Origin of the sequence: Streptomyces sp. NPDC090106 (genome assembly GCF_044747265.1) — a bacterium.
Lineage (GTDB): Bacteria > Actinomycetota > Actinomycetes > Streptomycetales > Streptomycetaceae > Streptomyces.
Genome location: NZ_JBIVDS010000008.1, coordinates 340079 through 396436 on the forward strand (window position 1 = coordinate 340079; position 56358 = coordinate 396436).

Annotated in this window: 54 protein-coding genes, 1 tRNA gene and 1 riboswitch (1 of these 56 running past the window's edge); of the genes, 44 read left to right on the plus strand and 11 right to left on the minus strand. The window is 71.9% G+C overall.

Annotated features, from left to right (window positions below):
• Nucleotides 1–185, plus strand: partial view of a catechol 2,3-dioxygenase gene (locus ACIPSE_RS26645; protein WP_401666777.1) — the 3' end only. Its footprint begins 766 nt before the window's first position; only the last 185 of its 951 coding nucleotides appear in the window; the start codon falls outside the window, past its left edge; the stop codon is at nt 183–185.
• Between the two features lie 122 nt (nt 186–307).
• Nucleotides 308–1633, plus strand: coding sequence for an MFS transporter (locus tag ACIPSE_RS26650; protein ID WP_401666780.1), 1326 nt, complete (start codon nt 308–310; stop codon nt 1631–1633).
• A gap of 734 nt (nt 1634–2367) precedes the next feature.
• Here ACIPSE_RS26650 and ACIPSE_RS26655 read toward each other — a convergent pair.
• The gene (locus ACIPSE_RS26655; RefSeq protein WP_401666783.1) at nt 2368–2778 is read right to left on the minus strand and encodes a cupin domain-containing protein; all 411 of its coding nucleotides are present in this window, start codon (nt 2776–2778) and stop codon (nt 2368–2370) included.
• 236 nt (nt 2779–3014) lie between these two features.
• Between ACIPSE_RS26655 and ACIPSE_RS26660 the strand changes: the two genes are divergently transcribed.
• The 12 genes from ACIPSE_RS26660 (at nt 3015) to ACIPSE_RS26715 (ending at nt 14013) form a co-directional block, all read left to right on the plus strand.
• Complete coding sequence (locus ACIPSE_RS26660; protein ID WP_401666785.1) at nt 3015–3554, plus strand: carboxymuconolactone decarboxylase family protein; 540 nt, start codon at nt 3015–3017, stop codon at nt 3552–3554.
• Nucleotides 3551–5038 carry a sugar ABC transporter ATP-binding protein gene (locus tag ACIPSE_RS26665; RefSeq protein WP_401666787.1) on the plus strand — a complete coding sequence of 496 codons (1488 nt, stop codon included), beginning with the start codon at nt 3551–3553 and terminating at the stop codon, nt 5036–5038. The genes ACIPSE_RS26660 and ACIPSE_RS26665 overlap by 4 nt, the downstream gene beginning before the upstream one ends.
• A complete protein-coding gene (locus ACIPSE_RS26670) occupies nt 5035–6036 on the plus strand; it encodes an ABC transporter permease (protein WP_401666790.1) in 1002 nt (333 codons plus the stop codon). The genes ACIPSE_RS26665 and ACIPSE_RS26670 overlap by 4 nt, the downstream gene beginning before the upstream one ends.
• 43 nt (nt 6037–6079) lie before the next feature.
• Nucleotides 6080–7030 (plus strand): sugar ABC transporter substrate-binding protein, encoded by a 951-nt coding sequence (locus ACIPSE_RS26675; RefSeq protein ID WP_401666792.1) that lies wholly within the window; start codon nt 6080–6082, stop codon nt 7028–7030.
• 16 nt (nt 7031–7046) lie between these two features.
• On the plus strand, nt 7047–7958 hold the full coding sequence (locus ACIPSE_RS26680) for a LysR family transcriptional regulator (protein WP_401666795.1): 912 nt from the start codon (nt 7047–7049) through the stop codon (nt 7956–7958).
• A 142-nt stretch (nt 7959–8100) separates the two neighbouring features.
• Nucleotides 8101–9018 (plus strand): VOC family protein, encoded by a 918-nt coding sequence (locus ACIPSE_RS26685; RefSeq protein ID WP_401666797.1) that lies wholly within the window; start codon nt 8101–8103, stop codon nt 9016–9018.
• A 133-nt stretch (nt 9019–9151) separates the two neighbouring features.
• Complete coding sequence (locus tag ACIPSE_RS26690) at nt 9152–10600, plus strand: NAD-dependent succinate-semialdehyde dehydrogenase (protein WP_401666799.1); 1449 nt, start codon at nt 9152–9154, stop codon at nt 10598–10600.
• Complete coding sequence (locus ACIPSE_RS26695; RefSeq protein WP_401666801.1) at nt 10597–11367, plus strand: fumarylacetoacetate hydrolase family protein; 771 nt, start codon at nt 10597–10599, stop codon at nt 11365–11367. The genes ACIPSE_RS26690 and ACIPSE_RS26695 overlap by 4 nt, the downstream gene beginning before the upstream one ends.
• Entirely contained in the window at nt 11364–11735 is a 372-nt protein-coding gene (locus ACIPSE_RS26700) for a VOC family protein (protein ID WP_401666803.1), read from the plus strand. The genes ACIPSE_RS26695 and ACIPSE_RS26700 overlap by 4 nt, the downstream gene beginning before the upstream one ends.
• 25 nt (nt 11736–11760) lie before the next feature.
• Nucleotides 11761–12546 carry an alpha/beta fold hydrolase gene (locus ACIPSE_RS26705; RefSeq protein ID WP_401666805.1) on the plus strand — a complete coding sequence of 262 codons (786 nt, stop codon included), beginning with the start codon at nt 11761–11763 and terminating at the stop codon, nt 12544–12546.
• Nucleotides 12543–13031: a heme-binding protein gene (locus ACIPSE_RS26710; RefSeq protein ID WP_401666808.1), complete on the plus strand. Its 489-nt coding sequence runs from the start codon at nt 12543–12545 to the stop codon at nt 13029–13031. The genes ACIPSE_RS26705 and ACIPSE_RS26710 overlap by 4 nt, the downstream gene beginning before the upstream one ends.
• Nucleotides 13032–13035: 4 nt before the next feature.
• The gene (locus tag ACIPSE_RS26715) at nt 13036–14013 is read left to right on the plus strand and encodes a methionine synthase II (cobalamin-independent)-like protein (RefSeq protein WP_401666810.1); all 978 of its coding nucleotides are present in this window, start codon (nt 13036–13038) and stop codon (nt 14011–14013) included.
• Between the two features lie 49 nt (nt 14014–14062).
• Here ACIPSE_RS26715 and ACIPSE_RS26720 read toward each other — a convergent pair whose 3' ends face one another.
• The gene (locus ACIPSE_RS26720; RefSeq protein ID WP_401666813.1) at nt 14063–14350 is read right to left on the minus strand and encodes a putative quinol monooxygenase; all 288 of its coding nucleotides are present in this window, start codon (nt 14348–14350) and stop codon (nt 14063–14065) included.
• Nucleotides 14351–14521: 171 nt separating this feature from the next.
• On the opposite strand from ACIPSE_RS26720, the gene ACIPSE_RS26725 reads away from it, so the two are divergent.
• From ACIPSE_RS26725 to ACIPSE_RS26745, 5 genes are all read left to right on the plus strand, one after another.
• Nucleotides 14522–15976 (plus strand): aldehyde dehydrogenase family protein, encoded by a 1455-nt coding sequence (locus ACIPSE_RS26725; RefSeq protein WP_401666815.1) that lies wholly within the window; start codon nt 14522–14524, stop codon nt 15974–15976.
• Nucleotides 15969–17165, plus strand: a complete 1197-nt coding sequence (gene lhgO, locus ACIPSE_RS26730; RefSeq protein ID WP_401666818.1) for an L-2-hydroxyglutarate oxidase — start codon at nt 15969–15971, stop codon at nt 17163–17165. The genes ACIPSE_RS26725 and lhgO overlap by 8 nt, the downstream gene beginning before the upstream one ends.
• Nucleotides 17166–17297: 132 nt before the next feature.
• Nucleotides 17298–18158: an amidohydrolase family protein gene (locus tag ACIPSE_RS26735; RefSeq protein ID WP_401666820.1), complete on the plus strand. Its 861-nt coding sequence runs from the start codon at nt 17298–17300 to the stop codon at nt 18156–18158.
• Between the two features lie 2 nt (nt 18159–18160).
• Nucleotides 18161–19861 (plus strand): thiamine pyrophosphate-dependent enzyme, encoded by a 1701-nt coding sequence (locus ACIPSE_RS26740; RefSeq protein ID WP_401666823.1) that lies wholly within the window; start codon nt 18161–18163, stop codon nt 19859–19861.
• A gap of 21 nt (nt 19862–19882) precedes the next feature.
• Nucleotides 19883–20926, plus strand: a complete 1044-nt coding sequence (locus ACIPSE_RS26745; RefSeq protein ID WP_401666826.1) for an Ldh family oxidoreductase — start codon at nt 19883–19885, stop codon at nt 20924–20926.
• Nucleotides 20927–20971: 45 nt separating this feature from the next.
• Here ACIPSE_RS26745 and ACIPSE_RS26750 read toward each other — a convergent pair whose 3' ends face one another.
• Nucleotides 20972–21553: a TetR/AcrR family transcriptional regulator gene (locus ACIPSE_RS26750; protein ID WP_401666829.1), complete on the minus strand. Its 582-nt coding sequence runs from the start codon at nt 21551–21553 to the stop codon at nt 20972–20974.
• A gap of 122 nt (nt 21554–21675) precedes the next feature.
• On the opposite strand from ACIPSE_RS26750, the gene ACIPSE_RS26755 reads away from it, so the two are divergent.
• Together ACIPSE_RS26755 and ACIPSE_RS26760 are read left to right on the plus strand one after the other, a co-directional pair.
• On the plus strand, nt 21676–23112 hold the full coding sequence (locus tag ACIPSE_RS26755; protein ID WP_401666832.1) for an MFS transporter: 1437 nt from the start codon (nt 21676–21678) through the stop codon (nt 23110–23112).
• A 41-nt stretch (nt 23113–23153) separates the two neighbouring features.
• Nucleotides 23154–23227, plus strand: a tRNA-Pro gene (locus tag ACIPSE_RS26760).
• An 85-nt stretch (nt 23228–23312) separates the two neighbouring features.
• Here ACIPSE_RS26760 and ACIPSE_RS26765 read toward each other — a convergent pair.
• From ACIPSE_RS26765 to ACIPSE_RS26780, 4 genes are all read right to left on the minus strand, one after another.
• Complete coding sequence (locus tag ACIPSE_RS26765; RefSeq protein ID WP_401666834.1) at nt 23313–24080, minus strand: NPP1 family protein; 768 nt, start codon at nt 24078–24080, stop codon at nt 23313–23315.
• Nucleotides 24081–24131: 51 nt separating this feature from the next.
• Nucleotides 24132–25253 (minus strand): glycoside hydrolase family 19 protein, encoded by a 1122-nt coding sequence (locus ACIPSE_RS26770; protein WP_401666836.1) that lies wholly within the window; start codon nt 25251–25253, stop codon nt 24132–24134.
• 80 nt (nt 25254–25333) lie between these two features.
• Nucleotides 25334–27511 (minus strand): RICIN domain-containing protein, encoded by a 2178-nt coding sequence (locus tag ACIPSE_RS26775; RefSeq protein WP_401666838.1) that lies wholly within the window; start codon nt 27509–27511, stop codon nt 25334–25336.
• A 213-nt stretch (nt 27512–27724) separates the two neighbouring features.
• Entirely contained in the window at nt 27725–28012 is a 288-nt protein-coding gene (locus ACIPSE_RS26780) for a DUF1905 domain-containing protein (protein ID WP_401666840.1), read from the minus strand.
• Between the two features lie 171 nt (nt 28013–28183).
• On the opposite strand from ACIPSE_RS26780, the gene glnT reads away from it, so the two are divergent.
• The 19 genes from glnT (at nt 28184) to ACIPSE_RS26875 (ending at nt 46178) form a co-directional block, all read left to right on the plus strand.
• Nucleotides 28184–29491 carry a type III glutamate--ammonia ligase gene (gene glnT, locus ACIPSE_RS26785; RefSeq protein WP_401666842.1) on the plus strand — a complete coding sequence of 436 codons (1308 nt, stop codon included), beginning with the start codon at nt 28184–28186 and terminating at the stop codon, nt 29489–29491.
• A gap of 149 nt (nt 29492–29640) precedes the next feature.
• A complete protein-coding gene (locus ACIPSE_RS26790; protein WP_401666847.1) occupies nt 29641–30498 on the plus strand; it encodes a glutamine amidotransferase in 858 nt (285 codons plus the stop codon).
• Nucleotides 30486–31160 carry a glutamate synthase gene (locus tag ACIPSE_RS26795; RefSeq protein WP_401666850.1) on the plus strand — a complete coding sequence of 225 codons (675 nt, stop codon included), beginning with the start codon at nt 30486–30488 and terminating at the stop codon, nt 31158–31160. Before ACIPSE_RS26790 ends, ACIPSE_RS26795 begins: the two co-directional genes overlap by 13 nt.
• Nucleotides 31161–31175: 15 nt before the next feature.
• A complete protein-coding gene (locus ACIPSE_RS26800; RefSeq protein ID WP_401666852.1) occupies nt 31176–32495 on the plus strand; it encodes an FMN-binding glutamate synthase family protein in 1320 nt (439 codons plus the stop codon).
• The gene (locus ACIPSE_RS26805) at nt 32492–33586 is read left to right on the plus strand and encodes an FAD-dependent oxidoreductase (RefSeq protein ID WP_401666855.1); all 1095 of its coding nucleotides are present in this window, start codon (nt 32492–32494) and stop codon (nt 33584–33586) included. The genes ACIPSE_RS26800 and ACIPSE_RS26805 overlap by 4 nt, the downstream gene beginning before the upstream one ends.
• Nucleotides 33587–33595: 9 nt before the next feature.
• A complete protein-coding gene (locus tag ACIPSE_RS26810; protein WP_401666858.1) occupies nt 33596–34231 on the plus strand; it encodes a helix-turn-helix domain-containing protein in 636 nt (211 codons plus the stop codon).
• Nucleotides 34232–34346: 115 nt separating this feature from the next.
• The gene (locus tag ACIPSE_RS26815) at nt 34347–35624 is read left to right on the plus strand and encodes an ammonium transporter (RefSeq protein ID WP_401666860.1); all 1278 of its coding nucleotides are present in this window, start codon (nt 34347–34349) and stop codon (nt 35622–35624) included.
• Between the two features lie 161 nt (nt 35625–35785).
• Nucleotides 35786–35908, plus strand: a complete 123-nt coding sequence (locus ACIPSE_RS26820; RefSeq protein WP_401666862.1) for a putative leader peptide — start codon at nt 35786–35788, stop codon at nt 35906–35908.
• Between the two features lie 132 nt (nt 35909–36040).
• Nucleotides 36041–36913: a glutathione S-transferase C-terminal domain-containing protein gene (locus ACIPSE_RS26825; RefSeq protein ID WP_401666864.1), complete on the plus strand. Its 873-nt coding sequence runs from the start codon at nt 36041–36043 to the stop codon at nt 36911–36913.
• Between the two features lie 39 nt (nt 36914–36952).
• Nucleotides 36953–37061, plus strand: a riboswitch (SAM riboswitch).
• A gap of 30 nt (nt 37062–37091) precedes the next feature.
• Nucleotides 37092–37241 (plus strand): hypothetical protein, encoded by a 150-nt coding sequence (locus tag ACIPSE_RS26830; protein ID WP_401666866.1) that lies wholly within the window; start codon nt 37092–37094, stop codon nt 37239–37241.
• 165 nt (nt 37242–37406) lie between these two features.
• Nucleotides 37407–38393, plus strand: coding sequence for an amino acid ABC transporter permease (locus ACIPSE_RS26835; protein WP_401666868.1), 987 nt, complete (start codon nt 37407–37409; stop codon nt 38391–38393).
• The gene (locus tag ACIPSE_RS26840; RefSeq protein WP_401666870.1) at nt 38390–39175 is read left to right on the plus strand and encodes an amino acid ABC transporter ATP-binding protein; all 786 of its coding nucleotides are present in this window, start codon (nt 38390–38392) and stop codon (nt 39173–39175) included. The genes ACIPSE_RS26835 and ACIPSE_RS26840 overlap by 4 nt, the downstream gene beginning before the upstream one ends.
• A gap of 56 nt (nt 39176–39231) precedes the next feature.
• Nucleotides 39232–40251, plus strand: a complete 1020-nt coding sequence (locus tag ACIPSE_RS26845) for an ABC transporter substrate-binding protein (protein ID WP_401666872.1) — start codon at nt 39232–39234, stop codon at nt 40249–40251.
• A gap of 79 nt (nt 40252–40330) precedes the next feature.
• Entirely contained in the window at nt 40331–41050 is a 720-nt protein-coding gene (locus tag ACIPSE_RS26850; protein ID WP_401666874.1) for a GNAT family N-acetyltransferase, read from the plus strand.
• Nucleotides 41051–41095: 45 nt separating this feature from the next.
• Nucleotides 41096–41164 carry a putative leader peptide gene (locus ACIPSE_RS26855; protein ID WP_401667269.1) on the plus strand — a complete coding sequence of 23 codons (69 nt, stop codon included), beginning with the start codon at nt 41096–41098 and terminating at the stop codon, nt 41162–41164.
• Between the two features lie 152 nt (nt 41165–41316).
• Nucleotides 41317–42501, plus strand: a complete 1185-nt coding sequence (locus ACIPSE_RS26860) for an LLM class flavin-dependent oxidoreductase (RefSeq protein ID WP_401666877.1) — start codon at nt 41317–41319, stop codon at nt 42499–42501.
• A gap of 101 nt (nt 42502–42602) precedes the next feature.
• Nucleotides 42603–43979, plus strand: a complete 1377-nt coding sequence (locus ACIPSE_RS26865; RefSeq protein WP_401666880.1) for an NtaA/DmoA family FMN-dependent monooxygenase — start codon at nt 42603–42605, stop codon at nt 43977–43979.
• A complete protein-coding gene (locus ACIPSE_RS26870) occupies nt 43976–45049 on the plus strand; it encodes an LLM class flavin-dependent oxidoreductase (RefSeq protein ID WP_401666882.1) in 1074 nt (357 codons plus the stop codon). Before ACIPSE_RS26865 ends, ACIPSE_RS26870 begins: the two co-directional genes overlap by 4 nt.
• On the plus strand, nt 45042–46178 hold the full coding sequence (locus tag ACIPSE_RS26875) for an LLM class flavin-dependent oxidoreductase (protein ID WP_401666884.1): 1137 nt from the start codon (nt 45042–45044) through the stop codon (nt 46176–46178). Before ACIPSE_RS26870 ends, ACIPSE_RS26875 begins: the two co-directional genes overlap by 8 nt.
• Before the next feature lie 36 nt (nt 46179–46214).
• On the opposite strand, the gene ACIPSE_RS26880 is transcribed toward ACIPSE_RS26875, so the two are convergent.
• Together ACIPSE_RS26880 and ACIPSE_RS26885 are read right to left on the minus strand one after the other, a co-directional pair.
• Nucleotides 46215–46463 (minus strand): hypothetical protein, encoded by a 249-nt coding sequence (locus ACIPSE_RS26880; protein WP_401666886.1) that lies wholly within the window; start codon nt 46461–46463, stop codon nt 46215–46217.
• A 175-nt stretch (nt 46464–46638) separates the two neighbouring features.
• A complete protein-coding gene (locus tag ACIPSE_RS26885; RefSeq protein ID WP_401666888.1) occupies nt 46639–47724 on the minus strand; it encodes a M12 family metallopeptidase in 1086 nt (361 codons plus the stop codon).
• Between the two features lie 94 nt (nt 47725–47818).
• Between ACIPSE_RS26885 and ACIPSE_RS26890 the strand changes: the two genes are divergently transcribed.
• Complete coding sequence (locus ACIPSE_RS26890) at nt 47819–49600, plus strand: LuxR C-terminal-related transcriptional regulator (protein ID WP_401666891.1); 1782 nt, start codon at nt 47819–47821, stop codon at nt 49598–49600.
• A 102-nt stretch (nt 49601–49702) separates the two neighbouring features.
• Here ACIPSE_RS26890 and ACIPSE_RS26895 read toward each other — a convergent pair whose 3' ends face one another.
• Complete coding sequence (locus ACIPSE_RS26895; protein ID WP_401666894.1) at nt 49703–52309, minus strand: CHAT domain-containing protein; 2607 nt, start codon at nt 52307–52309, stop codon at nt 49703–49705.
• A 109-nt stretch (nt 52310–52418) separates the two neighbouring features.
• On the opposite strand from ACIPSE_RS26895, the gene ACIPSE_RS26900 reads away from it, so the two are divergent.
• From ACIPSE_RS26900 to ACIPSE_RS26910, 3 genes are read left to right on the plus strand one after another with little or no spacing between them, the layout of a single operon-like run.
• The gene (locus tag ACIPSE_RS26900) at nt 52419–53828 is read left to right on the plus strand and encodes a S8/S53 family peptidase (protein ID WP_401666897.1); all 1410 of its coding nucleotides are present in this window, start codon (nt 52419–52421) and stop codon (nt 53826–53828) included.
• Between the two features lie 59 nt (nt 53829–53887).
• Nucleotides 53888–54463: an RNA polymerase sigma factor gene (locus tag ACIPSE_RS26905; RefSeq protein WP_401666899.1), complete on the plus strand. Its 576-nt coding sequence runs from the start codon at nt 53888–53890 to the stop codon at nt 54461–54463.
• Nucleotides 54460–54906, plus strand: coding sequence for a hypothetical protein (locus ACIPSE_RS26910; RefSeq protein WP_401666901.1), 447 nt, complete (start codon nt 54460–54462; stop codon nt 54904–54906). The genes ACIPSE_RS26905 and ACIPSE_RS26910 overlap by 4 nt, the downstream gene beginning before the upstream one ends.
• A 36-nt stretch (nt 54907–54942) precedes the next feature.
• Here the strand turns inward: ACIPSE_RS26910 and ACIPSE_RS26915 are convergent, their stop codons facing one another.
• Nucleotides 54943–56154, minus strand: a complete 1212-nt coding sequence (locus tag ACIPSE_RS26915; RefSeq protein ID WP_401666904.1) for a cytochrome P450 — start codon at nt 56152–56154, stop codon at nt 54943–54945.
• Nucleotides 56155–56358 lie beyond the last annotated feature (204 nt).

A 56358-nucleotide genomic window follows, 5' to 3' on the forward strand; every position in this document is an offset into this window, starting at 1 on the left:
TCTTCCTCTACGTCTACGAACCCGGCGGCAACCGGATCGAGTTGTGCAACCCGCTCACCCGCCTGGTGCTGGCGCCCGACTGGCCGCTGATCACCTGGACCGAGGAGGAGCGCAAGAAGGGGCAGGCCTGGGGGCTGAAGACCATCCAGTCGTTCCACACGCACGGGACGCCACCGGTGGCCTGACCTGCGGAGCAGACGCGTGGAGCCGTCCGCCAAAACTGTCGATGAGATTGTTGACAAAAACGTTGACTGTTGGCGGGCGGCTCCTTAGCGTCTAGCGCACCAAGTACGAGAGGTAACCAACGATGTCTTCCTCCCCCTCCTCCGCTCGCGGCAGCAGACTGGCGTTCCTGGTCGTCGGACTGTGCTGGCTGGCCGTGCTCTTCGACGGCCTGGACATGTTCATCTACGGCTCGGTGCTGCCCCACCTGCTGGCCACCAAGACCTTCGGCATCACCCCCGACCAGGCCGGCGACCTCGGCTCCTACGCCACCTTCGGCATGCTGGTCGGCGCGCTGACCGCCGGCACCGTCGCCGACCGGATCGGCCGCAAGAAGCTGATGGTCGGCTGTGTGACCCTCTTCTCGCTGGCCTCCGGGGTCTGCGCCCTCGCGGACAGCCTCGCGGTCTTCGGCCTCGGCCGGACCCTCGCGGGCGTCGGCCTCGGCGGTCTGCTGCCCACCGCGATCAGCATGGTCTCCGACTACGCCCCGCGCGGCCGGGGCGCGATCATCATCGGCGTGCTGATGACCGCCCACCACGCGGGCGGCATCCTCTCCGCCTTCGTCGCCCAGTGGCTGGTCGAGCCGGTCGGCTGGCGGGCCGCCTTCTGGGTCTGCGTGCTGCCGCTGCTGTTCGCCCCGGTGCTCGCCAAGTACCTGCCCGAGTCGCTCAGCTTCCTCGTCGCCAAGGGCCGCGCCGAGGAGGCCGCGGCGCTCGCCGAGAAGTACGACGTGGACGTGCCCGCCGCCAAGACCGGCAAGAAGTCCGCCGCCGACCGCTTCGACGCGCTCGCCGGTCTGTTCCGCGACGGCCGCTGGATCCAGACCCTCCTGTACTGGCTGGCCTCCTTCGGCGGACTGCTCCTCGTCTACGGCGTCGCCACCTGGCTGCCCACCCTCATGCGCGCCGAGGGCTACGAACTCGCCTCCGCGCTCGCCTTCGTGGTCGTCTTCAACCTCGGCGGCATCGTGGGCATGCTGGTCGCGGGCCGGGCCGCCGACCGGTTCGGCGCGCCGCGCATCTCGGCCATCTGGTTCGCGCTGACCGCGGCGGGCGTCTTCCTGCTCAGCGTCCACATGCCGATGAGCGTGACGATGGTCGTCGTCTTCCTCACCGGCGTCTTCCTCAACAGCGCCCAGACCATGATCTACGCGACCGTCTCCATCGCCTCCGAGCCCGCCAACCGCGCCACCGCCGTCGGCTGGACCTCCGGCATGGGCCGTTTCGGCGCCGTCTTCGGCCCCTGGCTCGGCGGCCAGCTGCTCGCCGCGGGCAACGGCGACTTCGGCTTCACCGCCTTCGCCCTCGCGGGCCTGTCGTCGATGGTCTTCATCGGCATCGCGGCCCTGCGCAGCGCCAGGCAGGGCACCCTCAAGGGCGCGGACCAGGAACTGGTGGGCACCCACTGACCCACCCCGCCCCGAGGGGGAACGGACCGAGGCCGGCCATCGCGAGTGTCAGGGGCGATGGCCGGCCTCAGCCGTGCGGGAGGCCCGCGACGGGGCGGTGGGCCGCGACAGGGCGGTGGGCCGCGACGGGGCGGGGAGAGGCGACGGGGCGGGGAGAGGTGACGGGGCTTGGGGGGCGACAGGGCCGGGGGCGGCGATGGGGCCGGGGGCCGGATGTGGGCCTGGGGCCGCGCCGACGACGGCACGGGGGCGGCGACGTGGCCGACAGCGAAGCGACCGGGGCCGGGGGCGGACCACGGCGTGGGCCGGGGCCGACGGCGACGAGGCTGGGCCGGGGCCGACCACGGGCCGGGGCGCCCATGGGTCCCGGGCGGCGGTGGGCGGCGAAGGGGCCGGGAGGGGTGAGGGCCATGGGGTCGTTGCCGGAAGGCGCCTCAAGCCGGGAGGGGCGGGGGTGAGGAGACACGGCTCCACACCGGTGTCCCGGACCCTCTCCCCGCAGGCCGTGACCGGCGGCCTCGCGCCCGTGTCCGCCGCGAGGCGCCGTGGATGCCGGATGCCGGTCCCTGGACGGGTGCGGTGCCGTGCTGTCGGCCGTCCGGTGTGAACGGGCCTGACGCGTGCGCCGGTTGGAGCGGGCCGGCCGGTCCGGCCCGTCGCGCGGGGCCGGCGCCGGCGGCTCAGGCCGTCCGAGGCGGCGCCCGACGCCACAGCGTCCGCAGGGGAGTCGGCGGTCAGTCCCGGCCCATCTGGTCCTCGGCCGAAAGGTGTTCCACCGTTCGGCCCGTCTCGGTGAACGTGCGGGTGACGTGGCCCGAGGAGTAGACCCACAGGATCCTCAGCGGCGTGCTGCCGATGTTGCGGAACAGATGAGGGATCGGCGAGGGGATGTACGTGGTGTCGTAGCGCTCCAGCCTCGTCACCACGCCGTCGACCCAGACCTCCGCCTCGCCGTCCAGGACCGTCACGTGCTCGTCGCAGTTGTGCGAGTGCAGCGGGGCGCCGGAACCGACCGGATAGACGCTCATTCCGCTGGTGATGCGGTTCTCCCCGTCCGCGGACGGCGTGGTGATGAGGGGTGTCGTCACCACGGCCCCGCCCCGGTCTAGCAGGGGCACGGACGCGGCCTTGATGATCGTGGTCATCGGGGAAGTCCCTTTCCGTTCACGGGTGATGCGTCGCACGACGTTAGGTCGCGCGCCCGTCCGGGGGTGCCCTCCGGCGTGCAGTTTTACCTTGCATTCCGCAGGGGGTGAGCTTCCCGGACCCGGCTGTACGGTCGGCTGGCATCGCACGGGTTTCCCGTTGCTTCACAGAAACGTGCCGGAAAGAAAAGGCAGGTATCGGCCAGATGAGGCTCCCCGTTCTCAACGAAGAGGAAATGGATCCGCGCCAGCAGGAGCTGGCCGCCCGGATCGCCGGGCGCCGCGGAGCCGTCCGCGGCCCCTTCCGGGTCTGGCTGCACAGCCCCGAGATGTGCGAACGGGCCGAGTCGCTGGGCGCGTTCGCCCGGTTCGACTGCTCCCTGCCGAGGCATCTGCGCGAACTGACGCTGCTGATGGCGGCCCGCAACTGGGACGCCCAGTACTCCTGGAACGCGCACGTCGACCAGGCGATCGAGGCCGGCGTTCCGGAGGCCGCCGTCAAGGCCGTCGCCGAGCGGAGGCCCGCGGTCTTCGAGGACGACGCGGACCAAACCTTCTACCAGTTCTGCCGGGAGGTCCTGGAGGACCACTTCGTCAGCGACGAGACGTTCGCCGACGCCCTGGAGCACTTCGGCGCCAAGGGCCTCGTCGACACGATCGGCGCACTCGGCAACTTCACCATGCTCGGCATGTGCCTCAACACCTTCCAGGTCGACCTCCAGGCCGGCAAGGAACCCCCCTTCCCGGACATCCGCGGCCACGGACGCGTGCGGTGACCCCGGTCCTGCGCGTCCGGGGCGTCACCAAGAGCTTCGGCGGGGCCGCCGCGCTCAAGGGCGTCGACCTCGATCTGCGTCCCGGGGAGATCCACGCCCTGATGGGCATGAACGGCGCCGGGAAGTCGACCCTCGTCCAGATCCTCTCCGGCGTCCACCAGCCCGACAGCGGCACCATCGAGGTCGACGGCCACACCCAGCACGCGCTGACCGTGCGCCGCGCCCGCCGCCTCGGCATCGCCTCCGTGCCCCAGCGCCGCGAACTGGCGACAGGGCTGACCGTCGCCGAGAACATCATGCTCGGCGACCTGCCCACCCGGCGCGGCGCCGTCCGCTGGACAGCCGTCCGGGACGAGGCCCGCCGGGCCCTGACCGGGCTCGGCATCGACATCGACGTGACCCGCACCGCCGGCTCGCTGACCGTCGCCGAGCAGACCATGGTCGAGGTGGCGCGCGAGGTCAGGCGCGGCGGACGCATCCTCGTCCTGGACGAGCCGACCGCCTGCCTCAGCGCCAAGGACGCCGACCGGATACGGGAGTTGGTGCGGACCCTGCGCGACGACGGGGTCGCCGTCGTCTACATCTCCCACTACATCGACGAGGTTCTCGCGGTCGCCGACCGGCTCACCGTCCTGCGCGACGGAGCCGTCGTGGCCGGCGCCGAGGCGAAGGACACGGACCGGGCCGCCCTGGTGCGCGCCATGGTCGGCCGGGACGTCGTCTCCATCCGGCCCGAACGCCCCGCCCCCAAGTCCGAGATCGGGCTCGGCGTGCACGGCCTCAGCCACGGCCACGCCGTCCGTGACTTCGGCGTCGAGGTCAGGAAGGGCGAGATCGTCGCCGTCCTCGGCCCCGCGGGCGACGCCCAGTCACGCCTGTTCGACCTGCTCTCCGGCCGAAGGCGGCCCGACCGCGGCGAACTGACCGTGGACGGCGGGCCCGTGCCGTTCGGCAGGGTCTCCGCCTCGCTGCGCAGCGGACTGCGCTGCGTCACCGGCGACCGCCGCACCCTCGGCCTGGTCCCCGCGCTCAGCGTCGACGAGAACCTGATGCTGGCCGACGACCGCTTCACCCGCCGCCGACTGCATCTGCGCACCGCGCTCGCCCGCCGCGCCGCCCCGCTGCGCCGCGCCTACGGGGTGCGCGCCCTCACCGGTAACCCGCCGGTGGGCGCGCTGTCCGGCGGCAACCAGCAGAAGGTGCTGCTCGGCAAGTGGCTGGACACCGAGCCGGTCGCCTGCTTCCTGGAGGACCCGACCAACGGGGTGGACGTCGCCGCCATGGCCGACATCCACGCGCTGCTCGACGACCTCGCCTCGCGCGGAGTGGCCGTGCTGCTCGCCTCCTCCTCGGCCGAGGAGGTCATGCGGCTCGCCGACCGGGTCGTCGTCGTCAGCGCCGGCCGCACGGTCGCCGAGTACGACATCACCGCCGTCACCCGCGACGAACTCGTCGCCACCGCCCTCGGAGGACAACCCCAGTGAGCGTGAAGACAGTTGCCGAGGCCGGTCCGGAAACCGGCTCCGCACCCCGCCGGCCCGCGTTCTCGATCCGGGGCGTGCCGCACTCCGGTCTCCTCGCGGTCCTCGTCGTCGTGGTGGTGGCCACCGCCCTGCGGACCGACACCTTCACCACCGACACCAACCTCGTCAACATCCTCCGCCAGGTCAGCATCAACGCGGTCATCGCCGCCGGGCTCACCCTGCTGATGACCGCGGGCGGCATGGACTTCTCCATGGGCAGCGTGGTCGTCGTCACCGCCGCCGTCGGGGCGCAGATGCTCTCGCACGGCTGGCCCACCTGGACCGCGGTCCTCGCCGTGCTCGTCCTCGGCACCCTCATCGGCCTGGTCAACGGGGTGGTGGCGACCTTCACCACGGTCGCGCCCTTCGTGATCACCCTGGCCACCGCCACCCTCCTCGACGGGGTCTGCCTGCTCGTCCTGAACGGTCAGACGGTCTCCATCGGCACCAGGATGTTCGCGCTCGGCAACGAGAAGATCGCCGGGGTGCCGTATCTGCTGATCGTGGCCGTCCTCGTGATGGCGGCGACGGCCCTGGTCATGCGGTTCACGGTGTTCGGCCGCGACGCCTACGCGATCGGCGGCAACGAGCACGTCGCCCGGCTCAGCGGCATCGACGTCGCCGCCCGCAAACTCAGCCTGTACGCCACGACCGGCGCCCTCGCCGGCCTCGCGGGCCTCATGACGCTGTCCCGCCTCGGCTCCAGCAGCCCCGGTGCGGGCGGACTCTCCATCCAGCTCACCGCCGTCGCCGCGGTCGTCATCGGCGGTACGTCGCTGGCGGGCGGGCACGGCACGATCCTCGGCACCGCTCTCGGGGTGATCCTCCTCGGCGTGGTCGCCAACGCCCTCAACCTCGTGCAGATATCGACCAATTGGCAGCCCGTCTCGGTCGGCGCGGTACTCCTCGTCGCCGCCATCGCCAACGAGGTGCAGAAGTCCCGCTCGACAAGGGACTGAACTCCCTTCTTTTTCAAGAGACTTGCAATGAAAGGCGTTCCCCATGAGAAACGGCACGCGGTCCCGTCATGCCCTTTTCGCCGCTGTCGCGACCGGCACGCTGGTGCTCGCCGGATGCGGCACCGGCGACGACACCGGCAGTTCGAAGGAACTCTCCCTCGGCTTCGTCAACGGCGGTGACACGCACTTCCATTCGTGTCTCCAGGAAGCCGTCCAGCAGACGGCCAAGACGGAGGGAGCGCGGGTCTACACCGCCAACTCCCACCAGAACGCCGGGACCGAACTGTCCAACATCGAGGACATGATCTCCCGCAACGTCAGCGCCCTGATCGTGCAGACGGTCAACGTCGACGCGCTGAAGGGCGACATAGCCAAGGCGAAGGCCTCCGGCATCCCCATCTATCTGACCTCCGTGGCCACCAGCGACGTCGACGACATCCTCGGCGCGGCCGTCGTCGACCTGAAGAAGGTCGGCGCGATGGACGCCGGCTGGGTCGAGCAGGACGCGGCGGGCGCGAAGGTGGACGTCGGCATCGTCGCGGGCGCCCCGGGTGCCGCCTCCGAGCTGCTGGTCGGCGGGTTCCAGGACGCGCTGCCGGCCAACGCGAAGGTCGTCGCCAACCAGCCCGGGATGTTCAACCCGGCCAAGGCGCAGGAGGTCGCGGAGAACATGATCCAGGCCCATCCCGACCTCGACTACGCCTTCGTCGCCAACGAGGAGATGGCCTTCGCCGTCCGCAAGGCCTTCGACGCGGCCGGCGCGAAGGACGTCAGGATCGTCACCGTCAACGGCACCGAGGACGGCATTGCGGCCGTGAAGGCGGGAACGATCTCGGCCACCGTGGCGAACTCCGCGCTCACCATCGGGCAGACCGCGGTGAAGAACACGGTCGGACTTCTCGGCGACAAGAAGGTTGACAAGATTGCCGACATTCCTCTTGTGTTGGTGACCAAGGAAAACGCCGACGACGCGCCCCAGTACTGCCCGAAGTAGGCGGGCCGGAGGACACATGGATCGCTTGCTCCTGATGCACAGCTTCGTCACCGTCGCGCAGGTCGGCAGTTTCAGCGGAGCGGCCAAGAAACTCGGCTCGTCCGGTTCGCTCGTGTCACGGCACGTCGCGGAACTGGAACGCCAGGTCGGCGTGCGCCTGGTCAATCGCACGGCCCGCTCGGTGAGCCTCACCGAGCCCGGCCAGCGGTACGCCGAATTCTCCGCCCGCATTCTTTCGGAGATCGACGCCGAGGACGCCGGAATAGCCCAGTCGCACGACCGCGCCGAGGGAACACTCAGCGTGATCTGCCCGAAATGGATAGGCAGTCTGGATCTCGGGGACGCGATAGCGGCGTTCTCCGCGGCACACCCCAAGATCCAGATCCGTTTCGAACTCGGCGGAATGTCCGACCGGACCTACGACTTCCTCGACGGCGGATTCGACGTCGCTTTCCACACCAGGGATCTGCGGGACTCCAGTGTCCGGCTCAAGAAGATCGCCTCGCTGCCGTTCGTGCTGTGCGCCGCCAAGGAGCACACCGAACGGCACGGCGCCCTCACCCACCCCAACGACCTCGCCGGCCATGACTGCCTGGTCCATGTGAACGACCCGGTCTGGCGGATCGGGCACGGCCACGCGAGCACCCTGCACAAGATCCGCAACATCGCCTTCCTGTCGAACTCCTACCTTGCGCTCCAGAAGGCCGCCGTGCACGGACGCGGCATCGCCCTGCTGCCCCAGCGCCCCGCCTACGACGACCTCGTCTCCGGCGCGCTCCAGGTCCTGCTGCCCGAACTGGCCGTACCGGACCGCCCGCTGTACGCCATCTACGGCCCGGGCCAGGGCACCCCGCGCAAGATCAGCGTGTTCCTGGATTTCCTCACCGACTGGTTCTCCCGGAACCCCATTCCGGTGATCGGGTCATGACCGATTCCCGTGATCGGCTCATGACCGCCCCCTGAGGCCCGGCAGCCGCAAACAAGGCTTGCGCATCGCGCAGGGCCCGCTCCATTGAGCCCTTGGCCTGCGGATACCTACGCTCGCAGACGACCCGCGAAAAGAGGAATCCATGGGAATCCTGAGGATCGAATCGGCCGTGTACGGCATCGACGACCTCGACGTATGCACCCGCTTCTTCGACGACTTCGGGCTGTTCCCGCTCCAGCGGACCGACGAGCACGCCGTCTTCGAGACGCTCACCGGCCAGACCCTCCACCTCGACACCGTGCCGGGACGCCTGCTCCCGCCCCCGGTGGAAGCGGGCCCGACCCTGCGCGAGGTGGTGTGGGGCGTCGACACCCCCGAGGAACTGGACCGGCTGGTGGCCGCCGTCGCCAAGGACCGCGAGGTCCGCGAGAGCGCCGACGGCGTCCACCACACCGTCGACGAGACCGGCTTCGGCGTCGGCCTGACCCTGGCCCGCCCCAGGCCCGCGCCCGTCGCTCCGCGCCCCGCCAACACGCTCGGCACCGTCAACCGCTGGAACACCGCCCTCGAACCCATCGCGCGGGTCCGCCCCCTGCGCATGTGCCATGTCGCCCTCAACATCACCCAGTCCGGCAAGGACGAGGCCGTCGCCTTCTACACCGGACGCCTCGGCTTCCGGCCCACCGACGTGGTCGAACCCATGGGCGTCTTCCTCCAGGCCCCCGGCGACGACGACCAGCACACCATGCTGCTCTGCCACCGCCCCGACAAGGCCGGGATCAACCACATCGCCTACGAGGTGCCCGGCTTCGACGACGTCGTCGAGGGCGGCAACCACATGATCGACCGCGGCTGGCGCGAGGCCCGCAGACTCGGCCGGCACACCATCGGCTCCAACGTCTTCCGCTTCCTGCACGCCCCCTGCGGCGGACGCGTCGAGTACGCCGCCGACATGGACCGCGCCGACGACGGCTACGAGACCCGTGTCCACGCCACCACCCCGCCGCACCACATCTGGGCCCTGCGCACCAACCGCGACATGGACGCCCCGGCCTCCTGAACCAGGCCTCCCGAACCAGGCCCCTTGAGCCAGGCCCCTTGAGCCAGGCCCCCTGAGCCCGGCCCTCTGAGCCCGGACCCCTGAATCCGCCTCCCGAACCTGCCTCCCGAACCCGCTGAGAGGTCACCCACCCATGACCACCGACCACGCCTTTCCCGCCGTCCGCATGTACATAGCGGGCGAGTGGTGCGAGGGCGGGACCGGAGCGACCGCCCCCCTCGTCGACCCGGCCACCGAGGAGCCGATCGGCACGGTACCGCTGGCCGCGCCGGCCGACCTGGACCGCGCCCTCGCCGCCGCCGAGGAGGGCTTCCGCGTCTGGCGCGCCACCCCCGTCGCCCGGCGCACCGCGATCCTGCACGCCGCCGCCGACCTCATCGCCGAGCGCGCCCCCGCCATCGCCCGGGTGATGACCCGGGAACAGGGCAAGCCCCTCGCCGAGGCGGCCGGCGAGGCCCGCCGCACCGCCGGAACCCTGCGCTGGCACGCCGACGACGCCCGCCGCGCCTACGGCCGGATCATCCCGGCGGAGCCGGGCACGGTCCTGACCGTACGACGCGAACCCATCGGCCCGGTCGCCGCGTTCGTCCCGTGGAACTTCCCCGTCGGCGGACCCAACCGCAAGATCTCCTCCGCCCTCTCGGCGGGCTGCTCGATCGTCGTCAAGGCCTCCGAGGAGACCCCGGCGACCGCGATGGAGCTGGTCCGCTGCTACGCCGACGCGGGCCTGCCCCCGGGCGTCCTCAACCTCGTCCTCGGCGAGCCCGCGGAGGTCTCCGCCCACCTCATCGCCTCGCCCGTCACCCGCCTGATCGCCTTCACCGGCTCGGTCCCCGTCGGCAAGCTCCTGGCCGCCGAGGCCGGGAAGGTCATGAAGCCGTCCCTGATGGAACTGGGCGGCCACGCCCCGGTGATCGTGTGCGCGGACGCCGACCCCGTCCACGCCGCGCGCAAGGCGGCTCAGGCCAAGTTCGCCAACGCCGGCCAGGTCTGCACCTCGCCGAGCCGCTTCCTCGTCCACGAGAGCCTCGTCGAAGAGTTCACCGCCGAGTTCGTCAAGGCCGCCGAGGCCGTGACCACCGGGAACGGCCTCACCGAGGGCACCACCATGGGGCCCCTCGCCAACGCTCGCCGCCTCGAAGCCATGCAACGGCTCGTCGCCGACGCCGTCGCACGCGGCGCGAAGGTCCTCACCGGAGGCGAACGCCTCGACCGCCCCGGCTACTTCTTCCCGCCGACGGTCCTCACCGACGTCCCCCCGGACGCCGAGGTGCTGCACGAGGAGCCGTTCGGGCCGCTCGCGCCGATCGTGCCCTTCGACGGCCTCGACGAGGCGCTCGCGCTCGCGAACTCCCTGCCCTACGGCCTCGCCGCCTACGGCTTCACCCGGTCCGCCGCCACCGCGGAGAAGCTCTCCGACGCGCTGGAGGCCGGCATCCTCTCCCTCAACCACTGCGGCGGTTCGGTCCACGAGGCGCCCTCCGGCGGGGTCAAGGACAGCGGCTACGGCCGGGAGGGCGGGCCCGAGGCGCTCGACGCCTACCTCGTCACCAAGCGCGTCTCCCATCTGCTGGTGCCATGAGGTACGCCAGGGTCTCGGCCGGCGGCCGGGCGATGTGGGGCCGGGTGGGGGAGAGGGAGATAGAACTCCTCTCCGGCTCCCCGCTCGACGGCGACCCGCACGTCCTCGGCACCGTGGAGCGCTCGACCGCCGTATGGCTGCCGCCCGTCGTGCCGGGCGTCTTCTACGCCGTCGGCCACAACTACCCCCGGCACATCGAGCACACGGGCGCCGCGACGCCCGAGCGTCCCGAGGTCGGCTACCGGGCCAACAACGCGCTCACCGGGCACCTTTCAGTCATCGTGAAGCCCCGCGAGGTCGAGGGCCGCTTCGAGGCCGAACCCGAACTCGTCGCCGTCATCGGCCGCACCCTGCGCCGGGCGTCCTACGAGGAGGCCCGCGCGGCCGTGTTCGGCTGGACCATCGGCAACGACATCAGCGCCCGCACCTGGCAGCACCAGGACCGCAGCTTCTGGCGCAGCAAGAACAGCGACACGTTCAAGCCGATGGGCCCCTGGATCGAGACGGACGTCGACGCCCTCGCCCAGACGACCACGCTCCGCGTCAACGGCCGTGAGCGCGCCGCCTTCCCCACCGGAGACATGGTCTTCGACCCCTACGACCATCTCGTCGAGATCACCCGTCATCTCACGGTGCACCCCGGGGACGTGCTGTGGATGGGCGCCGAGTCCACCTGCGGGCTGGAGCCCGGCGACACCGTGGAGATCGAGATCAGCGGCATCGGCGTGCTCTCCAACCCCGTACACCTGGAAGGGAATCAGCAATGACCGCGGAACCCCGCTACATCCACCACGTCAACTTCCCCACCACCGACCCCGACCGGACCGCCGCGTGGTACGCCAAGGTCTTCGGGATGAAGCGGATCATGCCCAAGTCCAACACCCGTGTGGTGCTGATGACCCGGGGCACCTTCGACCTCCACTTCACCCCGGTCGAGGAGATGGAGCGCATGGCGCCCTACCACTTCGCCGTCGAGGTCGACGACTGGGACGACTTCCTCGCCCACCTCGGCGAGCTGGGCATCCGCCACACCCGCCCCATCCAGCGCCCCGAGAACCAGTCGAAGTTCTGCTACATCCACGATCCCGACCACACCATGATCGAGCTCGTCCACCACGCGAAGCGACCCAACTGAGCCTGCCGACACAGGAGTTACCTCCATGCCTTACGCCGACTCCGACGGCACCGCCATCTACTACGAGCGTCACGGCAGCGGCCCGGCGATCCTCCTCGTGCACGGCAGCGGCGGCCACCACGCCGCCTGGTGGCAGCAAGTGGCCGCACTGCGCGCCGAGTTCACCGTCGTCACCGTCGACCTGCGCGGCTTCGGCCGCTCCGACTCGTCCATGCCCGAGTTCGACGGCCAGGACTTCCCCGGTGACGTCGTCGCCGTGCTCGACGCCGAGGACCTCACCGACGTCATGCTCGTCGGGCAGTCCATCGGCTCCGTCGCCGCGCTGCGGGCCGGTCTGCTGCGGCCCGGGCGGGTCTCGTCCGTCGTCCTCGGGCACTCCCTCGGCGGGATCGACCACCCCGAGCTGCGGGAACTGGCCGCCGCCGACCGCGCCGAAGCGGTGAGACTGCCCGTCCTCGACCGGCTGCTGACCAAGCCGTTCCAGACCGAACGCGCCGATCTGACCTTCCTGTTCCAGCAGATGGGCACGTTCAACGCGGCCAGGATGCAGGACCTGCGCAACCTCGACACCGACGGGCCCTCGCTCGACGACATCCGGGCCTCCGGCGTCCGCATCGCGTTCCTCGCCGGGGAGAAGGACGCGGTGCTCGGCGTGAAGACCGTGACCCGCGCCCATGAACTGCTGCCCGGCTCCCACCTGGAGATCGTCCAGGGCGCCCCGCACTCCATGTACTGGGAGACGCCCGAACCGTACAACGCGGCCGTCGCCCGGCTGCGCCGCACCCTCACCGCACCGAAGGACGCCGTATGACCAGCCCTCTGACCCTGGACGCCGCCGAGGAGATCGCCGTCGCCGCCCAGCGGCGCGCCGAGGCCCTCGGCAAGGCGGTGAGCGTCGCCGTGGTCGACGCCGGCGGCTTCCCGATCGTCGTCCGTCGCCCCGACGGCGCCCGCCCGCTCACCCCGGACATCGCCCGCGCCAAGGCCTACACCGCCGCGATCATGCAGCGGCCCGGCACCATGCTGAAGAAGTGGCAGGAGAGCCAGCCGGTCTTCTTCTCCCAGCTCTCCCAACTCCCCGGCGCCGCCCTGCCGATCATGGCCACCGAGGGCAGTCTCACCATCAAGCGGGACGGGGAGGTCATCGGCGGCCTCGGCATCGCGGGCGGCACCGCGGACGAGGACCAGAAGATCGCCGAGGAGGTCCTCTCCTCGTTCGGCTACGAACTGGAGTTCGCCGCCTGGGGTGTCGCGGGCCCGCCCGCCTCCTCCTCCCGCTCCTCCCGAAAGGACTGACACCATGGCGGACACCTTCAACTACCGCATCGACCACCACGGCAGCCTCGTCCGCCCCGCCGACCTCGCCACGACCGGTGTGGAGCGGGCCGTCGAGGACGCGGTCGTCCTCCAGCGCAGGCTGCGCTCCACCGTCGTCACCGACGGCGACTACCCCCGTGCGGACTTCCGCAGCGCGGTACTCGACGGCACATCAGGGTTCCGGCGCACGGAGGACACCGGCGAGGACGGCCTCACCCGCTGGGTCGCCGAGGAACTGCCCAAGGCCGACGGCCCCCTCGTGGCGGACCGGGCGGCACGGCTCGCCGAACTGACCGTCATCGCCCCCAAGGTGGCGCTGCCCTCCCCGGCCTACCTCGCCGCGACGACGTACCAGCCCGGCCTCGGCCCCTCCTCCGCGCGCGAGCTGGGCGAGGCCCTCGCGGAGATCGTGCGGGCGGAGATCGCGCTGCTCGTGGCGGAGGGCGTACGGCTCGTCCAGCTCACCAACCCCCTGCTGCTGGACGGCGATCCCGGCGCCCTGTCCTACGAGGACGCCCTGGCGGTCGACGCGCTCGCCGTCCGTCCCGACGAGCGCCCCGAAGGCGTACGCGTCGGCGTCTGCCCCGGCTGGAGCGCCCCGGCGGAGCTGGACCGGGCCAGGGTCGAGCGGCTGTACGCCGCGATCCCCGCCGACCGCTGGATCCTCCCCTTCGACCAGGGCACCCGGGCCGAAGTCGACCTCGTCCGACTGCTCCCGGACGAGCGGGACTTCTGCCTCGGCGTCGTCGACCCCACCACACCCGAACCGGAGGACATCGACACCGTGATGTCCCGCATCGACGAGGTCGGCGCGTTCAAGGACCTGGAGGACGGGGCCGTCTCGCCCTCGCGCGGCTTCGCGGACATCGCCACGCGACCGCTGCTCACCGCCGGACAGCAGCGCCAGAAGCTGGTGCTGGTCGAGACGATCGCCCGCTACTGCTGGGGCAACGAGTTCTGACCGCACGAAGGGCCGGGCACCAGGTGGCGCCCGGCCCCGCACGGCCTGTTCAGAGCGACTCGGCGAACGTCACCGACCGGTCCGTCAGCAGCGGCCACACCGTCCCGACGATCAACTCCTCGAAATACGCGGCCGACTTGTGGGCCTCGAACCCGGCCCGGTCGGCGTACCGCTCGTACAGCAGAAAACCGCCCGGCTCGCCGGTCACGGAGTGCGCCTCGTAGGCCTCGTTGGCGGGCTCGGCGCGCGTGTGCTCCCGCATCCTCAGCAGCGCGGCCCGCACCGTCGCCTCGTCGGCGGGCGGGCACTGGTAGCGGGCGACGACGGTGTAGGCCATCTCGGTCCTCCTGGGAGCTTGATCGACCCGCCGATTCCAGCACGGATCATGCGCCCGCCGACCCGCGCGCGACGCAAGCATTGCCTGCCGCCGCGGGGCTGGTGGCACCGCCCCGACGTGGTGTGTCGTCTGACTCCGCACCCCGAGTACCCACCCATGGAAGTGACCCGCATGCGCACCTCGGAAACCCTCTCCGGCGGAGAGTGGGTGACGACCGGGGACTGGATCGACGTCCACGACCCGGCCGACGTCCGCACCCCCCTCGCCCGGATCCCGGCCCTCACCGCCAAGGACGTCACCCGCGCCTACGACCACGCCGAACGCGCCTTCACCGGCTGGAAGCGCACCAGCCCCTTCGAGCGGGCGCGGATCCTCACCGACGCGGCCCGGCTGATCCGGGAGCGCGCCGAGACGATCGCCGCCGACGTCACCGCCGAGAACGGCAAGACACGCGCCGAGGCCCGGGGCGAGACCCTGAAGGCCGCCGACTTCCTGGAGTACTACGCCGGGCTCGCCCGCCAGGGCTACGGCACCCTCCTGCACGACGCCCGCCCGCACCACCGCACCCACACCCGGCGCGAACCCATCGGCGTCATCCTGGTGATCAGCCCTTGGAACGACCCGCTCATCACCCCCGCCCGCAAGCTCGCCCCGCTGCTCGCGGCGGGCAACACGGCCGTGTTCAAGCCGGCCACCGAAACCCCCCTGGCGGGACTGCACTTCGCCCGGGCCCTGCACGACGCGGGCCTGCCGGCCGGGGTCCTGAACGTCGTCACCGGCCGCACCGCGCAGATCGAGGAGGCCCTGCTCGACGACCCCCGGATCACCGGCGTGACCTTCACCGGCTCCAACGCCGTCGGCAACCGCATCCGCCGCCGCCTCGCCGACCGCAACGTCCGATTCCAGGGCGAACTCGGCGGCAAGAACGCCTCCGTGGTGCTGCGCGACGCCGATCTGCCCGCCGCCGCGAAGGCCGTCGCCGCCGCCTCCTTCGGCCAGGCCGGACAGCGCTGCACCGCCACCAGCCGGGTCGTCGTCGAGCGCCCCGTGCACGACGAGTTCGCGCGCCTGCTGGTCGCCGAGGTCGAGGCGCTGACGCTCGGCCCCGGCGACGACCCCGCGACCACCCTGTGTCCGCTGTCCAGCCCCAGGCAGCGCGACGGCGTCCTCGCCGCCGTGGACACAGCGATCGGCGAAGGCGCCACGCCGCTCACCGGCGGCACCCCCGACTCCGCCCGCCCGCACGGCTGTTACGTCCGCGCGACCGTACTGGCCGACGTCACGCCGGAGATGGCGATCTGGCGGGAGGAGGTCTTCGGCCCCGTGCTCGCCCTGCGCGCCGTGGAGGACTTCCGGGCCGCCGTCGACGCCGTCAACGACTCCGACTTCGGGCTCGCCGCCGCCGTGTTCACCCGCGACCTCGCCCACGCCCACCGCTTCGCCGACGACGTCGAGTGCGGACAGGTCGCCGTCAACACGACCACCACCGGCTGGGACGTCCACCACCCCTTCGGAGGCTTCCACGACTCCGGCACCGCGTACAAGGAACAGGGCGACGAGGTGCTCCGCTTCTCGACCCGCGTCAAGACCGTCGCGATCAACCTCGGGGAGCCGGACCGTGGCTGACGAGACCGTCGGCGTCGTCGGCGCCGGCATCGTCGGCCTCGCCACGGCCCGCGAGATCGCGCTGCGCCGCCCGGGCACCCGGGTCGTCGTCCTGGAGAAGGAACAGCGGGTCTCCCTCCACCAGACCGGCCACAACTCGGGCGTCGTCCACGCGGGCCTCTACTACGCGCCGGGCAGCCTCAAGGCCGGCCTGTGCGTCCGCGGGGTGGCCCTGCTGCGCGAGTACTGCCAGGACAGGAGCCTGCCGTACGACGCGATCGGCAAGCTCGTGATCGCCGTGCGCGAGGACGAACTCGGGCGGATGGAGGACCTCTACGAGCGGGCCCGCGGCAATCACGTGCCCGACCTGCGCAGGGTCTCCGGGGAGGAGATCCGCGAGATCGAGCCGCACGCCGGCGGGATCGCCGCCCTGCACTCCCCGCGCACCGCCATCACCGACTACCCGGCGATCGCCCGGGAGTTCGCCGCGGACGTCGAGGCGGCGGGCGGCGAGGTACGGCTCGGCTTCCCCGTCACCTCGATCCGCGAGGGACCGGGGGGTGTCGAAGTGGGCTCCGCACACGAGCGGTTGACGGTCGACCGGCTGATCCTCTGCGCCGGACTGCACTCGGACACCGTCGCCCGCCTCGCGCGCGGCGGACGGGAACCCCGGATCGTCCCGTTCCGCGGCGAGTACATGCTGCTGCGCCCCGACCGCACCCACCTCGTGCGCGGCCTGCTCTATCCGGTCCCCGACCCCCGGTACCCCTTCCTCGGCGTCCACTTCACCCCGCGCGTGGACGGCTCCGTCGAGGTCGGTCCCAACGCGGTCCTGGCCCTGGCCAGGGAGGGCTACCGGCGCAGCCGCGTCTCGCCCCGCGACCTGCTCGGCCTCGCCGCCTACCCCGGGGCCTGGCGGATGGCCGCACAGCACTGGCGCACCGGCGTCCGGGAGTACCGGGGCTCCCTGTCCGCCAGGGCCTTCATGAAGGACGCCGGGGCGTACGTACCCGGTGTCGGTGTCGGCGACGTCGTCCGCGGAGGCGCGGGCGTTCGTGCCCAGGCCCTGGACCGCGACGGCACCCTCGTCGACGACTTCCGCATCCACCGCGAGGGCCGGATCACCGCCGTGCGCAACGCGCCCTCGCCCGCCGCGACGGCGTCCATGGCGATCGCCGAGCACATCGCGGACGCGGCGTACGCACAGTGAGTCGCCGCTGCTCAGAGGGTGCTCACGCGCAACAAGTGGTTGCGCTCCCAGAGGCTCCGCAAGGCCGCCCGGCCCGCCTAGCGTTCGCTGCGCAGCACCCCGCCACCCCTTGCCGAGAAAAGAGTTGAGGACATGTTCGTCGTAGACACGCAGATCCACATCTGGCTCGAAGAGACCCCCGACCGCCCCTGGGTGCCCGGCGCCCGCGAGCGCATCCGCCTCAACGGCCACCGCGAGGACCCCTTCTCCTACGAGGAGGCCCTGGAGCTGATGGACGAGGCCGGCGTCAACCGGGCGCTGATCCTGCCGCCGTCCTGGGAGGGCGACCGCATCGACTACGCCCTGGAGGCCTGCGAGGCGCACCCCGACCGCTTCGGGATCATGGCCCGCATCCCGCAGAACAAGCCCGAAGAGGGCAAGGCGATGCTGGCGGACTTCGCGCAGAACCCGCATGTGAAGGGCACCCGGCTGACCTTCCACCGGCCGATCGACCGCAACTGGATGATCGACGGCACCAACGACTGGTACTGGCCGCTCGCCGAGGAACTCGGCATCCCCACCATGGTCCACGCCCCCATCTGGAAGCGGGAGCTGGGGGAGATCGCGGCCAAGCACCCCGACCTGAGGATCATCATCGACCACATGGGCATCATGGCCCGCTGCGTGGACGACGCGATCGGCTACTGGGTCTCGGAGACCGCCGACCTCGCCGCCCACCCCAACATCTACGTCAAGGTCTCCGCGCTGCCGGGCTACTCCACCCAGCCGTTCCCCAACAACAACATCCAGAAGTACGTGCGCGAGATGGTCGACAAGCTGGGCCCGCAGCGGTGCTTCTACGGCACCGACATCACCCGCCTGCTCGGCCACGGCATCACCTACACCGACACCATCGAGCAGTTCACCAAGCACTGGGACTTCACCCCCGAAGAGCTCGAATGGATCATGGGCCGCGGTATCTCCGAGGTCCTGAACTGGCCGATCGAGGGCTGACCATGAACGACACCGCGCACCTGGACGGCGGCGACGCGCTCGTCACCGCCTTCACCGCCGCCGGCGCCGACCACGTCTTCTGTTCCTCGGGGTCCGAATGGGCCCCGGTGTGGGAGTCCCTGGCCCGCCGCCACCGCGACCTGCTGCCCTGCCCCGGCTATCTGGACCTGACCCACGAGACGGTCGCGGTCGGCATGGCCACCGGGTACGGCCTGATCACCCGCCGCCCCCAAGGAGTGCTGCTGCACGCGGCGCCCGGACTCCTCCAGGGCTCCATGGCCGTCCACGGGGCGCTCCTGGCCGGCGTCCCGATGGTGGTCGCCTCCTCGGAGTCCACCACCTACGGCGACGGCCCCGGCCAGGACCCCGGCGGCCAGTGGTACCGCAACCTGTCGATCGTGGGCGGCCCGCACGGCGTCGCCCAGCCGTTCACCAAGTGGGCCACCGAGGCGGCGAGCGTCCACACGCTCCCCGCCATGGTCACACGGGCGGCCGAACTGGCCCGGCGGGCCCCGGCCGGACCGGCGTACCTCAACATCCCGCTGGAGATCCTCCTGGAGGAGTGGGACGGCAGGGAGGCCAAGCCCGTCGTCGCCCCCGGGTCCACGCACAGCTCACCCGAAGAGGCCGACACGGTCGCCCGGTTGATCCGCGAGGCGCTCAACCCGGTGATCGTCACCGAGACCTCCGGCCGTGAGGCGGGCGGCTTCGAGGCGCTCGTCGCCTTCGCGGAGGCGTGGCAGATCCCCGTCGTCGAACCCGACTCGGCTGTCTGCGGCAACTTCCCGCGCACCCACCCCCTCCACGCCGGCGGCGACATCGGCCCCTGGATGGAGGAGGCCGACCTCATCCTGCTGGTCAACTGCCGGGCGCCGTTCTACCCGCCGTCCCGCCGCCCGTCGAAGGCGAGGATCGTCGTCATCGACGAGGTGCCGCAGCGCCCGCACGTCGTCTATCAAGTCCTCTTCGCCGACCACTACTTGGAGGGCGGTGTCGCCAACACCCTGCGCCAGCTGGCCAAGCGGGCGCAGGACCTCGACCCCGCCGCGGTGGCGGCGCGCCGCGCCGCACAGGAGGAGCGGCACGCGGCCGAACAGAGGGCGATCACGGCCGCCGAGGAACGGGCCGCCGACACCGAGGGCATCGACCCCGTCCTGGTCGCGGCGACGCTGCGCGAGCTGCTCGCCGGTGAGGACGCCGTCGTCGTCGACGAGACCATCACGCACAGCCGCGTCGTCAAGCGCCATCTGCGCACCGCCGACCCCGACTCCTACTTCTACGTCCAGGGCGGCCTCGGCCAGGGCATCGCGGTGGCCCTGGGCGTCAAACTCGCCGCCCGGGACAGGCCGGTGGTCCTCACCATCGGGGACGGCGCCTTCGCCTACAACCCGGTGATCCCGTCGTACGACGCCTCCAAGGCGTACGAACTCCCGCTGCTGATCGTCGTGTTCAACAACCGTGTCTACAAGTCGATGAACCTCAATCACCGCAGGTTCTATCCCGAGGGTGCCGCCGCCGAGACGGGGGAGTGGCTCGGCACCGATCTGCACCGGCTGCCCCGACTGGCCGCCTTCGCCGAGCCGTTCGGCATGCACACCGAGACCGTCGACACCCCCGACGCGCTGACGCCCGCGCTGGAACGCGCCCTCAAGGCCGTGGCCGAGGGCACCACGGCCGTCGTGGACGTCCTCGTCACCCGCTGACCCCCAGGAGCCGCACCCCTCATGTCCACCACCCCAGCGAAGATCCTGGTCCCCGCCGACGACCTGCGGGCCTTCTCCGCCGCCCTCCTCGAAAAGGGCGGCCTCGGCGCCGAGCACGCCGCCACCACCGCCGACGTGTTCGTCTGGGCGGCCCGGCGCGGCGTCGACTCCCACGGCGTCGCCCGCGTCCCCGCCTATCTGGACCTGCTCGCCAAGGGCGTGGCCAACCCGGCGCCCGAGATCACGGTCGAGTCCACCACCCCGGCCGCCGCCGTCCTCGACGCAGACCGCGCCCCCGGTCCGGTCGCCCTCACGGCCGCCGCCGACGAGGCGGTACGCCGGGCCCGGGACACCGGCATCGCGACCGTCGGTGTCCGGCGCACCGTGCACACCGGAGCCATCGGCTACTACGTCGCGAGGATCGCCCAAGAGGGCCTCGTCGGCATCGGGTTCGTCGCCGGAATGCCCAACATGGGCTACACGGGCGTCCAGGGCGCCGCGGTCGCCACCAGCCCGCTCGCCATCGCCGTACCGGCGTCGGACCACGCGCCCCTGGTCCTCGACATGGCCACCGCCACCATCGCCCTCGGGAGGATCCGCCAGGCGAGGGCGAGCGGCACGCCGTTGCCCGAGGGTGCCGCCGCCACGGAGGACGGCACTCCGACGACCGACCCCGAGAAGGCGGTCATGCCGCTGCCGCTCGGCGGCGCGAAGGGCTCGGGCATGTCCCTGGCCTTCGAGCTGCTGACCAGCGTCCTCGTCGGCGCCCCGATCCTGTCGTCCTTCCACTCCGACGACCCCCAGGGGCGCAGACACCGCCAGAACGCCCTGATCATCGCCGTCGACCCGGCGGCCTTCGGTGACCCGGACGCCTTCACGGCCGCTGTCGACGAGACCCTGAACACCCTGAAGGGTCTGCCCAGTGAGACGGGTGTCCACTACCCGGGCGAGCGCAGTGCGGCCCTCGCGGAGGAGCGGGCGCGTGAGGGCGTCCCGGTGGCCGCGAAGGTGTGGAAGGAACTGACCGACCGGGCGGCCGGACTGGGGGTGGAGGTCCCCGTCTGAGCGGGGCGAGCGGAACCGCGCGACCCGCCCCCCGGGTGCAGGGGGTTACCGGCGGGTCGCGCGCACGCCGTCCAGGGCGATCGACAGCACCCGGTCCCGCTGGGCGTCGTCGTCGAAGGTCGTGGCCATGATGCCGGCGACCATGCGCAGCAGATCCGTGAAGTCCATGTCCGGGCGGACCTCGCCCGCCTCCTGGGCGCGAGTGAACAGCGGTCCGCCCGCGGCGTACATGGACTCCCGGCAGGCGGAGAAGATCTCCGACTCGTCGTTGAGGGCCTCGCGGACGGCCCGCTTGGTGACCATGTAGTCCGCGAACCGGTCGAGCCAGCCGGTCAGCGCCTCCCAGGGCGCGCGCTCCGCCAGCTCCACGGCCACCCGGCACAGCGCGTTGACCTCGTCCGCGTAGACGGACTCGAACAGGTGCCGCCGGGTCGGGAAGTTCCGGTACAGGGTGCCGATGCCGACGCCCGCGCGCCGGGCGATGTCCTCCAGCGAGGCCTCCGCGCCGTGCTCCGCGAACGCCTCGCGGGCCGCGTCGAGCAGGGCGTCGTAGTTGCGGGCGGCGTCCTTCCGGGTCGGCCTGCGGGACGCGACGATCTCGCTGACGGGGAAGGGGCGGACGGTCACGGTGGCCTCCGAGGGCGGACGCGGTTGAAGCGGAGGGGTGCCTCCGCTAGAGTGGAGGTATGCCTCCACTTTATCAGTGGTGGGCTCATCCTGCCCTTTCTGCCTGTTCGGAGAGGCCCTCCATGCCCCGCACCTCCACCCGCCTCACCTTCGCGGTCCTCGCGACCGGTGCGGGCGTCTTCTCGATGCTCCAGTCGCTGATCGCGCCGGCCCTGCCGACCGTCCAGCAGGCGATGCACACCTCGCAGTCCACCGCGACCTGGGTGATGACCGCCTATCTGCTGTCCGCCTCGATCTTCACGCCGATCCTCGGCCGGGTCGGCGACCTCATCGGCAAGAAGCGCACCCTCGTCGCCGTCCTCGCCACCGTCGCCGTCGGCTGTCTGCTCGCCGCGCTCGCGCCCGGCATCGGCGTGCTGATCGCCGCCCGGGTCGTCCAGGGCGTCGGCGGCGCCCTCTTCCCGCTCTCCTTCGGGATCATCCGCGACGAGTTCGCCCCGGCGCGGGTCAGCGGCAGCATCGCCAACCTGTCCGCCGTCATCGCCGCGGGCGGCGGAGTCGGCATGGTCGCCGCCGGGCCGATCGTCTCCGCCCTCGACTACCGCTGGCTGTTCTGGATCCCGGTCGCCGTCGTCGTGGCCGCCACCCTGATCGCCGTACGGTACGTGCCCGAGTCGGCCAACCGGGCCGAGGGCGGCGTCAACTGGCTCGGGGCCGGGCTGCTGTCGGCGTGGCTGGTGGCACTGCTGCTGCCGCTCAGCCAGGCCGGACAGTGGGGCTGGGGATCGGCCCGGGTGCTCGGCCTGTTCGGCGCGGCCCTCGTGCTGTTCGCGCTCTGGCTGTCCGTCGAGGCCCGCTCCCGCACCCCGCTGATCGACCTGAAGGTGATGCGGCTGCCCGCCGTGTGGACCACCAACGCCGCCGCGCTGCTCTTCGGCGCGGGCATGTACGCGATCTGGTCCTTCCTGCCCGGCTTCGTGCAGACCCCGACCTCGGCCGGGTACGGCTTCGGCGCGAGCGTCACCGCGGCCGGACTGCTCATGCTGCCCATGCTGGTGGCGATGTTCCTCTCCGGTGTCCTCACCGGCCGCCTCGAACCGGTGCTCGGCGCCAAGCCGCTGCTCGTGACCGGCGCCGCACTCGGCGCGGTCGCCTGCGGGATCCTCGCCCTGTGGCACGACCGGCAGTGGCAGATCGGCCTGGTCGCGGGCGTCTTCGGCCTCGGGATCGGCCTCGCGTTCTCCTCGATGGCCAACCTCATCGTCGGCAGCGTCCCCGCCGACCGGACCGGCGCCGCGACCGGCATGAACGCCAACATCCGCACCATCGGCGGCTCCATCGGCGCCGCGGTCACCGGCGTCCTGGTCACCGGCCGGCTCCAGCCCACGGGCCTGCCGTACGAGTCGGGCTACACCCACGGCTTCACCCTGCTGGCGTTCCTCTGCCTGGCCGCCGCCCTCGCCGCCCTGCTCGTCCCGGTCCGCCGCACACCCCCGCTGCGCTCCGGCACCACCCGCCCCACCGGGACGCCGACTCCGGCACCCGTGCGCGTACGGTAGTGTTTACCTGCGCGTTCACGGTTCACCGCCGCCGGACGCGACGGGACGTGGCGCAGCTTGGTAGCGCACTTGACTGGGGGTCAAGGGGTCGCAGGTTCAAATCCTGTCGTCCCGACGGACACGAAAGGCCCTCGCGGGGATCACCCGCGAGGGCCTTCGTCATGAGCCGGTGCCGGTCGTGACGGCTCCGTTCCGACCGGTCACGCGTAAGGGTCGAACGCGATTCCCGACGGCTTGGTGGCGTTGAGGTGCCAGCCGAAGTCCGCGTCGTCGATCTTCAGGGTGGCCGAGCCGAAGTCGGCGTTGACCAGCTTGTCGCGGTAGCCGGCCGGGTAGCCGTTCCAGCCGACCAGGCGCGGGTAGAACCAGTTGCCGGTGGCGTTCTCCGCGGGCTCGTCGCCCGAGGTCGCGAAGCGGAAGCAGTGCGTGGAGACACCGTCCTTGTGGTAGACGATCTTGGGGTGGGTGCCGTCGAAGCGGATGCTCGACGCGGCGGCCGTCTGGTACCCGCTGTGCTGGGACACCGACACGTACTTGACCTGGTCGTCGGCGATCCACACCACGACGTGCTCCCAGTCGTGCCGGTGCCCGATGGCCGCGGGGCCGAGCGTGGCCTGGTCCTTCTCGAAGTAGCTGGCGTACATCACCGCGCACCAGCCGTTGTTGCACTTGGAGCGGGAGTAGGTGTTGGCGTTGGCGAGCTGGGCGTAGTCGTGGCAGTGGCCGTTGACGTCGCCGCCGAGCTTCAGACCGGGGTTGAGCGTGCCGTCGGCGCCGATCGCGGCCGTGGCGTAGCAGCCGTCGCCGTCGTAGTCGTAGGCGGGGGAGAACGTCTGGTCCAGGCCGTCCGCGTTCTGCGGGAGCAGTGTGAGGACACTGGCCTGGGCGGTGGCCGGTACCGCCACGACCAGGGCCAGCGCCCCGAACGCGCCCAGCAGTGCCTGGGCCAGGGGTCTCGACTTGCGCATCGGTGCTCCTAGTTCGGAGGGGCAGCAACAACAGCAGCAGCAACAGCAGCTTCAGCAGTACAGGTTGCCGCCGGGTGACACCCCGAGGATCGAGGCGAAACGGTTGTAGGCGTCGACACGGCTCTGGACCTGCGCCGGGTTCCTGCCGTCGCATTCGAGGGAGCCGTTGATGCTGCGGATCGTCTGACCGAAGCCGGCGCCGTTGACCATGGCGTTGTGCGGGGTCATGGTGCCCGGTCCGGACTGGGTGTTCCAGTACCACAGGCCGGTCTTCCAGGCGACGGCCGAGTCGTTCTGCACCAGCCAGGGGTTGTTGAGGAGGTCGATCCCCAACGCGTCTCCCGCCGCCTTGTAGTTGAAGTTCCACGAGAGCTGGATCGGACCGCGCCCGTAGTACGCCGCCTGGCCCGCCGGGCAGCCGTAGGACTGGTTCCAGTCGCAGTAGGTCGGGTAGTTGGCGGTGTTCTGCTCGACGATGTGGACGAGCCCGCCGGTCTCGTGGTTGACGTTGGCGAGGAAGGCGGCGGCCTCCTGCTTCTTCACCGTGTCGCTGCCGGTGTTGGCGAAGCCGGGGTAGGCGCTGAGCGCGGCGACCAGGCCGTTGTAGGTGTAGAAGGAGTTCCGGCCCGGGAACATCTGGTTGAACTGCGCCTCGGAGACCACGAATCCGGACGGTGTCGTGCCCCCGCCGCCCGCGGGCGCGTTCCACTTCTGGTTGGCGGCGCCGGTGCAGGTCCAGATCTGCAGCCGGGTGCCGTTGGCGCTCGTGTTGCCGCGCACGTCCAGGCACTTGTCGGCGGCCGGGTTGACGATGTCCTTCGCCGACGACACCACCCACTGCTGGTTGGAGCTGCCGGAGCAGTCCCACAGCTGCACGGCCGCGCCGTCGGCGGTGGAGCGGTCGACGACGTCGAGACACTTGCCGAGGGCGCGCAGGGTGCCGTCCCCGGGGTTGGACCAGATCTGGGCGCCGGTGCCGTTGCAGTCGTAGAGCTGTACGGCGGTCCCGTTGGCGCTGCTCGCGCCCGCCACGTCGACGCACTTGCCGGCGAGACCGGTGACCGAGCCGGAGGCGGCGCTCGCGGGGGACACCGTGAGCAGGGTGGTGAGGACGGCGCCGAGCACGGCGAGCACCGTGAGGCGGCCTCTGCGAAGGCACAGGGGGAGGGACATGGTGGGGCACGCTCCTTGGGGTGGGGGGTTCGCCAGTGAGCCGCCCCCTCGTGGTGAAGGGGGCGGCGCGGGGCGGGCTGTTACGGGTAGCTGGTCAGATTCGCCACGTTGGACGAGGAGTTGGACGGACCGCCGGTGCCGTTGACGACGTGCCGGATGGTGCCCGTGCCGCCGAGGGAGACCGTCACCATGCTCTGGAAACGCACCCCGGAGGTGTTCGGCGCCTCGATGGCCCGCTCGGCGGCGACCCCCGGGTTGACGTTGAAGTAGCAGTAACTGCCCAGCCCGTAGGCCTGATGACTGGTCACCGAATCGGCCACCTTGTAGGCGGCGTAGCCCTGCGTGGAGCCGTTCATCCAGGCCGCCTGGTTCGGCGGGTCGTAGGGTATCTCGTTCTGGTAGAAGTACGTCCGGCCGCCGTTGCCGTTCCAGATCGTCTGGTACTTCTGGTAGTGCTCGACGAACAGGCCGTACATCGTCACGTCGTCACCGTTGACGATCAGCCCGGTGTCGGCCGTGTTGGAGGTCCAGCCCACACCGCTGCCGTGGTCGGCCCGCCAGATCCAGGTGTGGTCCCCGATGACGTTGTCGCTGTTGACGACGAGGCTGGTGGTCGCCTTGCCGACGGCGGCGCCGCCGACGCGGAAGTAGACGTCGTGCAGGGAGGTCGGGTCGGCCGCGTGGGAGGCGGAGGAGCCGGCCGGCCCGACCTCCAGCAGGGAGGGCGAGGTGGTGGTGCCCGCGTCGAACAGGACACCCGCGATGCGGACTCCGTCGACGTCGGCCACTTTCATCGCGGTGACGCCGTTGTCCGGGATGAACGAGGCGAGGCCGAGGCCGAGGACCACCGTGTCGGCACGGTTCACCTGGAGGGTCTGGCTGAGGTGGTAGACACCCGGGGTGACCAGGAGGTTCTTGCCCGCCGCCAGGGCAGCGTTGATGTCGGCGGCGCTCGCCCCGGACTTCACCACGTAGAAGGAGTCCAGCGACAGGGAACTGCCGGCGGCGGTGCCGCCCGCCCAGCTCGTCCCCGTCGAGTTGCTGCGCGGCGACGGCACGAAGACCCGGTAGGCGCCGTTCTCGTCGACGTACAGGAACGGCTTCTCTCGGGTGACCGGGGACTGCGCGACCGTCGTGTACGGCGGGTTCGGGAAGCTGGTGGCGGGGACGCCCTGGCTGCCCACGAAGACCATGTTCCAGTTGGAACCGGTCCAGCTGCCGACCTGCGAGTTGCGGGTCAGCCACTGCTGCTGGCTACCGGAGTTGACCTGCCCGTCGACCTTGGAGTCGGCCAGCAGACCGCCGCTGGACCAGCCGTTGTCGTCGAGGGCGAGATTGCCGCGCAGATGCATCCGCCGGTAGGAGGCCGCCTGCGAGACCGCCCAACGGTCGCCGCCACCCGCCGGGTTGACGGAGAGGTTCTCGGCGCCGCGCCAGAAGTTCTGGGTGGCGTTGCCCTGGAACCAGTCCGCCTCCGCGTGCACCGCCCCGTTGATCGTCACCGCGTCCGGTGACAGGCCCAGGCCCGCGACCTGCGTGTAGAAGCCGACATTGACGTCCGCGTTGTAGGCGCCCGGCTTGAACAGGACGGCGTAGCGCTGGGAGCCGAACTGGTTGGTCTCCTGCTGGGAGAAGATCGAGTTCAGCCGGCTCTGGATCGTCGAGGACGCCATCGACGGGTCGAACACGACCACGTTGGAGCCCAGGTCCGGGTTGGCCGTCGACGGGGTCACGGGGACCACCTGGAAGCGCTGGGCGGCGCTGCCGTTGCAGGCGTACTGCACGAACTGCACGCTGTCCGCGGTCGAGGCGGCCGGGTCGTCCAGGCACTTGCCGCTGTTGCGGTTGACGAAGTGGTAGGCGCCGCCGCCCTCGTGGACCGGCAGCCACTGCTGGTTGGTGCCGCCGCCGTAACTCCACAGATGGACGGCCGCGTTGTCGGCGGTGGAGACGTTCGAGACGTCGACGACCTGGTTGGTGTCGTTGCCGTTGTTGATCCGGACGTAGCCGTCCGAGGTGCTCGTGAAGCTCCACCGCTGGGCGGTCGTGCCGTTGCAGGAGTACTGCTGGACGGCGGTGCCGTTGGCGGTGGCCGCCGAGCGGGCGTCGAGACATCTGCCGCTCGCGGCGTTCATGACGGTGGAGAGTCCGGTGGGCAGCGCCGCGGCCGCGGGGGTGGGGGTGACGGCCACCAGAGACGCGGCGGCGACGGTGGCCAGCGCGGCGAGCGGGACGACGGGGGACAAGGGTCTGCGCATGGGGATGGAGGTGCCCTTCGTGGGGGGTGTACGGCCGTGTCGAGTGCCTCGGCGAGTGCCTGTCGGGTGCCTTCGACGCGTGAAGGGTGAGCGGGTCGCACGGTGTCTGACTGACCCGTGAACCTAAAGGTATGGACCATTTACGTCAAGGGGTGAAGTAAGTCTTGAGGTAAGTGAATTGAAGGAGCCGGACCGGTCCGGGGCGGTCGGGGGTCAGATCAGGACGGTGATCCGCACGGACACGTCGTCGCCGGCCGTGATGCCCTGCGGCCTGCGCACGGCGGCCTTCAGGGGCAGCAGATAGCGGCCGTCCTTGGGGAACAGCGAGGTCGTGAACTCCGTCCCGCCGATCAGGGCCTCGACCGGGATGACACCCCAGCCGTACGTGGCCATCGCCGCGACCTGCCGGATGTCGGCGGACTCCTCGTCGGGCACGGGCAGGAAGTAGAACGGCGCCGGGCCGCGCCACTCGATCACCTGTCCGCTGAAGGCGAGTTGCACGGGGCCGTTCCTCCCGGTCGGGGGCCTCAGTCTAGGCGGGCCCTCGCGGGACCGGGGAGGCGTGGTGGCTTACAGGGACCTTCCCGCGCGGAAATCCCGCCGTAACGGAGCGACTGTCTACTGATGTGCAACGATGATTCATGTCAGTGGACAGTGCTCTTGGGAGGCCCTGTGACGACCGACCTGGCCCGACTGGTCCGGGACGACGGCATCGACTTCGTCCTCGCCGTCTTCGTCGACCTGACCGGCAAGCCCTGCGCCAAGCTCGTCCCGGCCCAGGCCGTCGAGGAACTGCGCGACGAGGGCGTCGGGTTCGCCGGGTACGCCGCCGGAGCCCTCGGGCAGCGGCCCAGCGACCCGGACGTCGTCGCCCGCCCGGACGCCGCCTCGTACACGCCGATCCCGTTCGTGAAACCGGGACTCGCCCTCGTCCACTGCGACCCCCATGTGGAGGGGAGGCCGTGGCCGTACGCACCGCGGGTCATCCTGCGGACGCTGCTGGAACGGGCCGCCGCCCGGGGCCTGTCGCTGGCGGTCGGCGCCGAGGTCGAGTACTTCCTCGTGAACCGCGACGAACACGGTGTCCTCAGCGTCGCCGACGCGAAGGACACCGCACCCCAACCCTGTTACGACGCGCGCGGGTTGACCCGGATGTACGACCACCTCACCGCCGTCTCCAGCGCCATGAACAGCCTCGGCTGGGGCAACTACGCCAACGACCACGAGGACGGCAACGGCCAGTTCGAGCAGAACTTCCGGTACGCCGACGCCCTCACCACCGCCGACCGGGTCATCACCACCCGGTACCTGGTGTCGGTGCTGGCCGAACAGCGAGGCATGACCGCCACGTTCATGCCGAAGCCGTTCACCGACCGCACCGGCACCGGCATGCACCTGCACCTGTCGCTGTGGCGGGACACCGAGCCCGCCTTCCCGTCCGGCGACGACCCGCGCGGCCTCGGACTCTCGCCGCTCGCCTACTCCTTCGTCGCCGGGATCATCGAGCACGCGCGGGCCCTTCAGGCCGTCATCGCGCCCACCGTCAACTCCTACAAGCGCACCGGCGCCGTCTCCACCCGCTCCGGCGCCACCTGGTCGCCCCGGGTCGCGGGCTACGGCGGCAACGACCGCACCCACTTCGTGCGCGTCCCCGACGGCAACCGCGTCGAACTGCGCGGCGGGGACGGCGCCGCCAACCCCTACCTCGCCGCCGCTGCCGCCCTCGCCGCCGGGCTCGACGGCATCGAACGCGGCCTCGACCCGGGCGAACCCGGCGCCGCCGGCAAGGGTCCGGAGCTGCCGCCCACCCTGCTGCACGCCGTCGAGGCGCTCCAGGCCGACGAGGTCGTCAGCGGGACCCTCGACGCCGCCGGGCCCGGGGTGAGCCGGTACTTCGCCGACCTCAAGCGCGAGGAGTTCTTCGACTGGCACTCCACGGTCGGGGCGTGGGAGCTCGACCGCTATCTCACCGCCTTCTGAACCGCTCTGTCTCCGACGGACCGCTCTGGTTCCAACGGACCGCTCTGTCTCCGACAGGCCGTTCTGCCTCCGACGGACCGTTCTGGTTCCGGTGAACCGAGCTGTCTCCGACAAACCGACCTGTTTCCGATTCCCGAAGGAGAGTTGGCATGTGCGGAATCGTGGGGCTCCATCTGCGGGAGCCCTCGCTGGAGCCGCGGCTCGGCGAACTGCTCAGCGCGATGCTGGGGCAGGTCGTCGAACGCGGCCCCGACTCGGCCGGGGTCGCGGTCTACGGCGACCCCCGGCTGTCCCCGCCGGGGCGGACCGTCGTGTCCGTGCTGGGCACGTCGGCCGCCGAGGTCGCCGAGGCGCTGCCCGGCGTGACCGCGATCGACGCCGACGCCACGACCGTGGTGCACGCCGAGGCGGCGGAGGTGATCCGTGCCCTGCCCGGCGCCCGGGTCATCGGCTCGGGCGAGGGGTTCGCCGTGCTCAAGGGCACCGGGAACCCGGTCGCGCTCGCCGAGTCGTTCGGGCTGGCCCGGGTGCGGGGCTGGCAGGGTGTCGGCCACACCCGGATGGCCACCGAGTCGGCCGTCACCCCCGAGGGCGCCCACCCCTTCTCGGTCGGGCCGGGGCAGTGCCTGGTGCACAACGGCTCCTTCGCCAACCACGCCACCGTTCGCCGCGAACTGCGCGCCCAGGGAGTGGAGTTCGACAGCGAGAACGACTCCGAGGTCGGCGCCCGCTTCGTCGCCCACCAGCTCGCGCGGGGCGCCGACCCGGAGAAGGCGCTGAGGCTGCTGTGCGAGCGGTTCGACGGCTTCTACACGCTCCTGGTGTCCACCGGCGACTCCTTCGCCGTCGTCCGGGACGCCATCGCCTGCAAGCCGGCCCTCGTCGCCGAGACGCCCCAGTGGGTGGCCATGGCCTCCGAGTACCGGGCCCTGGACGTCCTGCCGGGCATCGAGCACGCCCGCATCTTCGAACCCGAGCCGGAAGAGGTCTACGTATGGCGACGCTGATCGACCTGGCGCGGACGCCGGTCCGCGAGCTCAACAAGGCGCTGCACGAACCGGATTCGGCGGTGTACCGGGTCCTCAACCCCCGCGGCGCCCACGCCGTCGCCGTCGGCGTCCGGGAGAACCTCACCGTCGACGTCGAGGGGCACGTCGGCTACTACTGCGCGGGCATGAACCAGCACGCCACCGTCACCGTCCACGGCAACGCGGGCACCGGCGTCGCCGAGAACATGATGTCCGGGACGGTCCGGGTGCGCGGAAGCGCCTCGCAGTCGGCCGGGGCGACCGCCCACGGCGGGCTGCTCGTCATCGACGGCGACGCGTCCGCGCGGTGCGGGATCTCCATGAAGGGCGTGGACATCGTCGTCGGCGGCGACGTCGGCCACATGAGCGCCTTCATGGGACAGGCCGGACGCCTCGTGGTGTGCGGCGACGCGGGCGACGCGCTCGGCGACTCGCTGTACGAGGCACGCCTCTACGTCCGCGGCACCGTCAAGTCGCTCGGCGCGGACTGCGTCGAGAAGGAGATGCGGGACGAACACCTGGCGGAACTGGCCGAGTTGCTGAAGGCGGCGGAGCGGGACGAGGACCCGGCCGGCTTCCGCCGGTACGGCTCGGCGAGGGAGCTCTACCACTTCAAGGTCGACAACACCACCGCGTACTGAGGGAGTTCGACACCCATGGAACCCGCATCCCACGGTCTGCGCGAGTCCGCGACCTACGACCGCGCCACCATCCACGCCATCCAGCGCGCCGCCGAGACCGGCGTCTACGACATCCGCGGCTGGGGCGCCAAGCGCAGGCTGCCGCACTTCGACGACCTGCTGCTGCTCGGCGCCTCCATGTCCCGCTATCCACTGGAGGGTTACCGCGAGCGCTGCGACACCGAGGTGGTCCTGGGCACCCGGCACGCGAAGAACCCGCTGCGGCTCGCCACGCCCGTCACGATCGCCGGGATGAGTTTCGGGGCGCTGTCCGCCCAGGCCAAGGAGGCCCTCGGCCGGGGTGCCAGCCAGGTCGGCACCTCCACCACCACCGGCGACGGCGGGATGACCCCCGAGGAGCGCGGCCACTCCCGGCACCTCGTCTACCAGTACCTGCCGTCCCGTTACGGCATGAACCCCGACGACCTGCGCGCCGCCGACGCCATCGAGGTCGTCCTCGGGCAGGGCGCCAAACCCGGCGGCGGAGGCATGCTGCTGGGGCAGAAGGTCACCGAACGGGTCGCCGGCATGCGGACGCTGCCCGTCGGCGTCGACCAGCGCAGCGCCTGCCGGCACCCCGACTGGACCGGCCCCGACGACCTCGCCATCAAGATCCTGGAGCTCCGCGAGATCACCGACTGGGAGAAGCCCGTCTATGTGAAGGTCGGCGCGACCCGCACGTACTACGACGTGAAGCTCGCCGTGCACGCGGGCGCCGACGTCGTGGTCGTCGACGGCATGCAGGGCGGCACGGCCGCCACCCAGGACGTGTTCATCGAGCACGTCGGCATCCCCACCCTCGCCGCCCTGCCGCAGGCCGTGCGCGCCCTCCAGGACCTGGGCGTGCACCGGGAGGTCCAGCTCGTCGTCTCCGGCGGCATCCGGGGCGGCGCCGACATGGCCAAGGCGCTGGCGCTGGGCGCGGACGCGGTCGCGATCGGCACCGCCGCGCTCATCGCGCTCGGCGACAACCACCCCCGCCACGACGCCGAGTACCGTGCGCTGGGCTCGGCCGCCGGCTACTTCGACGACTACCAGGACGGCCGCGACCCCGCCGGGATCTCCACCCAGGATCCGGAACTCGCCGCCCGGCTGGACCCCGTCGAGGGCGGGCGGCGGCTGGCCAACTTCCTGCGCGTGATGACGATGGAGGCGCAGACCCTCGCCCGCGCCTGTGGCAAGGCCCACCTGCTGCATCTCGAGCCCGAGGACCTGGTGGCGCTTACGATCGAGTCCGCCGCCATGGCCCGCGTCCCGCTCGCGGGCACGAACTGGATCCCTGGGGAGGCACTGTGATCGCCGTCGTGGGCGCCGGACTGATGGGCGCCGCCACCGCCTGGCAGCTGGCCCGGCAGGGCCATGAGGTCACGCTCGTCGAGGCGTACGACATCGGCCACAAGCGAGGCAGCTCGCACGGAAGTTCCCGCATCTTCCGCCGGGCCTACGAGGACGAGCTGTACGTCCGGCTCACCGGCGAGGCCCACGAGCAGTGGCGCGAGCTGGAGCACGACAGCTCGACCCCCCTGCTGCGCACCACAGGCGGCCTCGACCTGGGGGAGGGGCGCGACCCGGAGGCGCTGGCGGGTCTGCTGGCGCGGGCCGGGGTGCCGTACGAACTGCTCGGTGCCGAGGCCGCGGCCGAGCGCTGGCCCGGCATCCGGTTCCACGGGCAGGTGCTGCACCACCCCGACGCCGGCGTGGTGGACCCCGACGAGACCGTCGCCGCCTGTGTGCGCCGGGCGATCGAGCACGGCGCGGACGCGGTCCTCGGCGTCCGGGTCGAGGGCGTGGAGGTCCTCGGGGACGGGCGGGCCCGGCTGCGGTTCGGCGGGAGCCGTGCGCCGCTGGTCGCCGACGCGGTCGTCCTCGCCGCCGGGGCGTGGCTGCCGGAGTTCGAACTGCCTTTCAAGCTGCCGGAGTTGAAGGTCACCCAGCAGCAGGTGTTCCACTTCCGCCAGCGCGACCCGGGCGCGCGGTGGCCGACCCTGGTCTCCAAGGACCCGTCGATGATGGTCTACGGCCTGCCGTCCGGCGGTGACGGCGGTCCCGCGCCCGCGATGAAGATCGCCGAGCACGACCGGGGCACCCCCACCACGGCCCGCGCCCGCAGCGGGGTCGTCGACCCCGCATCCCGCGCCCGCGTCAGCGATTTCGTCCGCGCGACGCTGCCCGGCCTCGACCCCGTCCCGGTCGCCGAGGCGACCTGCCTCTACACCAGCACCGAGAAGGAGGACTTCGTCCTCGACCGGGAGGGGCCGTTCGTCGTCGTCTCCGCGTGCTCGGGTCACGGCGCCAAGTTCGCCCCGCTGATCGGGGCCATGGCGGCGGATCTGGCGACCGGCCGCGCCGAGGCCCACCCCCGCTTCCGGCTGGGAGGCGCGGGCTAGGATGCGCCGGTGAGCGAGCATCCCGTGGGCGGCGAGGACTTCGACGACGACACCGGCGACGTCGACGACAAGGCGCTGGAGCGCATCATCGCCGTCCGGGTCCGCGAGTACCGGCAGGCGGCCGGCGCCTCCGTCGGCGAGATGGCGCAGCGCGTCGGCATCTCCAAGGCCATGCTCTCGAAGATCGAGAACGCCCAGACCGCGTGCAGCCTCACCACGCTCTCCCGGCTCGCGCGCGGTCTCGACGTGCCCGTCACGGCGCTGTTCCGCGGCCTGGACGACGAACGCGAGGCGGTGTTCGTGCCGGCCGGGCACGGCGCCCGGATCGTCCGCCGCGGCACCCGCGTCGGCCACGAGTACGCGCAGCTCGGCTCCCTGCGCGGCACCCACAAGCGGATGGACGCCCTGCTCGTCACCCTGACCGAGCGCAGCGAGGTGTTCCCGCTGTTCCAGCACGCGGGCACCGAACTCCTCTACATGCTCGAAGGCGTCATGGTCTACGGCCACGGCAAGTCCAGCTACACCCTGAACCCGGGCGACGCCCTCCAGTTCGACGGGGAGGCCCCGCACGGCCCCGAGCGGCTGGTCGAACTCCCCATCCGCTTCCTCACGGTGACGGCCTTCGGCGACAGCCCGCACCACTGAACTCCCCTGCCGAAACCCGGCTTTAATCAGCCATGGAGCTGTCCCGTAACGCACGTTAGGTCTACTGCGGTGAAACATCGTTCACCTCGGTTCGACCTCATCGCGGAGCGTGCGTATGGACACCGGAAGTACCGCCTGGATGCTCGCGAGCACGGCACTCGTCTGTCTGATGGTGCCGGGACTCGCCCTCTTCTACGGCGGCATGGTCGCCGCCAAGAGCGTCCTCAACATGATCATGATGACGTTCGGCGCCGTGGCCCTGGTCGGCTGCATCTGGGTCGTCTACGGCTACTCGGCCGCCTTCGGCGACTCGATCGGCGGCGCCGGCCTCCTCGGCGACGTCACCGAGTACCTCGGCCTGAAGGGAGTCATCGCCGACGACCCGAAGGCCGTCATCCCGCTCTCCGTCTTCGCCGCCTTCCAGGCCCTGTTCGCGGCGCTGACCGCCGCCCTGATCTGCGGGGCCATCTCGGACCGCATCAAGTTCGGCGCGTGGATGGCGTTCACCGGGATCTGGGTGACCCTCGTCTATCTCCCCGTCGCCCACTGGGTGTTCGCCTTCGACGGGGACGACGTCGTCGGCGGCTGGATCGTCAACCGGCTCGGTGCCGTCGACTTCGCGGGCGGCACGGCCGTCCACATCAACTCCGGCGCGGCGGCCCTCGCGATGATCCTCGTCCTCGGCAAGCGGATCGGCTGGCAGGAGAACAAGGAGCGCCCGCACAACCTGCCGCTCGTCATGCTCGGCGCGGGCCTGCTCTGGTTCGGCTGGTTCGGCTTCAACGGCGGCTCCGCGCTCACCTCCTCCAACGCCGCCTCCGTCGTCGTCCTCAACACCCTCGCCGCCACCTGTTCCGCGATGCTCGGCTGGCTCGTCGTCGAGAAGGTGCGCGACGGCCACTCCACCAGCCTCGGTGCCGCCTCCGGCGCCATCGCCGGACTCGTCGCCATCACCCCGTCCTGCGGCGCCGTCTCGCCGCTGGGCGCGCTGCTGCTCGGCGCGATCGGCGGCGCGGTCTGCGCCCTCGCCGTCGGCCTGAAGTACCGGTTCGGCTACGACGACTCGCTCGACGTCGTCGGCATCCACCTCGTCGGCGGTCTCACCGGCACCCTCCTCGTCGGGCTGCTCGCCACCGCCGACGCCCCCAACGGCGTCGACGGCCTCCTGTACGGCGGTGGCCTGGGCCTGCTCGGGAAGCAGGCGGTCGGCGCCTTCGCCGTCCTCGCCTACTCCTTCGCCGTGACCTGGGTCATCGCCCAGGTCCTCGACAGGACGATCGGCCTCCGGGTGCGCCCCGAGGTCGAGCGGGAGGGCGTCGACGTGCACCTGCACAAGGAGAGCGCCTACGACCTCGCCCACGCCCCCGCCGGGGTCGCGGAGCCCGCCGTCTGACGTGGCCGGCCCCTCTTCCCGGACGTCCGCACGGCCCTCTTCCCGGGGGCGTGCGGACGTCCGGCTGTGGACGGCCGTACTCAGTGGGTGGACGCCCTCTTGACGTGCGCACGGGCCCGATCGACACTCCATAGGGAATCCTAGTGAACAGGTAGGGAAACATGGGGCGCCTTGAACCGGCTGTCGGCCGAGTGAGCCGTACGTGCGGACGGTCGCCCCTTCTCACCTCCCGCCGCCACATCGACCTGCAGCGCGTCTGCAGCGCGATCGGCGTGCGCGGCTGAACCTGCCGCCCGTTCCCCGGTCACCCCCGCCGTTCGGCACCTGAGCCGCTTTCGGCCCTGGGGCACCTCCTGTCCGGCCCGACGTCGCTACCGCCGCGCGTACGTCCGCGCGCCCACCTCCGGAGAAGACCCATGTCCGTCACACCGCTCGCCCCTGCCTCCACGACGCAGCCCGCCGGGCCCGCGTTCCGGGGCCGGATCGGCCGGGACGCCCGCAGCGGGCACTACGCCGTGCCGCGCCGCTACCGGCTCCATCTGACCCCCGCCTGTGCCGACGGGCTGCGCATCGCCGTCGTGCACCACCTCCTCGACCTGGCCGACGACTGTCCCGTGACGTACCTCGACGCCGTCCCCGACTGTCCCGACGGGGGGCACTCGGCGCTGCGCCCGCTGTACGAGGCGAGCGCCCACCGGTACAAGGGCGCCGCCGTCGGGCCGGTGCTCAGCGACGCCTGGTCGGGGCGGATCGTCAGCACCCACGCCCCGGACATCACCCGCGACCTGGCCCGGCACTTCGGCGCCGGACGGGCGGCCCTGTACCCGTGCGGCTCGGAGTCGGAGACCGAGGCCGTCGAGCGGCTGTGCGCGCACGGCATCGAACAGGCCGCCCAGGACGCCGGATCGGCGGCGCACGGCGACACCGCCGCCCTCGACCGGCTGCTGGAGACCCTGGGGTCGCTGGAGCGATGGCTCCTCGGCCGGGAGTACCTGATCCGGGATCAGATCACCGCCGCCGACGTCGAGTTGTGGGCCACGCTCGTCCAGCTCGACACCGTGCACCGCCACCACCTCGACGCCTCCGCCGTGCAGCGCATCGCCGACCACCCCGAACTGTGGTCCTACGCCCGCCGCCTGGCCGCCCACCCGGCGTTCGGCTCCCACCTCGACCTCGACGGCATCGCCCGCCGTCACCACGCCCACTGCCGGGGCCTCGAGGCCGCCGGATCGGCCGTGCAGATCCTCGACTGGGCCGCGCACACCGCCCACGTGGTGGAACGGCGTTGACATCCGTTCGGGCGCGTGTCTTTACTTACGCCCCAGAACGGTCATGAGTGTCAGCGACAAGCCCTGGCTAGCTGACCGGCAACCCTCGCTCCGCGGTGGGGTGCCCCAGGTGACGACCGGACCGACGACATATCGGTAAGCGCGAGGGCCCGACGGGCCGGAAGACACGGTGACGGACATGTACGCAGCCCCCAGGACGGCCCCGCGCCGCTCCGACGGCTGCGTACGGCCGTACGTGGACCTGCTCGTCGCCGACCGGGCCGTCGATCTGCTCCGCGTGAACAGCGCACTGTGTACCGCACCGGGCCGCGCCCGCTGTCGGGGCTGACCTCTCCACCTCCTCAGCCCCGCCCCGAAGACGAACACCGCCCTAGCGGTGTGCCGTTGTCCGCCAAGCCCCGGTGCCCGTGCGTCCTCGCGTGTCATGCCTCCACCGGCATGACGTGCCTCGTTCGCCGTACCCGGGGAATCCGACTTCCGCCGGAGCCCTTCCATGAGCGAACCCCCAGGCGCCGCCGTGTCCCTCACCGAGGCACCGCCGACCGCCGCCGACGCCCCGTCACCACCCCTGGCCGCACAGCGAGTTCTGCCCCTGCGCCGCCCCGGCCGGTGGATCGCCACCGCCGTCGTCCTGGTCCTCGCGGCCCAGTTCGTGCACGGACTGGTCTCCAACCCCTTCTACCAGTGGGACAGGTTCGGCTACTGGTTCCTGCGGCCGACGATCCTCGACGGACTGCTCATCACGCTCGAAGTCACCGCCTACAGCGCGGTGCTCGGTCTCCTCGGCGGCATCCTGCTCGCGCTGGGCCGGCTCTCGAAGAGCCCCGTGCTGCGGGCGGTCAGCTGGATCTACGTCTGGACGTTCCGCTCCATCCCGCTGATCGTCATCCTGCTCTTCCTCTACAACTTCAGCGCCCTGTACCAGACGCTCAGCGTGGGTGTCCCCTTCGGGCCGGCCTTCTTCACCTTCGACGAGTCCCGGCTCGCCACCGACATCGTCGTCGCCGTCGTCGGACTGAGCCTGAACCAGGCGGCGTACGCGGCCGAGGCGGTCCGCGGCGGCATCCTCTCCGTCGACCAGGGCCAGCACGAGGCCGCCGCCGCACTCGGACTCCCCAAGGGCTACCAGTTCCGCAAGGTCGTCTTCCCGCAGGCCCTGCGCTCCATCACGCCCAACTACGTCAACCAGCTCATCGACCTGGTCAAGGCCACCTCACTGGTGTTCTACGTGTCCCTGCTCGACCTGTTCGGCGCCGCCCAGACCATGGGCGCCACCTACCCCGGCGACATCGTGCCGCTCCTGCTCGTCGTCACCGTCTGGTACCTGATCCTCACCACGGTCGTCTCCGTCGTCCAGTTCTACGTCGAGCGGTACTTCGCCCGGGGCGCCACCCGCACCCTGCCGCCGACCCCGCTGCAGAAGCTGCGCACCGCGGTGAGCGACCTGCGTGCCCGTGTCCGCAAGGAGGCCGCCCTGTGACCGCCGAGACCCTCCAGATCGTGCCCGCCGCCGTCGAGGTCCACGACGTGCACAAGTGGTACGGCTCCCACCGGGTCCTGGACGGTGTCGACCTGACCGTCCGGGCCGGCGAGGTCACCGTCATCCTCGGCCCCTCCGGTTCCGGCAAGTCCACCCTGCTCCGGGTCGTCAACCACCTGGAGAAGCCCGAGATCGGGTACGTCAGCGTCAACGGCGAGCTGATCGGCGTACGCAAACAGGGCGACCACCTCAAGGAACTCAGCGAGCGGGCCATCCTCGCCCAGCGCGGCAACATCGGCTTCGTCTTCCAGAACTTCAATCTCTTCCCGCACCTGACCGTGCTGGAGAACGTCGCCGCGGCACCGGTGGCGACCGGCAAGCTCGACCGGGACGAGGCCCATCGGCTCGCCCGTGAACTCCTGGACCGGGTCGGCCTCGCCGACAAGGAGACCGCCTACCCGCGCCAGCTCTCCGGCGGACAGCAGCAGCGCGTCGCCATCGCCCGCGCCCTGGCGCTGCGGCCCGGCGTCATCCTCTTCGACGAGCCCACCTCCGCCCTGGACCCGGAACTCGTGGGTGAAGTCCTCGCCGTCATCAAGGACTTGGCGAAGAGTGGCACCACCCTCGTCATCGTCACCCACGAGATCGGGTTCGCCCGCGAGATCGCCGACCGGGTCGTCTTCATCGACGGCGGAAAGATCGTCGAACAGGGCCCGCCCGCCGAGGTGCTGGACAGGCCGCAGCACGAACGGACCCGGGACTTCCTCAGCAAGGTCCTCTGAACACCCCCTTCCTTCCCGTCTCTTTCCTCCTCTCCCGTCACACGACAAGGACAGCCATGCCCACGCACCTGACCCGACGCAGCCTGATACGCGGCATCACCGCGGCGACCGCCGTCGCCACCCTCGCCACCGGGCTCGCCGCCTGCGGGGGCGAGAGCGACGCCGCCACCACCACCGACACCGCCGGCTCGGTCACCGTGGGGCGACTGTCCAACGGTGCCGCCACCGAGACCGAGCTCAAGGTCGCCGAGGTCAAGTCGATCAGCGCCCTGCTGCCGGACGACGTCAAGAAGAGCGGCACGCTCGTCATCGGCTCCGGCACCCTGCCCTCCGGCAGCCCGCCGCTCGGCTTCATCGGCAGCGACCAGAAGACCCTCACCGGCTCCGAGATCGACCTCGGCAGACTCGTCGCCGCCGTCCTCGGCCTCAAGCCCGAGGTACGGCGCTCCACTTGGGAGAACCTCTTCATCGGCCTCGACAGCGGCAAGGTGAACGTGGCCTTCTCCAACGTCACCGACACCGAGGAGCGCAAGCAGAAGTACGAGTTCGCCTCCTACCGCAGGGACGACCTCGCCTTCGAGGTGAAGAAGGACGACACCTGGGACTTCGACGGCGACTACGAGACGCTCGCCGGCAAGACGGTCTCCGTCGGCAACGGCACCAACCAGGAGAAGCTCCTCCTGGAGTGGAAGGCCAAGCTGGAGAAGGAGGGCAAGGACCTCACCGTCAAGTACTTCCAGGAGACCAACAGCCTCTATCTGGCCCTCAACAGCGGCAAGATCGACGCCTACCTCGGCCCGAGCCCCAACCTCGCCTACCACGCCGCGAAGACCGCGAACACGCCCCAGGCGACCCGGATCGCCGGCCAGTACTCCGGCGCGGGCGAGTCCCTCCAGGGACTGATCGCCGCCACCGCGAAGAAGGACAGCGGCCTCGCCGAGCCGCTCGCCGCGGCCATCAACCACCTCATCGACAACGGCCAGTACGCCAAGTGGCTCAAGGCCTGGAACCTCTCCGGCGAGGCGGTCGAGAAGTCCGAGGTCAACCCGCCCGGCCTGCCGCTCACCAACTCCTGAGCAGCGAACCGTCACCGACGCCGCGACAGCCGCGGACGTCTCCCGGCCGAACCCGACCGCTCCCACCCGAAAGGCCGTCGTGGCCCACCAGATCGACCTCGGCTCCCGCCTGCTGGACAACCCCGTGTGGGCCGCGCTCGACGGCCCGCACGCCGGGTTCGCCGAACGGGTGGGCCGGGCGGCGCGCTACCCGGCGGACGTGTACGCGTTCGCCGCGCTCGCCGACCCGGCCGACCCGGCGGCCTGGGCCGACCTGCACACCCTCGCCGGACCGTCGGCGACCGTACGGGTCAAGGGAGTCGAGGCCGTACCCGAAGGATGGGACGTCACCGGCGGCGGCCGGGGCGTGCAGCTCGTCGACACCGGGCTGCGCGCCGAGCCCGCCCCGGAGGCCGTACGGCTCGGCGCGGGCGACGTACCGGAGATCCTGGACCTCGTCGCCCGCACCCGGCCCGGACCCTTCCTGGCCCGCACCGTCCACCTCGGCACCTACCTCGGCATCCGGCACCGGGGCAAGCTGATCGCGCTCGCCGGGGAGCGGCTGCGGCTGCCCGGCTGGACCGAGATCAGCGCCGTCTGCACCGACCCGGCCCACCGCGGCCGGGGCCTCGGCACCCGGCTGGTGCGCGCGGTCGCCGCCGGTATCAGGGAGCGCGGCGAGACCCCGTTCCTGCACGCCGCCGCCGACAACGCGACCGCGATCCGGCTCTACGAGTCGATCGGCTTCACCCCGCGCCGCCGCACGACCATCCTCCAGGTGCGCACACCCGGAACAGACGCCGGACCCGTGGCGTTGTGAGTCACGACGAGGCGTGCGCCACGGAGCGAGGGAGGCGGGGACGGCATGTGCACTCCCTTCCTGCGGCTGCACATCGACCTCCAGCGTGTCGCCGGCGCCCTCTGTCGCCGCTGACCGGACGTCCCCGACCCGCCCCGCGCGGCCCGTCGTCGCTGCCCCCTCGCCTCTGATCAGTCACTCCGCCGCACCCCGCCACCGCGCCGCCGCACCCCGCGAGCACGGTGCCGGACGGCGATCTCGTACGGAACTCCAGGAAGGCACCCCTCGTGTCCCCTTCTTCCCCGCTGCACCTCGCCGTCGCGCTCGACGGCACCGGCTGGCACCCGGCGTCCTGGCGCGAGCCGGTCGCCCGCCCCAACGACCTGTTCACCGCCGCCTACTGGGCCGACCAGGTCGCCGAGGCCGAGCGCGGTCTGCTCGACTTCGTGACCTTCGAGGACGGCCTCGGCCTCCAGTCCTCCCGTCCCTTCGCGCTCGACGGCCGCACCGACCAGGTCCGCGGACGCCTCGACGCCGTGCTCCTCGCCGCCCGCATCGCCCCGCTGACCCGGCACATCGGCCTGGTCCCGACGGGCGTCGTCACGCACACCGAGCCCTTCCACCTGTCGAAGGCGATCGCCACCCTCGACTACGTCAGCACCGGCCGCGCCGGAGTCCGGGCCCAGATCACCGCCCGCCCGAACGAGGCCGACCACTTCGGCCGCCGCACCATCCCGGTCATCGAGGACTACGACGGCCCGGAGGTCGCCGACCTGTTCGACGAGGCCGCCGACTACGTCGAGGCCGTCCGCCGCCTCTGGGACAGCTGGGAGGACGACGCGGAGATCCGCGACACCGCCACCGGCCGCTTCATCGACCGCGACAAACTGCACTACATCGACTTCCAGGGCAGCCGGTTCAGCGTCAAGGGCCCCTCCATCACCCCGCGCCCGCCGCAGGGCCAGCCCCTCGTCACGGCCCTCGCCCACCAGACCGTCCCCTACCGGCTGGTGGCCCGCCAGGCCGACGTCGGCTTCGTCACCCCGCGCGACGCCGAGCACGCCCGCGCGATCGTCGCGGAGATCCGCGCCGAGCAGGAGAGCGCCGGCCGCGCCGGACAGCCCCTGCACGTCTTCGGCGACCTCGTCGTCCACCTCGACGGCGACCCGGCCGCGGCCACGGCCCGCCGCGACCGCCTCGACGACCTGGCCGGCGAGCCGTACGAGAGCGACGCCCGCATCTTCGCCGGAAGCCCCGCCCAACTGAGCGACCTGCTACAGGAGTTGCAGGAGGCCGGACTGTCCGGCTTCCGGCTGAGGCCCGCCGTCCTCGGCCACGACCTCCCCGCGATCACCCGCGGCCTGGTCCCCGAACTCCAGCGCCGCGACGCCTTCCGCACCGCCTACGAGGCCGACACCCTGCGCGGCCTGCTCGGCCTGGCCCGCCCCGCCAACCGCTACGCCGCCGCCTGAGCCGTCGACCCGCGACAGCCGGCCGCAAGCAGCGAGCCGCCAGTCGACAGCCGTCAGTCGACAGCCGTCAGCCGTCAGCCGGAAGGAAGAACCGAACAGCCATGACCAAGCCGCTGAAGCAGATCCATCTCGCCGCCCACTTCCCGGGCGTCAACAACACCACCGTGTGGGGCGACCCCGCCTCCGGCAGCCACATCGAGTTCAGCTCCTTCGCCCACTTCGCGCGCACCGCCGAACGCGCCAAGTTCGACTTCCTGTTCCTCGCCGAAGGACTCAGGCTGCGCGAACAGGGCGGCAAGATATACGACCTGGACGTCGTCGGACGCCCCGACACCTTCACGATCCTCTCCGCGCTCGCCGCCGTCACCGAACACCTCGGCCTGACCGGCACCATCAACTCCACCTTCAACGAGCCCTACGAGGTGGCCCGCCAGTTCGCCAGCCTCGACCACCTCTCCGGCGGGCGCTCCGCCTGGAACGTCGTCACCTCCTGGGACGCCTTCACCGGCGAGAACTTCCGCCGCGGCGGCTTCCTCCCGCAGGACGAGCGGTACTCCCGCGCCAAGGAGTTCCTCGCCACCACCCACGAACTCTTCGACTCCTGGCGCGGCGACGAGATCGTGGCCGACCAGGAGGCGGGCGTCTTCCTCCGCGACGCCCAGGCCGGCGCCTTCGTCCACCAGGGCCACCACTTCGACATCCACGGCCAGTTCAACGTCCCGCGCTCCCCGCAGGGCCGCCCCGTCGTCTTCCAGGCCGGGGACTCCGAGGAGGGCCGCGAGTTCGCCGCCTCCCAGGCGGACGCCATCTTCAGCCGGTACGCCGCTCTCAAGGAGGGCCAGGCGTTCTACACCGACGTCAAGAACCGCCTCGCCAAGTACGGCCGGGGCCGCGACGAACTGCTCATCCTGCCCGCCGCCTCCTTCGCGCTCGCCGACACCGACGCCGAGGCCGAGGAACTCGCGCGCGAGGTGCGCCGCCAGCAGGTCAGCGGGGCCACCGCCCTCAAGCACCTGGAGTTCGTGTGGAACCGTGACCTGTCCTCCTACGACCCGGACGGCCCCCTGCCGGAGATCGATCCGGACGTCAGCGAGAACCACATCTCCAAGGGCCGCGCCCAGGTCCGCATGTACCGCGACCCGCTCGCCACCGCCCGCGAGTGGCGCGAACGGGCCGCCGCCCACAACTGGTCCATCCGCGACCTCGTCATCAACACCGGCAACCGCCAGACCTTCGTCGGCTCGCCCGAGACGATCGCCACCACCATCGACGCGTACGTCCAGGCCGACGCGAGCGACGGCTTCATCCTCGTCCCGCACATCACCCCGACCGGCCTCGACGCCTTCGCCGACAAGGTCGTCCCCCTGCTCCAGGAACGCGGTGTCTTCCGCACCGAGTACGAGGGCACCACCCTGCGCGACCACCTCGGCCTCGCCCACCCCGACGACGAGGCGCGCACCGCCCGGGCGGCATCGTGAAGTTCCTCGCGATCACGCTGATCGTGCACCGGCCCGACCCGGTCACCGGCGTGCTGAAGTCCACGCACGAACGGTTCCGCGAGGTCCTCGGCAACGCCGTGCTGGCCGAGGAGCTGGGCTTCGACGGGTTCGGCGTGGGGGAGCGCCACGAGCGGCCGTTCATCTCCTCCTCGCCGACCGTCGTCCTCAGCCATGTCGCCGCCCTGACCCGGCGCATCCGTCTGTTCACCGCCGTCACCACGCTCAGCCTGCTCGACCCGGTGCGCGCCTACGAGGACTACGCCACCCTCGACCACCTCTCCGGGGGCCGCCTCGACCTCATCATCGGCAAGGGCAACGGCGCCGCCCAGCGCGAGCTGTTCCACGTCACGTCCGAGGACCAGTGGGACCGCAACGCCGAGAGCTACGAGGTGTTCCGGCGGCTCTGGCGCCAGGACAAGGTGACCGCCGAGACCCGCTTCCGGCCGCCGCTGAAGGAGGCCGAGGTCTGGCCGCGCCCCTACCAGCGGCCCGTCCGGGTCTGGCACGGCAGCGCCACCAGCAAGGAGTCCGTGGACCTCGCGGCACGCTACGGCGACCCGCTGTTCTCCGCGAACGTCACCCATCCCATCGAGCCGTACGCCGAGTTGATCCGCCACTACCGGGAGCGCTGGGAGCACTACGGCCACGACCCGGCGGACATCGCGGTCGGCGCCGGTTCGGCCGGGCTGCTGGTGACCCGCACCTCCCAGGAGGCGCTCGACGTCTACCGGCCGCTCTTCGAGGCCAACCTGGCCTTCGCCCGGAAGACGGGCCTGCCCGTCGTGTTCGAGACGCTGGAGGACTTCGTCGACCGCAGCTCCGCGCTGATCGGCAGCCCGCGCCAGATCATCGACAAAGTGCACCGCTACCACGAGCGGTTCGGGCACACGGTGCTCCATCTGCACGCCGACGCGAGCGGGCTGACGGATGCTCAGCACCGGGACTCGCTGGAGCTGTTCCAGTCCGAGGTCGCCCCCGTGCTGCGGCGCGACATCCCGGACCCGCCGTTCCCGTGGGAACCCGCGGGGCTGGAGTCCGCCCATGCCTGAGATCCCCCTCGGCGTCCTGGACCTGGTCCCCGTCACGACCGGCTCCACCGCCGCCGACGCCCTGCGCAACTCCATCGACCTCGCCCGGCAGGCCGAGCGGATCGGCTACACCCGCCACTGGTTCGCCGAGCACCACCTCAACCCCGGCGTCGCGGGCACGTCCCCGGCCGTCCTGCTCGCCCTGACGGCCGCCGCGACTTCCACGATCCGGCTCGGCTCCGGCGCCGTCCAGCTCGGCCACCGCACCGCGCTCAGCACCGTCGAGGAGTTCGGCCTGGTCGACGCCCTGCACCCGGGCCGCCTCGACCTGGGCCTGGGCCGCTCCGGGGGACGCCCGCCGGGACGGCCGACCGAGACCCCGGCCCCGGCCGGCCGCGCCCCGAACGGCCTGGTCGTCCCGCCCCGCTTCTCCTTCGAACGCCTCCTCGGCTCACCCCGGATCGCCCTCCAGCGCAAGCTGCTCCTGCTGCCGGGCGCCGAGTCGCAGGAGTACGCCGAGCAGATCGACGACCTGCTCGCCCTGCTGGCCGGTACCTACCGCACCCCGGAGGGCGTCGAGGCCCATGTCGTGCCGGGCGAGGGCGCCGACGTCGAGGTGTGGATCCTCGGCAGCAGCGGGGGCGTCAGCGCCGAGGTCGCGGGCGAGCGCGGTCTGCGCTTCGCGGCGAACTACCACGTCAGCCCGGCCACCGTCCTGGAGGCCGTGGACGGCTACCGCTCCTTCTTCCAGCCGTCCGAGGTCCTCGACAGGCCCTACGTCAGTGTCTCCGCCGACGTGGTGGTCGCCGAGGACGACGCCACCGCGCGTGAACTGGCCACCGGGTACGGCCCGTGGGTGCGCAGCATCCGCACCGCCGAGGGCGCCATCGCGTTCCCGACCCCGGACGAGGCGCGCGCTCTGGCATGGACCGACGAGGACCGGGAGCTGGTGCGGGACCGCGTGGACACCCAGTTCGTCGGCTCCCCGGCCACCGTGGCCGACCGCCTCGAACAGCTCCAGCAGGCCACCGAGGCCGACGAGTTGCTCCTCACGACCATCACCCACGACCACGCCGACCGGGTCCGTTCCTACGAACTGCTCGCCGCCGAATGGCGCCGCCGGGGTCACCTCACGCGGCCGTCGCGATGACGGGGGCGGACCGTCCGCCGGCGGGAGGGCGGTCCGCTACCGCGTCAGGACGGCGGCGGCGCCCCACAGTGCCGCCAGGAACGCGGCGAGCAGCGCGGTCGCCGTGGCGCTGCGCGCCTTGGCCACGGCCGACCGGGTCTCACCCGCCGCGCGGTGCCGGCGTACCGAGCCGAGGAAGGCCGCGCAGCACGCGGCGCACAGCACCGCCGCGACCGGCAACAGCCAGAGGATCATGCGGAGTTGACGCTCCAGGTCGGGGACTCCGGAGCCCTCGCTCGCAAGCATGAGCGGATCGTAGACCGCGGCCCCCGCCCCGCACGACCCCCGAACCACCGGGCGCGGCCCGCGACGCGGCGTGGCGGCGGAAAGTCTCCCTCCCCCGAAGGTGACTTTCCGCCGCCGTTTCCCCCGGCGCCGGACTGAAGGTCCAGCCTCGTCCGTGTGCGTCCCGTACCGGCTGTCACCAGCACATGACCGCGGTTTCCCCCGAACCCCACGCGGAGTACAGGCGCACACGGACGAAGTAGCGGCGGCCCTTGACCAGACGGGCCCTGACGGTGGCGTTGTGCGGTGTTCCCCCGTCGTCCTGGCCGGCGAGATAGCGGGGCTCCCCGTCCCGCTCCTCGAAGACCACCACGACGGTGTCGCTGTCGCCGAAGGTGCCCACGCTGTAGTCGCGGGTCTCCGGCGGATCGATCCCGAAGTCGGCCTGCTCGCCCGGCCCCAGCCTCAGCGGGGCCGAGCGGAACGGCACCAGCGCGGACGGCTCCCCCGAACCGGCCGACGGGTACCAGCGCAGGACGTACTCCTTGTCGCACGGAGAGAGCGTGCCCGGCGGGGTGAGACCCCCACGGAACTGCTCCGGCTCCAGGATCAGCCCCGCGGGAAACGGATACTCCATGATCGACTGGGGGTCCCAGGAGGAGCCGTTGACCTCACGGGAGTCCAGCTTGCACAGAATGTTCCCGTACGTCCTGTCCCGGGACCAGTGGTTCGGCGGGCCCGCCAGCTCGGCGTACACGGCCTCGTCGTCCCAGTGGATCCCGGCGTACGGATTCTGGTGCTCGTGGCGCATCCCCAGCGCGTGCCCGATCTCGTGCAGAGCGGTCGCGCGCTCACCCGGCTCCGTGAGGTCCCAGCCGAAATTCATGGTGCGTTCGTGCAGTCCGACCCGCAGCGCGTCCTTGCCCACGGCCGACCAGGAGCCGTCACCGGCCTGGAAGCCGATGCGCAGCTCCGCCTCCGAGCGGTCGCGGACCTCGGCGAAGGTGACGCCGATCCCCAGGTCCTGCCACTCCCGGAAGCACTCGCGGACCACGTCCCGCTGCTCCTTCGCGCCGACCCACGGCACCCGTCGGGTGGCACCGCTGCCCGGCACGGAGATCACCGAGGCGTCGGACCCGCCGTCGAAGAAGTAGTAATGCAGGACCGTGTTGTTGACCCACATCCGGCCCCCGCCGATGAGCGCGCCGACCCGCTCGGCGGTCAGCCCCGGTGCGAAGACGGGGGCCGACTGCTGCGCGAGAGAGCAGTAGCGGGAGGCCATGCGCACAGACTGCCGAAGGGGGACGGCGGGCGCCTGAGTCGAGGGCTACTCAAGTCCCTGTGTATCAAGTCTGAGTACGCGTGCTCGTATAGGAGTGACGATTCTCGAACGCGACGCGAAGACCCTGGAACTTCCCTGGCCCTTCACCGGCCGGGAGGACGAACTCGAACTGATCCGGCGCTCCTTCGCCGCGGGCCACCACGGCATCGTGGTCACGGGCCCGGCCGGCTGCGGCAAGACCCGGCTGGTCACGGAGGCCGTCCGGGGCACCGACTGCGTCCGGGTCGCCGGAACGCCCGAGACCCGCCACAGCCCCTTCGCCGCGTTCGCCCATCTGCTGCCCGAGACCGTCTCCCTGCACCGGGCCGTCCAACTGCTCTCCGGCGTGCGGTTGCTGCTCGTCGACGACGCGCACCTCCTCGACGACTCCTCCGCCGCCCTCGTCCACCAGCTCGCCGTGCACGGACGCACCCGGCTGCTGGTCGTCGCCACCGAGGCGAGCCCCGCGCCGGGCGCCGTCTCCCGGCTGTGGACCGGAGAGCTCCTGCCACGCCTCACCCTCGAACCCCTGCCGTACGAGGAGACGGCCCAGCTGCTCGCCGTGGGCGTCGGCGGCGGACTCGAACCGCTCACTGTGAACCGGCTGCACGGTCTGTGCCGGGGCGATCTGCGCCTGCTGCGCGACCTGGTGGGCGCCGTCCGCGACGGCGGACGGCTCACCCGCGTCGCGGGCACCGGCGAGCGGGCCTGGCGCGGACCCGTCCCGGTGACGGCGACCGTACGCGCGCAGACCGCTCCCGTCCTGGAGTGCGCCGACCGCGGGACCCTCGAACTCCTGGCGTTCGCCGAGCCGTTGCCACGGCCCATGGACGGACTCGACCTGCACGCCCTGGAACGCCTGGAGGCCGACGGCCTCGTCGACGTCGACGACCACGGCACCGTCCGCCTCGCCCACCCCCTGCACGGCCCCGTGCTGCGCGCCGCCGCCGGACGGCTGCGGGCCAGGCGGCTGGCCCGCACCCCCGGGCAGTGCGCGGCGGCCCTGGAGAGCGAGGCCGCGCTGCTCGCCGAGCGCATCGAGCGGGCCGACGTCCGGCTGGTCCAGGCTCCCGTGGGGGAGTGGCTCGTCGCGGAGGGCGAGCCCGTACCGGCCCGGTACGCGGCCGTGCGCGCCCGCTACGCCCGGCTGCGCGGCGAACTGCGGGAAGCGGCGGCCTGGGCGCGGGAAGGACTGCGGGAGACGGCGGGACACGGGGCCTGCCGCGCCGAACTCGCCCTGGCCGCGGCCCAGTCCGGCGATGTCGTCGCCGCCGACGCCACCCCGGGTGACCGCGCCGAGGCCTGGCGGGCGGCGGCCCGCGGCGACCTCGGCACGGCCCTGCGCGCCGTCACCGACGCCTATGACGCGGTACGGCTCGGCACCCCGGGCGAGCGCCCCGGCGAGGGCGTGTTCGCGCAGCACGCCGACGCCCTCACCCGCGGCGACGGACCCGCCCTGGACCGGGCCGCCGCACGCCTGGAGGAGCGCGGCTTCCTTCTCTTCGCCGCCGAGGCGCACGCCCAGGCCGTCCACGTCCACCGCGACCCGCGCGCCGCGCGCACCTCACGCACCCGTGCCGTCGCACTGGCCCGCCGCTGCCAGGGCGCCCGCACCCCCGCCCTGTCGGGGCTCGTCCTCGGTGAACTCACCGCGCGCCAGCGGCAGATCGTCACCCTCGCGGCGGCCGGCCTCAGCAACCGGCAGATCGCCGAGAAGCTGACCCTGTCGATCCGCACCGTCGGCAACCACCTGTACAGCGCCTACGCCCGGCTCGGCGCGAACGACCGGGGCGCGCTGCCCTGGCTGGTGGAACTCCCCGACGCGCAACCGGCCTGAGCGCCGGCTCCATCGACCGGCGGTCTGACCCCCGTGATCGGGGGAGGGGTCAGGCCGCCACCTTCCCCTGCGACCGGCGCGGCGCGGCGCGGACCGTTCGGTTCAGGCCGCGCCGAACGCCGTGAAGGCCCATCCCGTCGCCTGATGCGTCGCGTCGCCCGGCAGCGCGGCCCGCGCGTCGCGCAACGCCTCCGCCAGCGACAGCCCGGCCGCCAGCCCCTTGTGCAGGGCGAGCATCAGCGGCACCACCGCCGCGTCGTTCACCGGCGCGCTGCACGCCACCACACCCGCCGTGCCCAGCGGCAGCAACGCGGTGACCAGACCGAGGAGTTCGTCGGCACCGACCGTCGCGAAGCGGGCCGTGTCGCAGCACGACAGGATGATCCGGTACGGGCTGCGGTCCAGGCGCTCGAAGTCGTGCACGATCAGCGGTCCGTCCGCCATCCGCAGCGACGAGAACAGCGGACTCTCGACGCGGAAGCTGCCGTGCGCCGCGATGTGCGCGAGCGCCGCCCCGTCCAGTTGCTCCAACACCCGCGGCACCCGCGCGTAGTCGTCCTCCAGCACCATCGAACCGGCGTACCGGGCCGCGAGTTCGGGCACCTCGGCCCCCTCGGTCGCCAGCCCCGGTCCCCGGACGAGCACCTGGCGCCGGTCGGGCGGCGGCTCGGTGTCGCGGGCCCGCAGCCAGCCGCTCGCCGACGGCGACACGCTCAGCACCCGCTCCCGCAGCGACGGCAGCAGCGCCCACGGCACCCGGTGCAGCCGGCCGGGCGGCACGATCACGACCGGACCCTGCCCCAGATGTGCCGCCGCCGGACCGAGCAGCAACTCCTCCAGACGCCGCCCCGCGGCCTCCACCAGCGGCAGCCGCGCGTCCGCCCCCGGATGCGCGAGCCGCCGCAGCCCCGCCTGGACGTGCTCGGCCTCCCGCTCGGCGTCGGCGACGCGCCCCGCCTCGAACCGCCGCACCCGTCCCTGTCCGCACAGCAGCACCTGGACCCGCCCGTCCAGTACGGCCAGTTCGACCAGCCGGGTGTCGTCGCCCAGCCGCTCCAGCAGCCGCGTCGGGTCGAAACGGTGGCCGTCACCGGGGGAGTCGCCGCGGATGTGCAGGGTCCGGGAGCGGATCTCCCGCTCCAGGCGCCGCTGTTCACGCTCCAGCGCCGGAACCGGACGGCCCTCCATCCGGGCCGCGTCCGCGCGGGCCGCGATCTCCCGGAACGCGGTCAGGTCGCTCAGCAGCGCCGGATCGGCTGGCGGACGGGTCGGCGGCGTGGACAGCGCGGTGGCCCGCCACCGTTCGCTCCACACCAGCAGCCGCCGCGGACTGCCCGAGTCCAGGCTCGCCCGCTGCGCCAACGCGGCGAGTTCCGCGCCCTGTTCGGTCGCCCGGGCCCGCAACTCCGTGGCGCCCAGCGTCATCCGGTGGTCGTCGAGGACGTCCAGGCCGCGCCGGCACGCCTCCAGGACCCCGCGCGCCGACCCCGCCGCCTCCGCCCGCAGCGCCTGCGCCGCCCAGCCCGTCATCCGGGCCAGCGGCGGACCGCTGCGCCGGCTGCGCGCCGCGACCGCCAAGTGCCGTTCCGCGTCGGCCGTCCAGCCCAGGCCGAGCGCGATCCGGCCCGCGAGCAGCGACGCCTCCGGAGCGGCCGGGGCGCCGAACGAGGCCAGCCGGTCCGCGACGTCGGCCGCGTCCGCCACCAGCCGTCCCGAGCCCCGCCCGGCGGCGACCCGCGCCTCGATCAGGACCAGCCGGGCGTGCGTCTCCCACCAGGGCCGCCGCTGCCCGGCGAACAGCCGCACCGCGAGCGCCGCCCGCGCTATGGCCGTGTGCGGATCCCCGGCGAGCCGGGCCGCCTTCGACGCGACCAGCAGCAGCTCCGCCTTGCGCGTCGACTGCCCGCCGATACCGTCCAGGACCTTGATCGCCGAGTCGGCCTGGCCCAGCGCCTCGGACGCTAGCCCGGCGGCCATGAGGACCTCGCAGCGCCGGATGTACAGCATGAAGGACGGCGTGCCGAGCTTGGCGTAGCGGTCCTCTGCCTCGTCGAACAGCTTCAGCGCCGCCGGGACGTCACCCGAGCGGAACGCGGCGAGGCCACGGCTCTCCACCCCGTCCGCCTTGTCGTGGTCCTGGCCCGTGGTGTCGAACAGCGTCTCGGCCGCCGCGAAGTCCGCCTCGGCCCGCTCCACCGCGCCGACCGCCAGATGCACGGTCGCCCGCAGCGTCAGCGCCCGCGCCGTCCAGATCACGTCGTCCACCTGACGCAGCACCGGGATCGCCCGCCGTACGTCCTCCAGCGCCTCCCGGTGCAGCCCCAGCACCCACGAGGCGTAGGCCCGGCGGAACAGGACGCGCGCCCTGGTGTGCCCGCTGCTCACCTCGACCCCCCGCTCCAGCGCGGCGAGCCCCTGCCGGGTCCGCCCGGAGTGGACGAGGGCCACACCCAGCGCGGCCAGCACATCCCCCTCCCGCTCGGCGGACTCGGCGCGCACGGCGAGGTCCCGCGCACGGCGCAGATGATGGAGGGCCATGGTCATGTCGCCCCAGTCCCGCTGCCAGATCCCGATCACCTGGTGGGCGACGGAGGCGTGCAGCACCGAGGGATCGGTACGGAGTACTTCCTCTGCCCGGGCCAGCGCCTGTTGGGGGGCGGCGAACACCAGGGGCAGCAGTTCGAGAACCTGCTCGCTTCCCGACGTCACCCCACGGATGGTAGTGCTCCGGGTCGCACGCCACACGGGTTTGGTGCTGTATCAATCAAGGACCCCGAGACTCTGACTGACGAACACCGCCTCAGGGGGAGGACCAGTCATGGCACCTCAGCGTTTCCACGAGCAGTTCGACCAGATCCAGCGCTCCATGCCCGACGTCGCTCTGGCGCTCGGACCCGACGACTCGGCCGAGTTCATCTACGAGAAGGGCGTCGTCCTCGCCCGGGACGGCGAGGAGGCCCGCGTCGTCGAGGACACCGTCCGCGAGCACTTCACCGCGGCGACCGGCCTCAGCGGCGACCAGGTGCGCCGCGCCGGACCGCGTACCAACCGCTCCGGCATCACCCGTATCCAGGTCGGCGACCCCAGTCACGGCGGCCCGCGCGCCGACCGCGCCGTCGCCAACGCGCTGCGCGCCATGCGCGCGCCGGAGGGACGCGCCGGACGCCGGCTCGTGAGCCGCAACCACGTCGTGTCGATCGCCGTCAACTCCTGCCCCGGGGACGAGCCCGTGCCCGCCCCGCTCGCCGGAGGCGTCAACCCGGCGCCCGCCCCGGCGGCTTACAACGGCGCCACCGCCGTGAACGTCCTCGTCGTCGACAACGGCCTCACCCACGACCACTCCCTCGTGCCGCTCCTCGCCCACGTCCAGGGCGACCTGCACGGCATCGAGACCGACCCGCTCGGCAACCTCCTCCAGTACGTGGGACACGGCACGTTCATCGCGGGCGTCCTCGCGGCCGTCGCCCCCAACACCAACATCACCGTGCGCAGCACCCTCAACGACGCGGGCGCCATCCTCGAATCCGACTTCGGGGACGCCCTGTTCGCGGCCGTCGACGCGGGCGGCTGGCCCGACATCATCAGCCTCTCCGCGGGAACCTCCAACGGCAGCACCGACGGACTGCTCGGCCTCGACGCCTTCATGCAGGAACTCCGCTCCCAGCGGACCCTGTTGGTGGCCGCGGCCGGCAACAACGCCAGCGCCACGCCGTTCTGGCCCGCCGCCTACGCCACCCTGCCCGGCTACGAGGAGTCCGTCCTGTCCGTCGGCGCGCTGCGGACCGACGGCGAGCACGGCGCCTGCTTCTCCAACCACGGTTCCTGGGTGAACGCCTACGCTCCCGGCGAGCGGCTCACGAGCACCCTCACCGGCTTCGACGTCCCGGTGCCGTACGTGTACCAGCACTCCACGTACGACGCCTGCCGGTTCAACTTCACCTACCTGTGCACCTGCCAGCACCCCCAGCACGTCGGCGTGCTGAGCGGCACCGGCACCCCCGACAAGGTCATCTTCGACGGGTACGCGCACTGGAGCGGCACCTCCTTCGCCACCCCGGCCGCCGCCGGCATGGTCGCCGCGCACATGACCACCCACCCCGAGAAGGACCCGCGCGCGGCCCGTCAGCAGCTGATCGCCGCCAACACCGAGTACGCGGAGGTACGGGGGGCGAACGTGGTGGCGCTCATTCCGCCGACGTGGCACCCGGGTCCGGCAGTACAGCAGTGAGGGCCGAACTCGCCTCCTCCACGGCGTACGATGACTTGCCGTACACGAGGGGTGGGGCCGTGGACCGAGCAGATGTCGGCGCGCTGGTCCAGTCCGCCGTCGACGGCGACGCGGCGGCCTGGAAGGCGCTCGTGGAAGGGCTGAGCCCACTGGTGTGGTCCGTCGTGCGGGCACACCGGCTCAACGACGCCGACGCGCACGAGGTGTACCAGACCGTGTGGTTCCGCTTCGCCCAGCATCTGGGCCGGATCCGCGAACCGCAGAAGGCGGGCTCCTGGCTGGCCAGCACGGCACGGCACGAGAGCCTGAAGGTGCTCAAGAGCTTAAGGCGGCTGACGCCCACCGACGATCCGCAGCTCCTCGACCGGGTCAGTGAGGACCTCACGCCCGAGCAGTCCCTGCTGGACTCGGAGGAGGCGGCGGTGGAGTCCGAGCGCATCCGGCACCTGTGGCAGGAGTTCGAGGAACTCGGCGAACGCTGCCGCTCGTTGCTGCGGATCCTGATGGCCACACCGCCGCCCAGCTACCAGGAGGTGTCCGTCGCGCTCGGGATCGCGGTGGGCAGCATCGGACCCCTGCGCCAGCGCTGTCTGCGCCGGCTGCGGGCACGACTAGAGGCGCGGGGTGCGGTATGAGCGGCGAGGACACCTACGACGACCTGCTGGAGGAGGAGCTCCGGGCCGCCGCCGCCATCGTCGACCCGGTACCGCCCCCACTGCTGCAACTCGCCATGGAGGCCTACGCGTTGCACGATCTCGACGCCCGGATCGCCGAGCTGACCTTCGACTCGCTGGTGGACGCCATCCCGGTGCGGGGCGCGACGCAGGTGCCCCGCATGCTGACCTTCCACGTGGGCGAGGTGACCGTCGACGTGGAGGTGACGGGGGAGGGCCTGCTGGGGCAGGTGCTGCCGCCCCAACAGGCCCTGATCGAGGTCCTCGGCGGGCCGCAGACCGCGGTGCCGCTGGTCGCCGACGAACTGGGCCGGTTCACCGGGCCGGTGCCGCCCGGCGGTCCGTTCGCGCTGCGGCTGCGCACGGGCGGGGAGGTCGTCGTCACGGAGTGGCTGCGGGTCTGACCCCGCACGCCGGCACCACCCTCCTACCCGGCCGGCCTACCAGGTCACGGGCAGCGTCCGCGGGCCGCGGATCATCGTCCTGCGGCGCCACTCGACCTGGTCGGCCGGCACCGCCAGGCGCAGGCCCGGCAGCCGGTCGAGGAGCGTGTCGACCATCAGCTCGGTCTGCGTCCGGGCGAGGACCGCGCCGGTGCAGTAGTGCGCCCCGTTCCCGAAGGAGAGGTGCGGGTTGGAGGTCCGGTCGACATCGAGGTGATCGGGGTCGGGGAAGACCTCCGGGTCCCGGTTGGCGGCCAGGTACGACACGTACACCGGCTCGCCGGCCGTGATCCGCACCCCGCTCACCTCGACGTCCTCCAGGGCGATCCGGGCGAGCCCCACCGAGGAACGGTGCGGGATCCAGCGCAGCAGCTCGTCCAGGACGGCACCCCGGGACTCCGGCCGCTCCCGGGTGCGGCGCAGCAACTCGGGCCGCGTCAGCAGGAGATACAGCATCTGGCCGCAGTTGTGGGTGACGGCCTCGCCGCCGATCTGCAGCGGCCCGGCGAGCCCGACGGCCTCCGCCTCGCTGATGTCGCCCCGCCCCACGGCCGCGCCGAGCAGCGAGTACACGGAGTCGTCCGTGCTCTCCGCCCGGGAGCGGATGGTGTCGGTGATCCAGCCGTACATGCCGTTCTTGGCCTTCTCGGAGGCCTCGGCGCCGCCGGAGGTCGAGATGATCTGCCGGGTCCAGGCGTGCACCTGCTCGCGCATGTCGGCCGGCACCCCCATCACCTCGCTCACCACGGCCAGCGGGAAGGGTTCCAGGATCCGCTCGACGAGATCGGCGGGCGGCCCGGCGCGCAGCAGGTCCGCCAGCAGGTCGTCGAGGATCTCCTGGGCGCGGGGCCGCAGCCGCTTCATCGCCCCCACCGTGAACGCGCCCGCGATCGGCTTGCGCAGCCGGTTGTGGTCGGGCTGGTCGGCGAAGGCCAGCGAGCCCGGACGCGGCTTGAAGTGCGGCGCCATGCGTGTCACCTGGCGGCGGGTGACCTCGGCGCGGCCGAAGCGAGGGTCGTTGGTGATCGCCCTGACGTCCTCGTAGCGGGTGGCCAGCCACGCCCACCCCTCGCCGAAGGGCAGCCTGATCCGGGTCACCGGCCCCTCGCGCATCAGCTCGGCCAGGACCGGATCGAAGTCCGTCCCGTCGAGCTCCAGGTTGGGCCAGTCCCGCACGGCCGCCGGTTCCGTGGTGATCTCCTGCGTCATGCCCCCACCCTCACCGCCCCGACGACCCCCTGTCGCGCGGGAGTGCTCCACCGGGGGCGCGGAGCATGGCGGCGACCCGGCCCGGCTGGCCCTTCCGGCTCGCTCGTGCGGGCGTCACGTCGGATGGCGATCAGAGACGTGGGGAAGAGGTCGGCGCCGAGCGACCGCCGGTCGGCTGTCGGGAGGGCGTGCTCCACCGGGGCA

Coding starts and splice junctions, on each gene's coding strand:
- ACIPSE_RS26650 (WP_401666780.1), top strand. CDS start 308: ATGTCTTCCTCCCCCTCCTCCGCTCGCGGCAGCAGACTGGCGTTCCTG.
- ACIPSE_RS26655 (WP_401666783.1), bottom strand. CDS start 2,778: ATGACCACGATCATCAAGGCCGCGTCCGTGCCCCTGCTAGACCGGGGC.
- ACIPSE_RS26660 (WP_401666785.1), top strand. CDS start 3,015: ATGGATCCGCGCCAGCAGGAGCTGGCCGCCCGGATCGCCGGGCGCCGC.
- ACIPSE_RS26675 (WP_401666792.1), top strand. CDS start 6,080: ATGAGAAACGGCACGCGGTCCCGTCATGCCCTTTTCGCCGCTGTCGCG.
- ACIPSE_RS26680 (WP_401666795.1), top strand. CDS start 7,047: ATGGATCGCTTGCTCCTGATGCACAGCTTCGTCACCGTCGCGCAGGTC.
- ACIPSE_RS26685 (WP_401666797.1), top strand. CDS start 8,101: ATGGGAATCCTGAGGATCGAATCGGCCGTGTACGGCATCGACGACCTC.
- ACIPSE_RS26690 (WP_401666799.1), top strand. CDS start 9,152: ATGACCACCGACCACGCCTTTCCCGCCGTCCGCATGTACATAGCGGGC.
- ACIPSE_RS26695 (WP_401666801.1), top strand. CDS start 10,597: ATGAGGTACGCCAGGGTCTCGGCCGGCGGCCGGGCGATGTGGGGCCGG.
- ACIPSE_RS26700 (WP_401666803.1), top strand. CDS start 11,364: ATGACCGCGGAACCCCGCTACATCCACCACGTCAACTTCCCCACCACC.
- ACIPSE_RS26705 (WP_401666805.1), top strand. CDS start 11,761: ATGCCTTACGCCGACTCCGACGGCACCGCCATCTACTACGAGCGTCAC.
- ACIPSE_RS26710 (WP_401666808.1), top strand. CDS start 12,543: ATGACCAGCCCTCTGACCCTGGACGCCGCCGAGGAGATCGCCGTCGCC.
- ACIPSE_RS26715 (WP_401666810.1), top strand. CDS start 13,036: ATGGCGGACACCTTCAACTACCGCATCGACCACCACGGCAGCCTCGTC.
- ACIPSE_RS26720 (WP_401666813.1), bottom strand. CDS start 14,350: ATGGCCTACACCGTCGTCGCCCGCTACCAGTGCCCGCCCGCCGACGAG.
- ACIPSE_RS26725 (WP_401666815.1), top strand. CDS start 14,522: ATGCGCACCTCGGAAACCCTCTCCGGCGGAGAGTGGGTGACGACCGGG.
- ACIPSE_RS26735 (WP_401666820.1), top strand. CDS start 17,298: ATGTTCGTCGTAGACACGCAGATCCACATCTGGCTCGAAGAGACCCCC.
- ACIPSE_RS26740 (WP_401666823.1), top strand. CDS start 18,161: ATGAACGACACCGCGCACCTGGACGGCGGCGACGCGCTCGTCACCGCC.
- ACIPSE_RS26745 (WP_401666826.1), top strand. CDS start 19,883: ATGTCCACCACCCCAGCGAAGATCCTGGTCCCCGCCGACGACCTGCGG.
- ACIPSE_RS26755 (WP_401666832.1), top strand. CDS start 21,676: ATGCCCCGCACCTCCACCCGCCTCACCTTCGCGGTCCTCGCGACCGGT.
- ACIPSE_RS26765 (WP_401666834.1), bottom strand. CDS start 24,080: ATGCGCAAGTCGAGACCCCTGGCCCAGGCACTGCTGGGCGCGTTCGGG.
- ACIPSE_RS26770 (WP_401666836.1), bottom strand. CDS start 25,253: ATGTCCCTCCCCCTGTGCCTTCGCAGAGGCCGCCTCACGGTGCTCGCC.
- ACIPSE_RS26775 (WP_401666838.1), bottom strand. CDS start 27,511: ATGCGCAGACCCTTGTCCCCCGTCGTCCCGCTCGCCGCGCTGGCCACC.
- ACIPSE_RS26790 (WP_401666847.1), top strand. CDS start 29,641: ATGTGCGGAATCGTGGGGCTCCATCTGCGGGAGCCCTCGCTGGAGCCG.
- ACIPSE_RS26795 (WP_401666850.1), top strand. CDS start 30,486: ATGGCGACGCTGATCGACCTGGCGCGGACGCCGGTCCGCGAGCTCAAC.
- ACIPSE_RS26800 (WP_401666852.1), top strand. CDS start 31,176: ATGGAACCCGCATCCCACGGTCTGCGCGAGTCCGCGACCTACGACCGC.
- ACIPSE_RS26815 (WP_401666860.1), top strand. CDS start 34,347: ATGGACACCGGAAGTACCGCCTGGATGCTCGCGAGCACGGCACTCGTC.
- ACIPSE_RS26820 (WP_401666862.1), top strand. CDS start 35,786: ATGGGGCGCCTTGAACCGGCTGTCGGCCGAGTGAGCCGTACGTGCGGA.
- ACIPSE_RS26825 (WP_401666864.1), top strand. CDS start 36,041: ATGTCCGTCACACCGCTCGCCCCTGCCTCCACGACGCAGCCCGCCGGG.
- ACIPSE_RS26830 (WP_401666866.1), top strand. CDS start 37,092: ATGTACGCAGCCCCCAGGACGGCCCCGCGCCGCTCCGACGGCTGCGTA.
- ACIPSE_RS26835 (WP_401666868.1), top strand. CDS start 37,407: ATGAGCGAACCCCCAGGCGCCGCCGTGTCCCTCACCGAGGCACCGCCG.
- ACIPSE_RS26845 (WP_401666872.1), top strand. CDS start 39,232: ATGCCCACGCACCTGACCCGACGCAGCCTGATACGCGGCATCACCGCG.
- ACIPSE_RS26865 (WP_401666880.1), top strand. CDS start 42,603: ATGACCAAGCCGCTGAAGCAGATCCATCTCGCCGCCCACTTCCCGGGC.
- ACIPSE_RS26875 (WP_401666884.1), top strand. CDS start 45,042: ATGCCTGAGATCCCCCTCGGCGTCCTGGACCTGGTCCCCGTCACGACC.
- ACIPSE_RS26880 (WP_401666886.1), bottom strand. CDS start 46,463: ATGCTTGCGAGCGAGGGCTCCGGAGTCCCCGACCTGGAGCGTCAACTC.
- ACIPSE_RS26885 (WP_401666888.1), bottom strand. CDS start 47,724: ATGGCCTCCCGCTACTGCTCTCTCGCGCAGCAGTCGGCCCCCGTCTTC.
- ACIPSE_RS26900 (WP_401666897.1), top strand. CDS start 52,419: ATGGCACCTCAGCGTTTCCACGAGCAGTTCGACCAGATCCAGCGCTCC.
- ACIPSE_RS26910 (WP_401666901.1), top strand. CDS start 54,460: ATGAGCGGCGAGGACACCTACGACGACCTGCTGGAGGAGGAGCTCCGG.
- ACIPSE_RS26915 (WP_401666904.1), bottom strand. CDS start 56,154: ATGACGCAGGAGATCACCACGGAACCGGCGGCCGTGCGGGACTGGCCC.